This window comes from Motiliproteus sp. MSK22-1 (genome assembly GCF_001968815.1).
Taxonomy (GTDB): domain Bacteria; phylum Pseudomonadota; class Gammaproteobacteria; order Pseudomonadales; family Balneatricaceae; genus Motiliproteus.
Window position 1 is genome coordinate 115344 of record NZ_MIEQ01000018.1, and the last position, 42539, is coordinate 157882.

Genomic DNA, 42539 nt, shown 5'->3' on the forward strand with positions numbered 1-42539 from the left:
TCCCAGAAACCGCTGCAACTAAATACATGATGGGCGTTGAAGAGATAGCTCAAATGAAGCAGGGGAGTATTCTTATCAATGCGTCTCGTGGAACGGTTGTTGATATTGATGCACTGAGTGCATCGCTGGCAGAAGGTAAACTGCTGGGTGCCGCGATTGATGTATTCCCGGTAGAGCCTCGTTCAAACTCTGAGGAGTTTGTGTCGCCTCTGCGCGAGTTCGATAACGTTATCCTGACTCCTCATGTAGGAGGCAGTACCATGGAAGCTCAAGAGAACATCGGGGTTGAAGTGGCAGAAAAACTGGTTCGCTACAGTGACAATGGTTCAACCATCACTTCTGTCAATTTCCCGGAAGTTGCGTTGCCTTCACATCCTGATAAGCACCGTTTACTCCATATTCATGAGAATGTTCCTGGGGTTATGACCAAGATCAACACCATTTTCTCTGAGCACAATATTAATATCAGTGGTCAGTATCTGCAGACCAACGATAAGGTGGGCTATGTGGTGATGGATATCGATGCTGAGCATAGCGACTTAGCATTAAAGCAACTACAAAAGGTTCCTGGGACCATTCGTTGTCGGGTGCTGTTCTAAGGATTCCACTCCAGTGCGTACAAAGGGGGCTTCGGCCCCTTGTTGCTCCTTTTAGTCCCCTTCCGCTCTTACTTATCTCTTTATTATCATTTCCTTTCTTTCACCAACCGGCAATCATGTCGAAGTTGCCGCATAAGTTGTTGAGCATTCCTTAATAGTTTGATTTGCCTTGTGGAACTGGCGCACTGATTAAAGGGGGCTAAACTTACTGTTAATCTCTTTGTTTTTTGTAGTGGTGTGCTGCTACCGGGATATGTCGCAATTTGGGCTCATAATTCGATAAGTTTGTTGCTATATATGCCTACAGCTATTCTGGGGTTTAGCCGTGGTTTCTGAGATGTTGCTTTTGAAGATTATTCAAAGGCCATGGCTAATGTAAGAGAGTTCCCTGTTATACCGTTGGACCCTATGTTGTTGGAGGTAGCAATGAAGGCGCAATCTATAGCTACACAGGCTTCCGATCCGTATCGTGCGGGGGTGGAGCTGGGAGAGGGGCTAAGCGGATTGAAGCCTGAGATTATCTTTCTGTTTTCTACCGTGCATTACAGTGAATCCAATGATTTATTGGAAGGGATGGCAGATGGCTTGGGTCAACAGAGCGCCCTGATCGTAGGTAATACCGGTGATGGTTATTATCATCAGGATAGCTGTGGAGACATTGGCTGTGTTGCTATGGGATTAAACAGCAATGGTGCTGTTGAATGGAATGTGGTTAGGAAGCAGGGGGTTAAAGAGAACCCTGATGGATGCCTTCAGCAGGCCTGGTCAGAACTTAAACAAAAAACTGAAGGTGACCCTGACATTTTGTTTATGTTCTCTGATTTTCGTACCGATGCCAGTCTTTACGAAAAAGTATTGCGAGAACAAATACCTATACCTGTTATTGGCGGGATTGCTTCAGATGATAACCAGATGGCAGGTTGCGGAGTATATCTGAATCAGGATTGCATTGAAGACGGGCTTGTTCTGGTGTCTGCAAAAGGGGCGTTTAAATTTTCTATTCATGTGGGAAATTCGATCTCCACAGTGGGTAGAGCTGGAACTGTCGAGCGAGCGGAAGGAACCAACATCTTTGAAATAGATGGTCTTTCGGCGATGGACTTTATTGAAAGGGAAACAGGCAAACCGGTATTGCAGTCTGATCGTGGTGTGACCTCGCTGACGATTTTACAGCCTGAAAGCTCTGACATCAGGAGGTTACGGGCCATTGTTCCTGACTTTTCTGTGTCTGAGCGGTCTATCGGATTGTATGGCGGTATTGACCAGGGGGAGCAGGTGCAGGTTTGTCTGGCAAAACCTGCTGAACTCATTGCTGAAGTTCGTAATATTGCAAATCACTGTCGTGAACAGCAGTTTCATCCCAGCGCAGTGCTGGTTGTCAGCTGTGCCGGCAGAAAGTGGCTACTGGGCGAACAAATTGAGAAAGAAGTGACTGAGTTGGTGCAGGGGAGCTGGTCAAACTTGCCGTTGGCTGGTTTTCCTTCCTTTGGAGAAATTGCGCCGATTCCAAGCAAAGGGGGATATAGCGAGAATTTATTCCACAACATGACCTATGTACTGTTGCTACTGGGTTAAGGGACCTATGAGTAAGCTTTTGAACAAGGAATATAAAAGAACTCAGCCAAAGGTTATCCTATGACCTTTAGGTTGATATCAACGCTGACATTGGTACCTGAGGGATTTTCCCATGTGGAACTTTCCCGTCGAGAATTGTTGGCTGGTCCCGTTGCGTTGCTGAGCGAGGACACGGATCAGTTGTTGGAAATCTATTCTGAATATGTTCACCGCATCAGTGGCATATTAATCATGCCTGCGGATACCCTGCAAATTGTTGAACTCACCCAGCGCTTGTGGCGAGCCCAGGTGCCGCAGAGCTGTTTTGCTGATCTGGCTCAGTGGCTGACTCCGCTTCTCTGTGCCTTACAACAGTGTATGGATACCGAGGATAGAATCAAAGTAACGGAAAGGCTACTGCAGCGTAGTGAGCGTTCACTTGCGGGAACAACTCAGGATTATCAACGTGTTAATCAGCGATTACTGAATAAGGTTAATGATCTGACCCTGGCTAAGGAGGAAATTGTTGATCTCAACCATGTGCTCGAATCTCGGGTTAAAGAGCGTACTGCTGATCTGGAAGAATCGCTCAGGCAAATCAACCAGGCTCAACAGCAGTTGGTTCAAGCAGAAAAACTGGCAGCCTTGGGTAGTATGGTGGCGGGATTGGCACATGAGATAAATACCCCCCTTGGCAACTGTGTGCTGGCTGCTTCCAACCTGGAAGAGACGGTGGATGAATTACTCGATAGCGTTCAGGCGGGGGTTATTAAAAAGAAGGAATTTTTGGATCATATGGACCAGCTAAAAAGCGGCTTTGAGTTATTGACCATTAATTTGTCTCGTAGCGCTGATTTAGTGGGTCGTTTCAAGCAAGTTGCTGTAGATCAGTCCAATGAGGAACAACGGGTTTTCAAGTTTTCCGAAATGTTAGCCGACACCATCGCTGCGATGTCTCCTCGTCTAAAACGTGCAAAATGCACCGTAGCGGTTAGTTGTGAAGAGACGATTATACTCGACAGCTACCCGGGAGATTACAGTCAGATTCTGATGAACTTAATCATGAATTCACTCAATCATGGATTTAATGGAAACCCTGGAGGCAAAATTAATATCGACGTAACCCTCATAGAGGAAGCCAGGCAAGAAAGGCTATTGCAGTTGGATTATAAGGATAATGGCTCAGGACTCTCTGAAGACTCGCTAGCGCGCCTGTTTGAGCCTTTCTTTACGACCAACAGGGAGCACGGGGGAACTGGACTGGGTATGCCCATTGTTCATAGTTTGATTACCCAACGACTGGGGGGCACTATCCAGTTGGAAAGCGGTATCGGAGAGGGTATTCACTTCGTTATCTGTACACCGGTTATTGCTTCCTGAGGTGCTGATCAGCTAATGCCACTCTATGGGATCAGGCTCCCCAATGTTGGTCATTGAGCCACTCCAGATAGCGGTGGCGGATCTTCAGATCTTCGTTGGCAAGGTGATGTCTAGCCTCTGCCAGTATCAACTCCTCAGCACGGGGGAATTTTTGTCTTAGAATTTTCAGGTTGTAGAGCCAGTCAACGGTCGCATCCTGTTGTCCCTGGATAATCAGTGGTCGATAGTGGTTGTTGGCTTCAAGCTTGAGAAAAGCAGGAATCCACCTTCGTAATGCGCCAACCCAGGATACAGGAATTGTACGGCACTGTAGTGGGTCCTGATGCTGAACAAACTGTAGAAAGGCCTGATCATGGCTATTGATTGAGAACTTCCTGGGTACTTCCTTCAGCCAGGGGCCGAGGACTAAATGAGCCGATTTAACCAAAGGCCACTGGGCTGGTTTTATCAACGGTGCCAGCAGTATTATCTGGCCTGTTAAAGAGGGCGGCTGGCTCAGGATATAGTGATTAATGATAGCAGCGCCTGTGCTTTGTCCTATGAGGTGCAGGGGAGCGTCATTTTCCAGGGTGGGGGATATGTTTTTTTGCTCGCTGGTAGCAATCTCAATGATTGATGCCAGTACTTGCTGGTATTGTTCAAAGTCCTCAATCCCACCACGGATGCCAGAAGACAGACCATGACCAGGGAGGTCAAAGCAGTAGACAGTCAGATTTCGTTCCAGCAAATACTTAATCAGATGACCGTACATTCCATGATGATCATGATAGCCATGAACTAAAATGGCACTTCCAGCCGGTTTCTCTGGCTGAAACCGATGTAAGGCAATACCAAAGCCGGTGGTTAGCACCAGACCAAGTCTTTGTTCATATTTGTCAGCAGAAAAATCGATCCCGTAAAAGCGATTGAAGGCTTTAATTTCCGCGTTGACCGTGCAGTCTTCATCATAGGCAGGTAGATTAGCGATAAGTGTGCGGGGATCAAAAGTGGTCATTGATAGGGTGCAGGCTCCACATGTGGGTAAAGGTTCTGCTGTACAGTCATTGTATTTTCCTTAGACTTTTTGGTGTTAGCCCACAGGATTGTAATTTTCAGATCGTAAAAAAGGCGGCTTAAGCCGCCTTTGTAATTTAGCAGACTCCTGAACAATCAGTAGCGCTCAGCCATGTTTTCCAGGGAAATTGCTTTGATTTTATCGGCATTTCCGGATGTGCCAAATTCTTCATAGCGAGAGATGCAGATTTCAGACATCGCCTTCATTGTTTCCTTTAGATACTTACGAGGATCAAATTCAGCGGGATTAGCTGCCATAAAGCGACGAATGGCACCTGTGGATGCGAGGCGCAGGTCAGTGTCTATATTGACTTTACGAACCCCGTGCTTGATACCTTCGACGATTTGCGCAACCGGGACGCCGTAGGTTTCTGGGATAGCACCGCCGAATTCGTTGATCACTGCCAGCCATTCCTGTGGGACTGAGGAGGAGCCATGCATGACCAGATGGGTATTGGGAACACGTGCATGGATCTTTTTGATGGTTTCAATGGAGAGAACATCATCAGTTGGTGGACGAGTGAACTTATAGGCTCCGTGGCTGGTTCCGCAGGCAATAGCCAGAGCGTCGACACCTGTCTTGTCAACAAAGTCCGCTGCTTCCTCAGGATCAGTCAACATTTGCTCATGGGTTAATATTCCTTCTGCCCCAATGCCATCTTCTTCTCCTGCCTGGCCTGTCTCCAGAGAGCCCAGGCATCCCAGCTCACCCTCAACGGAAACACCGCAGGCATGGGCCATATCGACAGTGCGTCGGGTAACATCAACATTGTAGTCATAGTCACTTGGCGTTTTACCGTCTTCCAGCAATGAACCATCCATCATGACTGAGGAAAAGCCCAGTTGAATAGAGCGCTGACATACTGCTGGGGAGGTCCCATGATCTTGATGCATGCAGACAGGAATATGAGGGAATTCTTCAATCGCCGCTAAAATCATGTGCTTGAGGAAATTGGATCCTGCATATTTTCGGGCGCCTGCAGATGCCTGAACAATTACCGGGCTGTTGGTTTTATTAGCAGCCTCCATAATTGCGCGCATCTGCTCCAGATTGTTGACGTTAAATGCTGGAATGCCATAGTTGTACTCAGCTGCGTGGTCCAGCAGTTGTCTCATGCTGATCAGAGCCATAGTAGCCTCTCAAATTAATATGTAGGTTTATCGGTCGTATTGATCGACCCGGTTTACAAAAAGTGCTTTCAGACAGCGGTCACTCATAGCCGATGCTCAGAATCATTGAGCGGGAGCAAAGGCTCTGTGACCACTATACCATTGCAAATTTTAGCGTTTCGCCCGTTCTTCAAGGATTGCTACAGCAGGGAGTTGTTTTCCTTCAACAAACTCCAGAAAGGCACCTCCTCCCGTAGATATGTAGGATACCTTGTCGGCAATTTGGTACTTATCGACGGCTGCCAGGGTGTCACCACCGCCTGCAATAGAAAAACCTTCGCTGTTGGCTATGGCCAAGGATAAAACCTTGGTGCCTTCACCGAACTGATCAAACTCGAATACACCAACCGGGCCGTTCCAGATGATGGTTTTGGCCGATTCCAGCATCTGTGCAAGTCGAGCGGCTGTTTCCGGACCAATATCCAGAATCATTTCGTCATCATTAACTTCTGATACAGGCTTGGTAACAGCATTGGCGGAATCAGAGAACTCTGTAGCGACAACAACATCGGTCGGTAAAGGTATATGAGTCTTTTTCATCAGCATTTTAGCTTGTTCAATCAGATCCGGCTCATAGAGTGATTTTCCTACTGGATGACCCGCCGCAGCCAGGAAGGTGTTAGCAATGCCACCACCAACGATAAGTTGGTCTACTTTATCCGACAGTGCTTCCAGAACAGTCAGTTTGGTTGATACCTTGGAGCCACCAACAATTGCCGCCATAGGGCTTTCAGGGGTTTCCAGTGCCTTGGTTAACGCATCAAGCTCATTGGCCAGCAGAGGACCAGCACAGGCGATAGGTGCGTATTTGGCAACCCCGTGGGTTGAGGCCTGGGCACGGTGTGCGGTGCCAAAAGCGTCCATGACAAAAATGTCGCAGAGATTTGCCATTTTGCGAGCCAGGTCATCATTGTTGTTCTTTTCACCTGGATTGAAACGAACGTTTTCCAGTAAAACAACTTCTCCCTCGGCAACCTCGACACCTTCAAGCCAGTCTTTCTGCAATTTGACAGTGCGGCCCAGCAACAGGGATAGATGTTCTGCAACAGGAGCCAGTGAATACAGGTCTGCATATTCACCTTCCATGGGGCGACCCAGGTGTGACATCACCATGACTTTTGCACCAGCCTTAAGAGCCTGTTCGATGGTTGGTAAAGCCGCCCTGATTCGAGCGTCGCTGCCAACCTTCCCTTCCTTGATTGGAACATTTAAGTCTTCGCGGATCAGGACACGTTTGCCGCCCAGATCCAGCTCAGTCATTTTCAATACACTCATCAGAGCACCCTATAATCAATGATTACTAAAATTTAAACCTGTTTATTCTTTCTTTGCAGCAGTGCCTTCAATCGTTGATGAGCACTGCTGCAAGTATCGCCTGCTGTCAATTCTCATTTGGCGTATGCAGCCACATATGAGCGACATCCATCATACGGTTGGCGAACCCCCACTCATTGTCGAACCAACAAACCATTTTGATCAGTTTCTCATGACTGACTCTTGTTTGTGTGCCGTCCACGATGCCCGAACGTGGGTCAGTGTTGAAGTCTGTTGAGGCGTGGGGTTCCTCGGTATAGCCCAGTAATCCCTTTAGCTGGCCATCTTCAGCTGCCTGACAAAATAACTCGTTAATGTCCTCAACCTTCACCGCTTGCCTGACCTGGATAGAAAGATCCATGACTGACACGTTAATGGTAGGAACTCTAAAATGCAGGCACTGGAAGCGACCCTGAAGTTCAGGAAGCAGCCTGTCGATACCCTTATCGAGACCTGTATCGACAGGAATGATTGACTGCAAGGCGCTTCGTGTCAGACGTAAATTGGTGTGATGGTAGCTGTCAATAACGGGTTGATCATTCATGGCAGAGTGTATGGTCGTTGTAACCCCCGATTCGATGCCAAAACTTTTGTTCAGCAATTTTAGAACCGGTACCACACAGTTGGTTGTGCAGGATGCGTTGGAAACTATTCTATGGTCTGCTCTGAGCAGATGCTGATTTACGCCATAGACAATAGTGGCATCCACGTCAGAGGATGCGGGTTGTGAAAACAACAGACGCTTGGCGCCGCTTTGCAGATGAAGTTGGGCTGTAGCTCTATCGCTGAAGGTACCGGAACATTCCAGTACAAGATCAATCTCGAGTTCTGACCAGGGCAGACGCCTTGGATCTTCCTCGTTTAGCAGACGGATCCTGTCATCGCCAATCAATAAGCAGGAATCCTCATGCTCTACCTGTAAAGGGAAGCGGCCATGGGTGGTATCATAGCGGGTCAAATAAGCAATGGTCTTGATATCGGCCAGCTCATTGATGGCAACAATTTTCAGATCTGAGTATTTTGAATCCGAATACAAGGCTCGCAATACACTTTGGCCAATACGGCCATAGCCGTTAATGGCAATTCTAAAGCTCATGGCTAATGCCTGCTGTTAGGGGGTCGTCACCTTGATACTGTTTTGCAATTTCTTTGCAAGATAATGCAGTGCCATAAACTGGCCCAGAATAGCTACCCATGGGTTCTTTTCTTTGATTTATGACTGAACTTTGCCTAATACTGCTTTGTTCCCGATTCAACTTAGATAGCCGACTTCCTTATACCAGCCTCTTCAATTGAGGCTGATATAAGAAATTAAGCGAGGAATCTAACGCCTTACAGCAGTTCATTGACCTTGTTGACAACATTTTCGACGGTAAATCCGAACAGCTCGAAAAGTTCTCCGGCAGGAGCTGACTCGCCGAATCGGGTCATACCAACGATACGTCCGTTAAGTCCAACGTATTTATACCAGTAATCGCTGTGGGCCGCTTCGATGGCCACTCGAGCAGTAATTGCAGAAGGCAAAACACTTTCTCTATAGTCATTGGATTGTGCTTCAAATACTTCTGCACAAGGCATTGACACTACTCGTACCTGTTTGCCTTTGGTTGCCAGCTGTTCTGCCGCCTCCATTGCCAATCCGACTTCTGAGCCTGTTGCGATCAGAATTGCATCCGGGCTACCTTGAGTATCTCGCAAAACGTATGCACCGCGCTGGATATTATTCAGGCGTTCCACACATCGAGCCTGGTGAGGAAGGCCTTGACGCGAGAATATCAGAGCACTGGGGCCATCTACTTTTTCCAGGGCGCTCTTCCAGGCAACTGCTGACTCCACTGCGTCACAGGGACGCCACAGATCCAGATTAGGCGTGTTGCGCAAGTTTGCAATCTGCTCAATCGGCTGGTGGGTTGGTCCATCTTCACCCAGCCCGATAGAGTCATGGGTATAAACAAAGATCGATCGTTGTTTCATCAGTGCTGCCATGCGAACAGCATTACGTGCGTATTCCATAAACACCAGGAAAGTGGCGCCATAAGGGATAAAACCACCATGCAGAGCAATACCGTTCATTATGGCTGACATGCCAAATTCCCGAACACCATAAAAGATATAGTTACCGTCGCTTTCCTCTTTACTGACACCTTTACAGCCACTCCAGAGAGTCAGGTTAGAGCCTGCTAAGTCAGCAGATCCGCCCAAGAGTTCAGGGAGCAAAGGACCAAATGCATTGAGGGTATTCTGAGAGGCCTTGCGGCTGGCAATAGTCTCACCCTTTTCCTGTAGATTCTCAATATAACTGTTGGCCTGTTGAGAGAAGTCCTGCGGGAGGTCACCGCTGATACGACGCAGGAATTCGGCAGCTAAACGGGGATGGGATTCGTTATAGGCTGAAAAATCTTCATTCCAGTTATTTTCTGCAATACAGCCTTCATCACGGGCATCCCAAGCCTCATAAATATCCTGAGGAATCTCAAAAGCACCATATTTCCAACCCAGGCTGTCACGAGTCAAGGCAATTTCGTCATCACCCAGAGGTGCTCCATGACAGTCTTCTTTACCTTGTTTGTTAGGTGAGCCAAATCCGATGATTGTTTTGCAGCAGATCAGAGTCGGCTGTTCGGTGTTGCCACGAGCAGCATCAATAGCAGCACCAATGGCTTCTGAATCATGTCCGTCAACCCCGGAAATAACCTGCCATCCATAGGATTCAAAGCGCTTGGTCGTGTCATCGGTAAACCAGCCTTCAACCTCGCCGTCGATGGATATACCGTTGTCATCATAAAATGCAATCAGTTTGCCTAATCCCAGAGTTCCAGCAAGAGAGCAGACCTCGTGGGAAATCCCTTCCATCAAGCAGCCATCACCCAGGAATGTATAGGTGTAGTGGTCTACAATGTTGTGTCCTTCGCGGTTGAATTGTCCCGCCAGGGTTTTTTCCGCTACTGCCATACCTACCGCATTTGCAAGCCCTTGACCTAATGGCCCTGTCGTTGTTTCGACACCGGGTGCATAACCCAGTTCGGGATGACCGGCTGTTTTTGAGTGCAGCTGGCGGAAGTTTTTCAGGTCGTCAATCGTTAGCTCATAACCACTCAAGTGCAGCAAAGAGTAGTGAAGCATTGAACCGTGACCATTGGAAAGTACAAAGCGATCGCGGTTAAACCACTGTGGATTGCTCGGGTTATGCTGTAAATAGTCGCTCCATAACACTTCGGCAATATCCGCCATACCCATTGGGGCACCGGGATGTCCGGATTTGGCTCGTTGCACAGCGTCCATACTTAGAGCGCGGATAGCGTTGGCTAGTTCTCGACGAGAGGACATCTAAAATAACTCCTGGGCGTAGTCCCGAACACTGGTCGGGAAGCGAAAGTAGAGAAATCAAAAAAATTTAGAGGCGTATTCTCTCGTACTAGTCGTTTGGCTTCAAACAAGAAAGGCAAAAAAAAGCGAAAATGAATCGTTTTCATGCCAATTTAATGATGATTTCCATCAATAGGGCCTAAAATTTTTCCTCAGGGGGCGCAAATAAACAATGCCAATGGGGCCATTTGCCGATATGATACCTCCTCTGATTTAGTCACGGCTTTTTATAATCCAGCGGAACTGGCTGGCAGATCGTCAAATATCTGTAGTCAGGGTGTGTTTCTGCACCTGTCCGCAACTAAATTGCTTGGTAATTAAGTCCCTGTTGTTAAACATTAATTTGTTAAAACATTCAATTATTAAGGCAATCTCTACTTATGAGTACCTATTCTATTTTTACCTCTGAGTCTGTGTCCGAAGGACATCCGGACAAAATGGCCGATCAGATTTCTGACGCCATTCTGGATGCCATCCTTAAGGACGACCCTCATTCCCGTGTTGCCGTAGAAACCATGGTCAAAACCGGCATGGCGATCATCGCTGGTGAAGTCCGAACTTCTACTTATGTTGATTTGGAAGACATTGTTCGTAACGTGATTCTGAACATCGGTTACGATAGCTCTGACGTTGGATTTGATGGAGCTTCCTGTGCTGTTTTGAATGCCATCGGAAAGCAGTCTGTTGATATTGCCGTAGGTGTTGATGAAGCAGACAACAAAGACCTTGGTGCCGGTGATCAAGGGCTTATGTTTGGTTACGCCACTAATGAAACCGATGTGTTGATGCCCGCTCCCATCTATTATTCTCATCGACTGGTGGAGCGCCAGGCCCATCTGCGTAAAAAGAATATTCTTCCCTGGTTGCGTCCTGATGCAAAATCTCAGGTCACCCTGAGATACGAAAATGGTAAGCCGATCGCTGTTGATGCCGTGGTTTTGTCGACTCAACATGACCCGGATATTGAGCAGTCTGATATTCGTGAAGCTGTGATGGATGAGATTATCAAGCACGTTATTCCAAATGAATGGCTGCATGCTGATACCAAGTACCATATTAATCCGACAGGGCAATTTATCATTGGTGGTCCAATGGGGGATTGTGGTGTTACCGGGCGCAAGATCATTGTTGATACCTATGGTGGAATGGCCCGGCATGGTGGGGGAGCCTTTTCCGGAAAGGATCCTTCGAAAGTTGACCGTTCTGCTGCCTATGCCGGTCGTTATGTAGCAAAAAACATAGTTGCTGCAGGATTGGCAGACCGCTGTGAAGTTCAGATTTCTTATGCTATTGGAGTTGCTGAGCCTACTTCTATCAGTGTTAACACATTCGGTACGGGTAAGATTGAAGATAGTAAAATTGATGGCTTGGTGCGAAAGCACTTTGATCTGCGTCCCGGTGGTTTGATTGAAATGCTGAACCTGCGTCGGCCGATTTATCAAGCGACTGCTGCCTATGGCCACTTTGGCCGTGAAGAAGAAAATTTCACCTGGGAGCGCACCGATAAGGCTGAAGAGCTGCGCAATGCGGCAGGTCTTTCATGAGGTGTGACTGACAATCGCGGTATATCGCGGTATAAGGTATCTCCTTTACCGCGATTAAAACCTGATTACCATTAATTTATTTGGGTTTTATTAGCGCAGTCTGGCATTAAGTAGCACCATAATAGATAACACCAGAGTATGCAGTGGCATAGTATTCAATGTCTGAGTCATCGTCTGAATTATCAGTAATTCAATAATCTGCAGTCATATATTCTCCAAATCCAGTATCTCAATTTACATAGCCGATCATTTCATGCGAATACCTCGAGTTTATGACAATCAGCCGCTGAAAGAAGGCACGGAAATCTGTCTTGGCGATTTCGCTGCTCAGCACCTTGGGCGTGTGTTAAGAATGCAGATTGGAGATTCTCTGATTCTTTTTAATGGCCAGGGGGGAGAATATACGGCTGTCATTACTTCAGTTACAAAAAAACAACTGAGTGTTCGTGTCGGTCAATTTCAAAATGCTGTAGCTGACTCTGCTCTTATGATTCATCTCGGGCAGGGGCTTTCCCGTGGGGAGCGTATGGACTACGCTGTTCAAAAAGCCACTGAGCTGGGAGTTCAGCAGTTAACGCCATTATTCACAGAGCGTAGTGAAGTTCGGTTAAAAGCGGATCGTTTGCATAAGCGAACCCAACATTGGCAGCAGGTGGCTGTCAGTGCAAGCGAGCAGAGCCTGCGCTGTACGGTGCCTGAAATCCAGTCAGCTGAGCCGCTGAAGGATTGGATCAGTCAGGTGCCGGGTGATCTTAAACTAGTGCTTGATCCTCGATCTCCACACCCCTTGTCCAGCTTCGAAGCGCCTGAAAGCGTTGCATTGCTTATCGGTCCAGAGGGTGGTCTGAGTGATGATGAAGTGAAGCTGGCCCGGGGGCAGGGTTTTTTGCCGATATCCCTGGGGCCTCGTATTTTGCGAACCGAAACCGCTCCGGTCGTCGCTTTGTCGTTGTTGCAATATCTTTGGGGGGATATCTAGAGAAGGACTATCGCTCAGCTTTTAGCTGCTTTCCATTGGGCGGGGTTGCTGTATTTTGCGTTTGGTCTGGTAGACTACCCTCGCAAGAGCGTTTTATCTGGCAGTTCTTAACGGCTCTGGGCAAGTCGTGCCCATGAACGATGTCAATCAAGTAATTTCACGTTGATCAGCTTGATATTCTGAGTTATTCCACATAAGTAGTCCTCTCGGAATTGTCCACCTCTGAAATAGGAACCGGTAACAGTATGAGTCTTAAAGTCGGGGTCGTGATGGACCCAATTGAAGCGATAAACTACAAAAAAGACAGTACGCTGGCGATGCTTTGGGCGGCCCAGGATCGTGGCTGGGAACTTTTTTATATGGAGCAATCCGACCTGTTCCTTAGGGATGGCGTTGCGATGGGACGTATGGCTCCTTTGAAGGTGGCGCGAGATTCAGAAAACTGGTTTGAGCGGGGAGAGTATGCTCAAGGTATTTTAGCGGATCTGGATGTAGTGCTGATGCGTAAGGATCCTCCTTTTGATAATGAGTTTTTATACAGCACCTATTTGCTGGAACAGGCAGAGCGGCAGGGAACACTGATTGTTAATCGTACTCAGAGTTTGCGAGATTGTAATGAGAAGCTGTTTGCGACTCAGTTTCCACAGTGTTGCCCTCCGGTGCTGGTCAGCCGTAGTGCGGAGTTATTGAAGGATTTTCATCAGCAGCAGGGGGATGTTATTTTTAAACCCTTGGACGGTATGGGTGGTACCTCAATATTTCGTGTTAAGCAAGATGACCCGAATCTTAACGTCATACTTGAGACTCTGACACTGTACGGTACTCAACAAATCATGGCGCAAAAATTCATACCGGAAATAAAAACCGGTGATAAGCGTATTCTGATGATTGACGGTGAACCAGTTGACTATTGCTTGGCTCGTATTCCAACAGGTGGTGAAACCAGGGGGAATCTGGCTGCTGGAGGACGCGGTGAAGGACGCCCGCTGAGTGACCGCGATCGTTGGATCTGTCAGCAGGTGGCTCCGACGTTACGAGAAAAAGGTCTGATATTTGTCGGGTTGGATGTGATTGGAGACTATTTGACTGAGATTAATGTTACCAGTCCTACCTGTATTCGTGAGTTGAATGACCAGTTTGGACTGGATATCGCTGGTCAGCTGATGGATGTAATTGCCAAGCAGTGCAGTAAATAGATTGCTTTCCATCCATAATATTCAGTAGTACTGGGTATAATTTTGGTAGTAGGTGCTTGCTTTGTACAATATAGAAAATAAGCCTGGTGGCTATCTATAGCCTGTGCGATCAGCATCAACAGTGTTAGTAAGTATCAAGCGTAAGTAAGTATAAGTAGTGGTAACAAATATTAACAAAGGGCGTCAGGGTCGATTGAATGGTAGCAGCACCTGCTGATACAAGAGTCCGTGCAGTTGATAGGCTGGGGTTCACTCTGTTCATCGCTGTGGCTGTGCATGCGATCCTGCTGTTAGGCATTGGCTTCAAGGAAGAAGAGCTACCGCGCGTGGCACGTACGCTTGAAGTAACTCTGGCACAGTTTGAAAGTGAAAAAGCTCCTGAAAAGGCTGACTTTATTGCTCAGAAAAATCAGATTGGCAGCGGTGAGTCAGAAAAAAAGGCGTTACCCAGTACCACCGAGCGCGCTGTTTTCCAAGCAAACGAATCAACTCCTCTGGCTGCTCAGCAATTGCCTCTCCCTGCTCCGGAGATTATTCCTGAACCACTGCCTGTACCGGTCCAGAAACCGGAAAAGCTGGAACCGGCTCCTCAGCTAAAACAGAAATCTAAAGAACAGCTTAAAAAGCAAGTGATAGTCACTCGAGCCAAGGCTCCCAAGAAGGCTGTGGCAGAAACTCAGCAGGTAAAAACACAGGCTCTGAGCAAGCCAGCAGCAGGAATGGCTACGTCATTGCTGGCTCGTAGTTTGGAAATAGCCAGCCTTGAGGCGAAGCTGGATGCTCAAAAACAGGAGATGGCCAACCGGCCTCGAGTCCGCAGGCTATATTCGGCATCTACCCGGCAGTCCTATGATGCGGCCTATCTGGAAGCTTGGCGGCGTAAAGTGGAGCGGGTGGGGAATTTCAACTATCCTGAAGAAGCTCACCGTCGGCAGCTGTACGGACAGCTTCGGTTATTGGTGGTTATTGAGCCGGACGGAGGTCTCAAGCGGGTCGAGGTATTAAAATCCTCTGGTCATAGTGTGCTTGATGATGCTGCCAAACGGATTGTGTACCTGTCAGCGCCCTTTGCTCCTTTTCCACCAGAGATACGTAAGAGAGCCGATCTTGTAGAGATCATTCGGACATGGCGATTTGAGCGCTCACGCTTTGGGATCAACAGTTAGTGTGAGAGTTTTTTTTGCGGTTTCCAGCCGATAGTTATAGGCTGTAATCAGTACTTTTAATTCCTCACTCAGGAGGGACGGTGATGGCTATTCCATCTATCGGATCTTCATCCGCGTCAGGGCAGACTGCTGAAGCGAAAGCTCCAGAGAACCCCGAACAAATGCGGCAACAAAACCAGAAACAACAGAATGTTGCTATTCTGGAGGCACATCGAACGCTGAGTCTGTCAGCTAAGAATCAACCTTTGAGTCTGGTGTATCAGGCTGCGATTGATGCAATTAATGAAACGCTGGCGCCTGAGCTGGGTGAACAGGCTATTGAGCGAGCCCATGAAGAGGGTTTGGATGTCTCGCCTCAAGCGACCGCTGATCGAATACTGAGCCTGACAACCGGAATGTTTAGCCGGTTTCAGCAGCATCGCCCAGAACTAGCTGAACCTGAGCAGGTAGAACGTTTTCTTCAGCTGATCAGTTCCGGTATCGATCAGGGCTTTGCTGAGGCTAAAGATATCCTGGACGGTCTTGGTGTGTTGGAAGGAGATATCGCCAGTAATATCGATAAGACTTACGAACTGGTGCAGCAGGGGCTACAGGAGTTTAGAGAACGCTTTGCTTCTTCAGAGACTTCTGTCAGCGACCCGCCTTCTTAACAACAGCGACGGGAAGAGAGAAGAATAGCCCACGCAAGAAGGTTGCCGGGCTTACCCTGGTGATCAGCTTATCAGAGATGAATCTACCTTGGTTCGGAGCGATGTGGTCCCCTAAGCACCAGGAACATAGCCGCTGCTACTGGTGCCACGGGCAATCATCTTGGACAAGTATGAGAGCTTATTCGGATCCTGATCAACAATGGTGACTGATACGTTGACCAGTGCACTATCCATTGATGGTTCGGCTGCCTGGAGCTGATGAACATAAGCATTTATTCTCGCGATTTCTGCACTACTGTCTGATTGCTGAAGATCGACTACAACTGGCTCCAGTATGCTTGGGATACCATCCTGAGTTCGGCAAACCAGAGATATTTGCTTTAGACTGAGTGCTTTGACAATACACTCACAGACGGCATCTCCAAAGCGCAAGTGGGCTGTTCCGCGACCCGATGGTTTAGCGGAGGAGGGTTTGGGAGCTGGTGCGGGTTTTTCTGTAATTAACGGGCTTGTCACTGCCGGTGCTGGTTTTTTCGCTGGAGCTGCGCGTTTTGCTGTTAATGCATCAATTGAGCCTGCCGCGACACTGGCCTGTGCACCGGACGAATCTGATTCCGCCGCTTTCAAGTCATGTTTTTTATTCAATACTTTAATAACTTTGTTGAGCAGTTTTTCGCGAGAAAAAGGCTTACCAATATAGTCAGTAACGCCAGCCTGTACTGCTTCAACAACGTTAGCTTTATCACCGCGACTGGTGACCATAACGAAGGGGGTGGCTTGTTTATGTTCTTTTCGAAGCCATGCAAGGAGTTCAATGCCGGACATTTCAGGCATTTCCCAATCGCAAAGTATCAGATCAAAGTTCTCTTTGCTCAGCAGTTGCTGTGCCTTACGGCCATTGATTGCTTCTTCAACGGAGAAGCCTGGAAAGCGAGCACGTAACGTTTTTCGGACCATGTCCCGAATAAACGCAGCGTCATCTACAACAAGAATTTTGAGATTTGCCATAATAGGTTGATTCCCTCCTGAACCCCAAAGCATAACCGAGGTTATTTTGTGAGGCCAGTCTTGAATTAGAGAGACTTTAAATTTAGGAGCCTCTGAATTAGAGATTCAATGAAATACTTGTTAATCGTCTCGCTGGGATCGATACTAAAAACATGACTGATACAAAGACTGATATACATCTTAAAGATCATTTTCTGATCTCGATGCCGCATATGAGCGACAGGAATTTCTCTCATACACTTACTTATATCTGTGATCACAGTGAAGATGGAGCAATGGGTATTGTGATCAATCGCCCGATGGAGCTTTCCCTTAAGGATATTCTCAATCACCTGGATATGGCAACAGAGTCTATGCGAGATCAAGACGCTCCTGTTTACAGTGGTGGTCCGGTCCAGGGAGAGAGGGGGTTTGTCCTCCATAGCCCTGGAGAGGAGTGGATTTCCAGCCATACGATCAATGAACATATCCAGCTTTCCACATCGTTGGATATTTTGCAGTCTATCGCCGAGGGCAAGGGGCCCGAGCAATTTTTGGTGGCCCTTGGGTATGCCGGATGGGGAGCAGGCCAATTAGAAGCGGAGATTGGTAACAATGCCTGGTTAAGTTGTCCGGCGGATTTGGATATAATGTTTTCCACAACGGCAGAAAAACGTCTTGATGCTGCTGCTTCTTTACTGGGAATAAACTTGGATTTGTTAACCTCGGAGTCAGGGCATAGTTAGTATGGTTTATGGTCTGGTTTCTGAGTGTCGGGAAGTGTTGTTCTCGTTTTATACATCAAGTCTTTACTAACATAGCAGGTTTTTGATTGATCTTATCTTTTGATTTCGGCACCTCCCGTATTGGTATCGCTGTAGGGCAGGCCGTAACCTGCACTGCTACGCCTCTAAAACCTGTTTTGGCGAAAGAGGGAACTCCTGATTGGAATCTAATTGCTGCACTGATTGATGAGTGGCAACCCAAGTCCCTTGTTGTTGGATTACCATTGAACATGGACGGAAGTCTGTGTGAAATGTCATACCGGGCACGTAAATTTGGTAATCGTCTACAGGCCCGTTTTCATTTACCTGTTTATCTGGTTGATGAGCGACTGACCAGCCACGAAGCCAAAGGCATTCATCTGTCAAAAGGGGGTAAGGCTGACTTTAAAGAAAATTCGGTGGACGGTCTGGCTGCACAGTTAATTCTGGAAAGCTGGTTCCGTGAATCCGTCCATCGCCCATGCCAGGATAAACTGGAAGGATTTACTGAGATTAGCTGATGCAGCTTCGGTCCTTTTCTGTTTATTCCGTTAACTGCATAGGCCGTTGTGTTGACCGTATTTACCACGCAGATGGTTCCAGGCTGCAAGAAATTCGTATACAAATTAGTGATATACCAAAAACGACCTAGGTCACTGATGTAACCGCAGGAGCAATAATGCTGGAAAATATAAATGTAGATCAGCTGCTTAAGTCGATGGAGCAACAACTCCAGCAGTATCTGAAAGATCGTGCTATTGAACAGCCGATTATTGTTGGTATTCATACCGGGGGTGTCTGGTTAGCGGAACGTCTGCATCAGACTCTGGGATTGCAGACCCCGATGGGAGTTCTCGATATCAGTTTTTATCGGGATGATTTCACCCGCGTAGGCTTAAACCCCAAAGTTCGACCATCATCCATACCCTTGGCTACCGAAGATCAGCATCTGGTCCTGGTCGATGATGTGGTAATGACAGGGCGTACTATTCGCGCCGCTCTTAATGAGCTCTTTGATTATGGCCGACCTGCATCAGTCACTTTAGTCTCGCTGTTGGACCTGGATGACCGGGAGTTACCAATACGACCTGATATTACAGGGCAGATATTGCGTTTGAAGCCAGGGCAGCAGATTAAACTACTGGGGCCTGATCCCTTGCGCCTTGAGTTACAGGATAAAAATGCCTAGAAATCATAATTGTTTGATGACTAATCAGGTTTTCCTTAAGAGCGGCTGATCGATGATAAACTTGTTGCGCCTGGTTTATTGTTATCTAAGTAATTTTTATCCGATTAGACTGTTACCAATTTTACTAATTATCCAGATGAGAAACCGATGAATCAGCATACCGATGCGGTCAAACTTCAGCTCACAGAAGAAGGGCAGTTGCGTCACTTTCTAACCACAGAAGGTTTGAGCAGGGAGCTGTTAACTGAGATCCTTAATACGGCGAACTCTTTTGCCGATATGAGTGCCCAGGCCGTTAAGAAAGTACCCTTGTTGAGAGGAAAAACGGTGGTCAATCTGTTCTTTGAGAACAGTACTCGTACGCGAAGTACCTTTGAACTAGCGGCAAAAAGACTATCTGCAGATGTTCTTAATCTGGATATCAGTACCTCTGCTACCTCCAAGGGTGAATCTCTCAAGGATACGCTGAGGAACCTTGAGGCCATGGCCAGTGATATGTTTGTGGTTCGGCATCCTGACAGCGGAGCTCCTCATTTTATTGCGCAACATGTGACTCCTAATGTGGCTATTATCAACGCTGGGGACGGTCAGCATGCTCACCCGACTCAAGCGATGCTGGATATGCTGACAATACGCCGCCATAAGGGAGACTTTTCCGAGCTTAAAGTTGCGATTGTTGGTGATATTCTCCATTCCCGCGTGGCTCGATCTCAGATCTATGCGTTAAATACTCTGGGTGCAGCAGAAGTGCGAGTCATTGGTCCAAAAACCTTGTTACCGCACCACATTGAGTCGTTGGGGGCGAAAGTTTATTACGATTTGGCAGCCGGCCTTCAGGATGTGGATGTTGTTATTATGCTGCGGCTTCAGACTGAGCGAATGGTCAGTGCCTTCCTGCCAAGCCAGGGGGAGTTCTACAAACTTTATGGGTTAACCCGAGAAAGGCTCGCAGGGGCTAAACCAGATGCTATTGTAATGCACCCGGGGCCGATTAACCGTGGTGTTGAGATCGAGTCAGAGGTCGCTGACGGTGCTCAATCACTGATTCTTAAGCAAGTGGGTTATGGCATCGCCACGCGAATGGCGGTGATGTCAATGGCGATGAGCGGTCAAGCCACACAGGCTGCTGCAGGATAACCCGTCTTTAGAATACGCTTATTTTATTACGGCTGTTTTGAAGATGTTATTCAGAGCAGTCTTTAGAACCTTGATCCGATAGCGTTTGGGCTATCCGAACTACAAGAGCGAGATTGATGAAAGTTCATATTCGAGGCGGTCGATTGATTGATCCGGCCAATAAAACAGATGCTAATCTGGATCTGTTTATTGAAGATGGCAAGGTAGTCGCACAGGGCGATGCGCCGAAAGGATTTGTTGCTGATCAGTTGATTGATGCAGAAGGGCAGATCGTTTGTCCTGGGTTCGTTGATCTCCAGGCTCATTTGCGAGAGCCCGGATTTACCCAGAAAGGCAATATTGGCAGTGAATCAGCAGCTGCGGCCGCAGGCGGAGTTACTACGTTGTGTTGTCCTCCGACTACGCTTCCGGTAATGGACAGTGTAGCCGTTGTTCAATTGGTTCAGGAGCGGGCTGCTGAGGTTGGTTTGACGCGGGTTTTACCCTTGGCTGCGTTGACCAAAGGGCTTGAAGGTGAGCAGTTAAGTAACATGGTTTCTTTGAAAGAGGCTGGTTGTGTTGCTCTGAGCAATGCCCGCAAGCCCATCAAAAGCAATCAAACGCTGCTACGCTGTCTTGAGTATCTGGCAACTTACGACTTGCTTATGTTTGTTCAGCCGCAGGACTATGAACTGAGCAAGAATGGATGCGCACATGATGGTCAGATGGCGACAGTACTGGGGCTCCCGGGAATACCAGAAGCTGCGGAAACCCTTGATTTGGCAAGGTATTTGCTCCTTGCTGAGCAAACCGGTGCTCGTCTCCATGTGGGACAACTCTCCACCGCTCACTCGTTGCAGATGATTGCTGATGCCCGTTCACGAGGGGTCAAGGTTACTGCAGATGTGGCCATTCATCATCTACTGCTGACGGACGAGAACCTTGAAAATTATGATAGCGCTTACCACCTGATTCCTCCTTTGCGGGGGACTAGAGACAGGGAAGGGCTGCTTAAAGTACTGGAGGAGGGCGGTATTCAGGCGCTATGCTCGGATCACCAGCCGCAAGATGCAGCGGCAAAAGATGCGCCTTTCAGTGCAACCGAGCCGGGAATGACCGGGTTGCAAACGTTGCTTCCTTTGAGCTTGAGATTAGTCGAGCAGGGACGGGTTAGTCTCAATCAAATGATTGCTCTCTTGACCCGAGGGCCAGCAGAAGTACTGGGGATCGAGCGCGGACAATTGGGTGTTGGTGCTGAAGCTGATGTTTGTATCTTCGCCCCTGAGCAACTCTGGACGCTTAATGAAGAGACCTGCGTCTCCAAGGGGCTTAACACGCCTTATATGAACAGCACACTGAAGGGGCGGGTTAACTATACGCTACTCGCCGGGCGTGTCGTTTTTCAAGCAGAACAGGCTCATTGAGTCTGTTCTGCGATATCCAGTCTCGTTGCTAAGCCTTCTTCAGTCGTAAACTCAAGAAGGCGCTTTTCTTCCGATAATATAAAAAGAGCCTGTTACGTAAGTGAAATAGACCTTACATGTTCAGATAGTCGTCGTCTTCCTGCAGGAAGAACATATCGTTGTCTTCCTGACCATTTATTTGTTCCTGTAGCTTAGGATTGGCTTCCGCAGAGAGTTTTATCATCAGGCGCAAGTCATTAGCGGAGTCGGCGTGAGCCAGGGCGTCTTCATAGGTGATGGTATTGGCTTCGAACAATTTAAATAGGTGTTGATCGAACGTCTGCATGCCGATATTGGTGGATTTTTTCATCAGCTCTTTTAACTCGTGTACATTCCCCTTACGAATTAAATCGGCAGCCAACGGGGAATTAAGTAAAATTTCCACCGCGGCCACACGTCCCTTGCCATCGGTAGTGGGTAAAAGCTGCTGGGCAACGATTGCTTTCAGGTTGAGAGATAAATCCATCCACAGCTGTGAGTGATGTTCAGGACCGAAGAAGCTAACAATTCTATCCAATGCCTGGTTTGCATTGTTAGCGTGTAAGGTGGCAAGGCAGAGGTGGCCAGTCTCAGCAAATTGAAGTCCGTAGCCCATGGTGTCCTGACTACGTATCTCCCCCATCAGGATAACGTCCGGTGCCTGGCGTAAGGTATTTTTAAGTGCAATTTCGAAACTATCGGTATCCAGACCAACTTCCCGTTGAGTGATGATGCATTTTTTGTGGTCATGAATAAATTCGATAGGATCTTCTATGCAAATAATGTGGCCTTTGCTGTTCTCGTTCCGGTAATCAACCATCGAAGCCAGAGAGGTGGACTTACCTGTGCTGGTACCACCTACAAAAAGGATCAAACCCCGCTTGGACATCGACAGATCTTTGATAACGGAGGGAAGCCCTAGCTCTTCCATGGAGGGTATTTCATTCTTTATGCGGCGTAACACCATGCCAGGAGAGTTGCGTTGAAAAAATGCACTGACCCTGAAGCGACCAATGCCGGGGGCGCTGATTGCATAATTACATTCATGAGTAGCTTCAAACTGACTCTGTTGCATGTCATTCATGGTGCTGTAAGTCAGAGCTCTTGCCTGGCGGGCGCTTAATGCCTCCCTGGTCAGCGGCTTAACTGATCCATCTGCTTTGATGCTGGGTTGGGCGCCAGCGGTCACGAACAGGTCTGACGCATCCCGTTCAACCATCACTTTGAGCAGTTGTGTAAAATCCACTTACCCACCTTTATCCTGAATAAAAGACCAGATCATGCTTGATTGTAGCTGTTAACAAAAGCCAAGGATGAGCCGATTAAAAATTTTGTGGCATTTTTGCCTTCTCTCTAGCTGCATCTCGGGAGATGAGCCCTTTCTTCAGTAACTCCTGTAGGCACTGATCCATTGTTTGCATACCAAACCCAGAGCCGGTCTGAATGGCAGAATACATCTGTGCGACCTTGTCTTCGCGAATCAGATTTCGAATTGCAGGTGTACCGATCATAATCTCATGGGCTGCAATTCGCCCTCCTTTGGGGCGCTTGAGAAGTGTCTGGGAGATAATTCCCTCAAGTGATTCCGACAACATGGAGCGTACCATGTCTTTTTCCTGCGCCGGGAAAACATCAATCACTCGGTCAATGGTTTTGGCGGCGGAAGTTGTATGCAGAGTGCCAAACACCAGATGACCTGTTTCTGCTGCCGTCAACGCCAAGCGTATTGTCTCCAGATCACGCATTTCACCAACCAGTATGATATCAGGGTCTTCCCGTAACGCTGAACGCAGAGCTTCTGAGAAACCTAATGTATCCCTATGGACCTCCCGTTGGTTAACAAGGCACTTCTTACTGGTGTGAACAAATTCGATAGGATCTTCAATGGTCAGTATGTGGTCGTTGCGAGTGTCATTAACGTAATCAACCATTGCAGCCAGAGTGGTACTCTTACCAGAACCTGTAGGGCCGGTAACCAGAACGAGTCCTCGCGGACGCTCGGAAAGGTCGCGAAAAACCTTACCCATTCCAAGTTGTTCCATGCCTAAGATATCGGTGGGAATTGTACGAAAAACAGAGGCAGCACCGCGGTTCTGGTTAAACGCATTAACACGGAAACGAGCGAGTCCCGGAACTTCAAAAGAGAAGTCGGTTTCATAGAACTCTTCGTAGTCCTTTCGCTGCTTGTCATTCATGATGTCGTAGATCAGCGAGTGAACCTGTTTGTGGTCCAATGCTGGCATCTTGATTCGGCGCATATCTCCATCAACCCGAATCATCGGCGGAAGTCCGGCTGATACGTGGAGGTCAGACGCGTTTTGTTGAACGCTGAACGTCAAGAGTTCGGTAATATCCATAGCACCCTCTGGACCCAGAAAAGACTATCAAATAAAGTGCGTGTTCTGTGTTGTAAAAACTTCGAGCGCAAGTCGTCTCGTCAAAACAGCACACACCAACAAATTAAGCTACCGAGCATTATTACTGAAATCTGATGACTAGCATAGCAGAGAATATAGCCCTTACTTTGACCAGGATCAGAGAAGCGGAAGCGCAGTCCCGAAGATCTCCCCATTCTGTTAAACTTTTGGCTGTCAGTAAAACCCGACCTGCCTCAGAGTTAAGAGAAGCGTACGCTGAAGGAATTCGAGACTTCGGCGAAAATTATCTACAGGATGCGCTAGCAAAGATTGAGCTGCTGGCTGATCTAGATATCAGCTGGCATTTTATTGGTCCATTGCAATCAAATAAAACTCGTCCGGTCGCCGAGCATTTTCACTGGGTCCACAGTGTTGATCGATTAAAGATAGCACGACGACTAAGTGAGCAGCGCCCGGAAAGCATGCCGCCCTTGAACCTTTGTGTTCAGGTCAATATCAGCGAAGAATTAAATAAATCAGGTGTGCTATTAGATGAGGCGGAAGAGCTGGTAAGGGAGATTGGCAAGCTGGATAATCTTCGAATAAGGGGGCTGATGGCGATACCGCAGGCGGGTCTTAGTGAGCAGCAACAACGACAGACATTTGGCCGTCTCCACAACTTACTTGAACATCTGAAAACAGTATCTCCGAATTTAGACACACTCTCTATGGGAATGAGTCAGGATATGAATGCTGCTGTAGCGGAAGGGGCAACGATTGTACGTATTGGCACGGCTATTTTTGGTGCACGGAACTAAAATCCTGGGCTACTGATCATAAACATGGGCTGAGGCGTCGTTTTTCATCCGTTGTAATTCACTGGTTCCTTTAATATTGGTGAGTAGTTATATGGATAACAGTACAGCCGTGTAAATGATGCGCTTAAGACACAACACATTAATTATTTTTTGAGAGTTTCGGCGCCGGATATCAGCGTATCAGATGTGAAATGAACAAACAGAAAGGAATGAACAGGTGAGCGATACAAGTAAAGAAAACCCAACTCCTACTCTTGGTTTTATCGGAGCAGGCAATATGGCATCTGCCATTATCAGTGGTCTATTGTCGGAAGGGTATCCTCCGCAGAATATCTGGGCAACCGATACTTCAGAAGATAGGCTTAAGCAGCTGCATGCTGACTGGGGTATTTGTACGACCACCGATAATCAGAAAGCAGCAGCCAGTGTTGATGTACTGGTCCTTGCGGTTAAGCCTCAGGTGCTGGAAGTTGTTGCAAAAGGCCTCAGGGCGGTACTTGCTGAGTCAAAACCCTTGATCGTATCCATTGCGGCGGGAATCATGAGTAGCAGTATAAAATCCTGGTTAGGAGAAGAGACTGCCATTGTTCGATGTATGCCAAATACCCCTTCATTGGTCGGAGAAGGGGCTAGCGGACTTTATGCTAATGAGCACGTGAGTGCTCTTCAACGAGCACAAGCTGAGCAAGTGATGCGGGCTGTAGGAATTGCGCTTTGGGTTGATGAAGAAGCGCATTTAGATGCAGTAACGGCTGTTTCTGGCAGCGGGCCCGCTTATTACTTTTTAATGATGGAAGCGATGATTGCTGCCGGTGAGTCCCTTGGGCTGGATGCTGCTACCAGCACCAAGCTGACTCTACAAACAGCGTTGGGTGCAGCGAAAATGGCCTTGGCCAGTGATGTAGATCCGGCTGAGCTGAGACGGAGAGTGACCTCTCCTAAGGGCACCACCGAGAAGGCAATTGAGGCTTTTGAACAGGGGGGTATGAGAACATTGGTTAATGAGGCCCTTGAAGCCTGTGCGGAACGTTCTAAATCGCTGGCAAAGGAGCTGGGGAACGATTGATTGAATGATGACATAGCATTAAAAGAACTCTGGAAAATGAGAACTTCTGCCCCTATATTATATTGCTTTGCTGGTATTTCCGGGCAGCTTATGTAATTACATGTTAAGTAAATGAATTTAGGCTCTTGAGTTTTCAAAAGGGAGTTAGGGAACCTGTGAATAAGTCCATTCGGCCTCTGGCTCCCTTCTTCGTGCAGGCTTATAGAATATAAGAGGAAATTTTTTTGAATCAGCTAATTGGTATAATCGGGGGCTTTTTCGCATTTATCGTAGCCCTGCGTTTTTTACTCCAGGTATCGAAAGCGGATTTTTATAACCCGATTTCTCAGGGTGTATATAAGATCACTCAGCCTCTGACGAGTCCAATTCAAAAGGTGATGCCCCGCATCTTCGGTATTGATTTTTCAGCGTTGATCCTGGCTTTGTTAGTCATCATGGCAACCATATTCCTGTTGGCAGGTTTTTCCAATCCGGTTGGCGTCGTTTTAGCATCGCTTCTGGATAGTCAACTTGGCTTGCTCAGCGTTATTTTGAATGTCTATTTTTTTGCCATAATGGGGGCCGTTATTATTAGTTGGGTTGCACCTAACAGCTACCATCCCGGACCACAGTTGATTGCTCAATTGACTGATCCTTTGTTTTCTTTAGCTCGTAAGGTCATTCCCCCTCTGGGGGGGCTCGATTTTTCACCGATGGTTATTCTTCTGCTGATCGTTTTCCTAAGATCCCAACTACCTCATATGCTTGCGTACTAGGCTATTGAACGGATGATAACAGAGTCGGTAATCTGCCGATTCTGATGTTTCTACTCTATACTTGGTATTACGCGCCAAGTATATGCTTCTGTACCTTCAAGGATTAAGAAGAGTTCTGCTCACAGAAGAGACTCACATCCTCGCTGGTACCGTTATCTGCTTCAGATAGTCTTTGAGGAGAATTCCATGGCTTTTTCCATATTGAGAGCATCGAGATTGAATGCTTTAGGGCGAGGTGTACAAAAAACAAGCACTTTGAACGTGAAAGTAATGAAGTTGACTGCATTGTCGCTGAAAACAATATTATTGATACCGTTACTTTGGCTGGCCAGTCATGCGGGTGCAGAACAATTCAAACCCTTTGACAACTATGAAGTGCATTACAATGCATTTAATAGCAGCTTTGTGACACCGGAAGTGGCAAGTGCTTATAACCTGCAACGCAGCAAATCTAGAGCGCTGATGAACATTGCTGTATTAAAAGTAGCGGATAGCAATAAGTTATCGGTTAAGGCAATGGTTAAGGGCACAATGAAAAATTTGATAGGGCAGAGTCAGGATCTGGACTTTACTGAAATTCGGGAAGGTGAATCAATCTACTATATTGCCAGTTTCCGATTTACAGATGACGAAGTTCTTAAGTTTGAATTGGATGTTCAGCCTGACCCGAACAAGCCTGCCTACAAGATGAGCTTTCAACAACATTTTTATGCGGATTAAAGAATCTAAGTTATGCAACAGATCGTTCTTGCCAGTAGTAATTCCGGAAAGCTCAGAGAGTTTAATCAGGTGCTCAGTGGACTGGAGTATGAGGTACTACCACAGTCTCATTTTGATGTGACCGATGCAGAAGAGACTGGATTGAGTTTTGTCGAAAATGCCATCCTCAAAGCTCGACATGCCAGTCGGATCAGTGGGTTGCCTGCATTGGCGGATGATTCTGGGCTGGAAGTGGATGTTTTGGATGGGGCTCCGGGTATTTATTCTGCACGATTTGCCGGTGAAGGTGCTAATGATGAGGCCAACAATCATAAACTACTTGAGAAGTTGGCTGCTGTTCCTGAACAACAGCGTAGTGCTCGGTTTCAGTGTCTACTGGTTTTTGTTCGTCATGCTGCTGATCCGACACCTGTTATTTGCCAGGGGACCTGGGAAGGTAGGATTCTAACCGAACCCCGAGGCAGCAATGGCTTTGGCTATGACCCTTTATTCTATATTCCGTCACTAGGCTGCTGTTCAGCAGAACTGATGCCTGAGCAGAAAAACAGCTTGAGCCATCGTGCCCAGGCTGTCGCGCAACTGGTTGAACGCCTGAGAACCTGAGAACCTGTTAAGAGCAGGCTGATCACAGAACTATCCGCTATCGATGCGGTTTATGTTTTGCAAAGTACCCTGTGCTTTCAACGGGTTCAGATATTCTGGATCTTTATCGTTCTATGGAGGCTTATGCCTGTAAAATGTTTCTGTACCCCAGGTGTTTAAGTTGCCGATCATATACTTGTATGAGCATTATCATGTTTGATGTATTCGCCGATGTCCGTTGAAAGTGGGCTGTTGAAACTGCCTCCGCTGAGTCTTTATGTTCATGTACCCTGGTGCGTGCGCAAGTGCCCCTACTGTGATTTTAACTCTCATGCTCAGCAGGGTGAATTACCTGAAGAATCTTACCTGCAAGCGTTATTGGCAGATCTTCAGGAAGAGCTTCCTCATCTTCAGGGACGAAAATTAAAATCTATCTTTATTGGGGGCGGTACACCCAGTTTGATGAGTGGGAGCTTCTATCGAAAGCTGCTGTGTGAGTTGCAGCAACAGATTGGCTTTGGTGACGAAATCGAAATTACTCTGGAAGCCAATCCTGGAACTTTTGAACAGGAAAAGTTTGGTGGCTATTTAGAGGCGGGTATTAACCGTCTCTCTCTGGGTATTCAGAGTTTTTCCAATCAGCGATTGCAAGCGTTGGGCCGCATTCACAGCGCTGAAGACGCTTATAAGGCGGTGCTTGCTGCTAAAGCACTGGGTTTTGAGCGATTGAATATTGACCTGATGCATGGCTTACCGGCACAGACATTAGCCCAAGCGTTGGATGATTTGCATCAGGGATTGGAATTAGGGCCTTCTCACTTATCCTGGTATCAATTAACGATTGAACCGAATACTGAGTTTCATAGTCGGCCACCCCGGCTGCCGGAGGATGAAACGCTTTGGGAAATTCAGGAACAAGGGCAGCAATTACTGGCAGCTTCAGGCTTTCAGCAGTATGAAGTATCTGCCTATGCCAGACCCGGTCAGCAAAGTCGTCATAATTATAATTACTGGCGCTTTGGTGATTATGTGGGGATCGGCGCCGGTGCGCATGGCAAGATGACAGATTTGAACTATCAGTCTGTGACAAGGCGGTGGAAAATACGGCAGCCCAAAGCTTATATGGCTGCAGCATTAGAACGAGGCAGTCCTGTATCAGGTGAAGAAGTGATTGCCACCGAGGCGCTTCCTCTGGAGTTTATGATGAATGCGCTTCGTTTGCAGGATGGCGTAGAAGCAGATCTGTTCAGTCGACGAACAGGGCAAAGTATCCATCAAATTGAATTCGCAGTGAAGCAGGCGCGTGAGCGTGGATTAATGGTGGAAGATCACCGTCGTTTGGCGCCCACTGAGCAAGGGCGGCGATTCTTGAACGACCTGCTGGAGTTATTTTTCTAAGAGAGGAGCGATTCTCCTCTCAGGCCAAAACCAAGTGCTTCTTATCAGCGGCTGAGGTTGCTGGAAAAGGCTGAGATAGCGGCAGGGATTTCGCTTAGGCACTGTACTTCCAGCGTTGGTGGCTCACCTCCGGGCCAGGCGGCATTGTTAAGGTTCACCCAGAGGCTGTAGAGGCCGGCTCTTTGAGCTCCCTGAACGTCATGTTCAGGATGGTCTCCAACGTGGATCACCTGGTTTGGTTTTGCTCCGGTTAGTTCCAGCATCTGATTAAACATCAGAGGGTCGGGTTTAGCCGTTCCTACCTGATCTGCATTTAAGCCGAAATCAAAGAAGTCACCAAGACCTACCTGTTCAATATCCGCGTTGCCGTTACTGAGAGCCCCAAGCTGATAATGTGGATGAAGCTCTTGGATCATTTCGATAGCATGCTGGAAAAAGGTAACCTGATTGCGCGCTTTTAACAGACAAGCAAATGCCTGTTTAATAAGCTCTTCCAGAGAATCGCCATGATAACCGCTTGCGGATAAGCCTTTGCGGAGCACGCCGAGGCGAATTGCAGTTACACTGTGTGCCCACTCAGGATGCTCTTGAACAATCTGCTCACGCAGTCTGTCAAAATCCTCAATTTGATAGCGGGCGGTAAACTCAGGAGCGTGTCTGTGCAGCCACTGATAAAGAGCCTGGTTGGCTTTGACCATCACTTCGGAGACATCCCAGAGGGTATCGTCCAGATCAAATGTAATAATACGGATCATGATTTTTTCTTTCTGTTCATTCGTAGTTCCTTTTTTGCCCGTGGATGTGCACCGTCATAGACTTTTGCCAGATGTTGGAAGTCGAGGTGGGTGTATATCTGTGTGGTAGAAATATCAGCATGCCCCAATAATTCCTGGACCGCTCGAAGATCACCGCTGGATTCCAATATATGGCTTGCAAAAGAATGCCTTAATCGATGAGGGTGGAGCTTTCCTTGTCCTTTTTCAAGTCCCCATTTCTTTATACGTAATTGTACGCTTCGCTCACTTATACGATTGCCTTGCTTGCTGACAAAGAGGGCTTGCTGGTCGAAACCAACGATTTGTTCCCTTTGCTCCAGCCAGCGGTCAAGAGCTTTGATTGCCATGCGGCCAACCGGCAGCTGACGTACTTTTCGTCCTTTTCCTGTGACTCTGAGACTCGCACCTCGAAAATCAATATCATTGATATTCAGGCTCACCAACTCCGCCAGACGCAGTCCGCTTGAGTATAGTAGTTCAAGCATCGCCAGATCTCTGCATTCGAGCGGTGTCGAAGCCGGGCGTTCTAATAATTGATGAACCTGATCGACGTCCAGAGTCTTTGGAAGTTTTTTTGGCACTTTTGGAGCCTGTATACCGGCCACAGGGTTGTTGTCAGTATGCCCTTCTCGAATGAGGTACCGATAAAAAGTGCGAATACTGGATAGTTGGCGTTGTAGGCTCTTGGCAGACAAGCCTTTACTTCGCTGGCTTGCGATAAACTGCCGTACTGAGGAAGAATCTGCTTCAATCCAGCTGTCGATTTCCATTTCCAGCAGGAGCCTTAATAATTGCTCAAGATCCCGTCGGTAATTGTTACATGTATGCGGCGATAAACGTCGTTCAGTATCCAGGTGATTTACAAATTGATCAATCCAGCTACTAAGTTGATTTGCTGTTTTGGTCAAGTCCATGAGCGGCGGTAGACACTGCTTCAGGAGGCAGTGTCGTTAAGCCCGGTAATACGATGCAGGACACGGCTAAGTATTTCACCAATATAGTTGAGAAACAAAGTTCCCATACTGCTGTGAAAGTAGTTGCTTTCGAAGCTTCCAATGGCCAACAAGCCGATGGGGTTTCCTTTGACGAGAGGGACTGCGGCTGCAGAGAGTACTTTTCCTGCATGGTCGTTAAATAAAAAATTTCTCTCTTTATCCGTCAGGCTGCCACAAATCGCCCAGTCACTCTCAATCAGATTAACCATTTGCGGGTCGGCTTCAGCTTTAGACACAACTTTCAGGTTATTGGCTTCCAGTGTTTTGGAGTCACTGAACATGATCAGCTGTACAACGTCGCCATTGAAATCCTGGCAAAGGCCTTCATCCACCGCAATGATGGCTTCATCCAGGGTGTTTGCTTCCAGCAAATTAATGACTAAACGACGCGTTTTGTCAAACTGAAGATCGTTATGGCGAGCTGCCTCAATCAGTTCACTGAGCTGAGAGTGAAGCTCGCGGTTTTGTTGCCGAAGCAGTGCTGTTTGTCGTTCGACTAATGATACCGCACCCGCCCGCTGGTGGGGGATATGCAGTTCCTGCAATAAAGCCTGGTGATGTTTGAAAAAGTCAGGATGGTTTTCCAGATACCTTACGACCTGCTGTTCTGCTTCATCGTCTGTATTGGCGACATCTGCTGGTGGTTGATCACTCATAGCTTTGTTCTTCAATAATATAGGTTCTTCAGTTTAAAGGTTCTGCAAATTCAATGGATTGGTCAGATATGAATTTGTCCTTCAAATACATTGGTAGCTGATCCAGTCATAATCAGATCAGTGCCGGCACCATGCCATTCAATGTCCAGCTTGCCACCCGGTAATTCGACTTCCACATTAGCGTCCAACATGCCTCGAATTTGTCCTGCGACAACGGCGGCGCAGGCGCCTGTTCCACAGGCCAGGGTTTCACCAGCACCTCGTTCATACACTCGCAGGCGTATATGCTGTCGGTCAATGATCTGCATGAAGCCTATATTGGCTTTGGCAGGAAAGCGCTCATGACTTTCCAGCAACGGTCCAAGTGTTTCCACAGGGGCACTGTCTACATCCTCAACGACTATGACTCCATGAGGATTGCCCATGGAAATCGCGCTGATTTCCAGTAACTCTGTCCCTATTGCCAAGGAATAGCTGCTGGATTTGATATCTGCAATAAAGGGGACTTCTGCTGGTTCAATAATGGGTTGTCCCATGTCGACTCGTACACGGTTATTGTCCGTAAGAGTGAGATAGATGGGGCCCTTCATTGTCTGAACAGCAATGGTTTGCTTACCCGTTAGACGCTTTTCAGTGACAAACTTGGCAAAGCAACGAGCTCCATTTCCGCAATGTTCAACTTCACTACCGTCGGCGTTAAAAATGCGATATTTGAAATCCATTTCAGGATCAGTAGGTGCTTCGACAATGAGCAGTTGATCAAAACCAATACCAAAGTGTCGATCAGAAAGACGCCGAACAGTATCCTGATCGATTTTGATCCGCTGAGTCATTAGATCGAGGACAACGAAATCATTGCCCAAACCATGCATTTTGGTAAAACGTACTAGCATTGCAATTCCAAATATTCTTTGCTTAGCGGGGCTGTTTATCAGTGTAACCCTGCATCACTAAATTCTTGCGGTCAAGCTGGTAAAAGACTCTCACCTTTAATTTGATGATCTATGTTCTCACGCTCTCGAATAAGATGGAAACGGTTGTCATCAATCATCACTTCAGCCGCACGGTTACGGGAGTTATAGTTGGAACTCATTGTGAAACCGTAGGCCCCAGCCGAACACACCGCCAAAAGATCACCTGCCGCTAAGCAAAGCTCTCGGTCTTTACCAAGAAAATCTCCTGTTTCACAAACCGGCCCAACAATATCCCAGGGTTTGCTCTGATCAGCTTCTGCGGGTAAACGTAACGGAATAATCTCTTGGTAGGCTCCGTAAAGGGCAGGGCGGAGAAGATCATTCATGGCGCCGTCAACAATAGCGAAATTCTTGCCTTCCGTGCATTTCAAGAACTCTACCTGCGTCAGGAAAACCCCAGCATTAGCTGCAATGGAGCGACCTGGTTCAAATATCAGCGAGAGTTTTCTGTTTCCAAGCTTTTCGATCACTGCAGCAATGTACTCTTGAGGTTGGGGAGGGGTTTCATCGGTATAACAAACTCCGAGACCTCCACCCAGATCCAAATGCTTGAGTGTTATTCCCATTCCCTCAAGCCGATCTATCACCAGTAACAGGCGATCCAGCGCATCTAGAAATGGAGCAATTTCGGTGAGTTGAGAGCCTATATGACAATCTATACCTTTGATTTCCAGATTTGAGAAAGCTTCAGCACGCTGATAAACCTCAACAGCACGCTCAATGGCAATACCGAATTTGTTTTCTTTCAGACCTGTCGATATGTAGGGGTGCGTTTTGGCATCCACATCCGGGTTAACCCGAATAGATATCGGTGCCGTTTTCCCCAGCGTCCTGGCGACTTCATTGAGGCGCTCCAGTTCGTCTTCTGATTCGACATTAAAACAGTGAATGCCGACCTTAAGAGCCTCTGCCATCTCTTCTGCCTGTTTAGCTACCCCGGAGAACACAATCCTGGATGGATCTCCACCCGCCTTCAGGACTCGTTGCAGTTCTCCAAGGGATACGATATCAAAGCCTGAATTCAGTTGAGCGAGTACGTTTAGTACAGCAATATTGGAATTGGCTTTAACGGCGTAGCATACTAAACCGTTATGTCCCTCAAGGGCTTGAGCATAGGCTAGGTAACTCCGTTCAAGCATATCCCGGGAATAAACATAAGTGGGGGTGCCATGAGTTTTAACTATTGCTTCCAGATCTACTTCTTCACCGAAGAGACGGTCATCTCGGTACTCAAAGCTGTCTACTAAACTTTCCATCAAACCATCCATCAAATGAGTGTTACTCGGGTTGCTGTTGTTGAGGTTGATCCGGTAAATAGAGGTCACCCTTTTGACCGCATCCGGTGAGCACTAGCACTCCCAAAATTAAAGCTAGGAACCAATGGTTCATTGTCGACCTCTTGAGTCAGCAAAAAATTCAGCTGCATTATACCGATTGCCTTAAGCGTTGCCCATCACACCTTGCGTACTAAAGTTTTTGTGAGACTGGGTATCAGTCAGGCCAAGTTTCAGTCAGACCGCTTGGAAAGGACTTGCCATTCCGCTAGGCTGTCTTTCGCGTATCCAGCCATTCCTGAGCTTGCTGAAAACATAATGGACTGATTCACAGGCTCCCTGATTGGCTCGAATTATGGTAACAGGTCTACTGGTAGACTAAAGGCAGTGTAGAGATGACTTATGAATGAAAGCGAATTTAATGTGCTTGTAGATGATACTCTGCTTAGTATCGAAGAAACCCTGGATGATGCGGAGACTGACCTGGATCTTATGAATGTCGGCGGTGTGCTAACGGTTCAGTGTGAAAACGGAGTGCAGGTGATCTTTACACGCCAAGCGGCTGTCAGTCAGCTGTGGATCGCATCACCTGATGGTGGTTTCCATTTTGATTACCATAAAAACGAGGAAAGCGGTGGCGGACAGTGGAGGCGGGACTCTGATTCAGAACCTTTGGAGTTGTTCCTTCAACGTGTTTTTGCCGAACATGCTGGTGAATCTTTTCAGTTTGCCCTTTGATAAGAGTCGTAATCCGATAAAGTCATTGATCCAGCCTCAGTCTGTGACCGACGTGCTTTTCGAAAGCTACCGAAGCTATTGGATTTAAGGCGGCTGAGCAGAAAGGAAACTTTTTCCTGTATTTGTATTCAAACCCACTGTCATTGAATTATTAAGCCTATGATTAGGCAGTTAAAAGTTGGAGAGAGCTTTATGCTAAAGCAGCCATTTCTATTAAAAAAAATAGCGATGCTAAGACAGTTAGGCCGGGCATGGATCGCTTTGCTGATTATTCCTTTTATGGCAGTGGCCGCGCAGGCTGCAGAATATGAAGAAGGTGTTCACTATACTCGTCTGGCAAAGCAAGTAAGAACGCAGGATCCGAGTAAGGTCGAAGTGGTTGAAATGTTTGGTTACTGGTGCCCTCATTGTAATAACTTTGAACGCTATCTTGAACCCTGGAAGAAAAAACTTGGTGACCAGGCTTACTTTAAGCACATCCCTGTGGTTTTTCGTCCGAATCAGACAGAATTTGCCAAGGCCTACTATATCGCGAAGGCATTAGGCGTTGAGGATAAAACACACTCAGGGCTTTTTAGTTTGATCCATCGCCAACGTCAGTGGATCAATAATAAGGAGCAGCTTGGGGAATTTTTTGCCAATTATGGTGTGGACGAGGCCAGTTTTAACAAGGTCTACAACTCGTTTTCCATTAATAGTCAGCTCAGCAGCGGTAACAAAAAAGCGAGCGCTTATCAGATTACCGGAGTGCCATCACTTGTCGTCAACGGTAAGTATTTAGTTTCTGCGGAATCTGCTGGAAGTCAGCGAAATATGCTCAAAGTAGTTGACTACTTAATTGCAAAGGAAAGAGCGGAACTCTGATTTTTGACTAAAACTGCCAGGGGTTGTTCCAGATCAACCCCTACTGCATGGTCTTGCCCGCAATCCTGAGCTATTATGGTGCTCTTACCCATGTGTAGAAAAGGATTGTAAATCGTTGAGTTCGAATAATCCTGAGTCTGATGACCGTCATTGGAAAAAGCGCTGTTTGCAGCTAGAGCACCAGCAAGAAATTCTTCAAGTGGATGGAGAGTTGCTGTGTCGATTACTGCAACGCTTTTGTGCGGTGACTAATGGCATTGATCAAGAGCTGGATCGCCAGCTTGAACCCCTTCAGGAAACTCTTAAGGGGTTTCCCCCTGATAAAGCCTTTTCCCCCCTCGCCAGGTCACTGGAGAGTGGTATTCTGCAAGTACTGCAGCGTCGGGATGATGGTGCGCGCTTCTCCCATGAATCGATGAATCAGCTGCTGCGCCAGCTTGCTAGCTGTGTTGATGATGTTGAAATTAATGACAAGCTGGAAACGCTTAAAGCTGAGATCGGGGAAGCCTGTGACCAGTACTATGAATATCCCCGCTTGTTGAATGAGCTGGCTCGATTTCAGGCACAGGTTTTAGATAAAAGTCAGCCCGAACATGTAGAAAACCTGAAAGTCAACGGAGGTGATCCGCATGATAAAGAGGCGCTCTGTCGCTATATAGGCGATCTTTTAGTCAAAATGCTGGAGCAACTGTCTGTACCTAAAGAAATGCTGCCAAAAGCACGTCAGTTGATGGCGCAAATAGAAGGTGGGTTTGACTGGGGTCAGCTGGAGTCGATTCTTAAGGAAGCGGTTGAGTTGGCTGTTAAAGCAACGGCCACTGGACACCAGGATTTTGAAACCTACCTGCAGGGCTTAAATGTACAGTTGGATGATATCCAGTCTTTTCTGTCAGAAAGCCGTGACCACCGGGCTGATGCCCTGGAAAGCAGCCGTTTATTGGATAAAAGTGTTCGCAGTGATGTTGCCAAGGTTGAATTTAGCTTAACAGAGTCCGATAACCTTGATCAGCTACAGAAATCTGTTAGGGCTCAGCTCAGCAATATTGTGCGCGTAGTCGACACTTATAGGGAAGAGCAGGTAATAAGAGAAAATAAAGCTGAAGAGCGTTTGGCTCATCTGCAAAAGCAAGTCGTCGAAATGGAGCAGAAGGCAGCAATAGTTCAGGAGCACCTGGAAGAGCAGCGTCTAAGAGCGCTTTCTGATCCCTTGACAGGGTTGCCTAACAGAGCCGCCTATGACGATAGCATCACCATGCTGAGGGCGGAATCTATCGCCCAGAACAAGCCCCTTACGTTGGTGGTTGCAGACCTGGACCATTTCAAAGCAGTAAATGATGGTTTTGGCCATTTGGCCGGGGATAAGGTGTTGCGGCTGGTTGCTAAAATTCTTCGTGGCGGTTTACGCGAAAGTGATGTTATTTGCCGTTACGGTGGTGAGGAATTTGTCATTGTTATGCCTAATACTGATTCCAGTCAGGCGCTGGAAGTTGTGGAAAAGTTGCGTCGTGTAATGGAGCAGAGTCCATTTAATTTTAAAGGCAAGCCCGTGCGAGTTACCATGTCCTTCGGTATTGCGCAGAATTTGGCTGATGAAGCACCAGACGGTCTCTTTTCTCGAGCTGACCGGGCACTTTATGCCGCTAAGGAAGCTGGGCGTAATCGTTGCATTTTGGCCGAGTAAATAACTGTTTTGTACGATTATTGATTAACCAGTTGGGTTTTCAGTGCCTCAGCTCACTCAGTTGATGAGTGTTTGGGGCTGCACCCGTTTGGGGCTATAATATGCGCGCTATGATTTACCCATTCAAACAATGGGCTAACTTCGATCAAAACCAGAGACATTCATGAAGACACAGGACCGGACCCAGAACAACAGCCAGGAAAAAACACATTTTGGCTATGAGCAGGTGGATGTTGGCGATAAAGAAAATCGTGTCGCTGAAGTTTTTCACTCGGTAGCGGCTAAGTATGACTTCATGAATGATCTGATGTCCTTTGGCGTTCATAGATTGTGGAAAATGTTTACCATCGAATATTCAGGGGTTCGCAAAGGACAGCGAGTGTTGGATATAGCCGGTGGAACTGGCGATTTAACGTTGAAGTTCTCCCGGTTGGTTGGATCTGAAGGGCAGGTTATATTGGCCGATATTAACGATTCAATGCTGAAAGTTGGCCGCGATAAGCTACAGGATAGAGGGGTTGGTGGCAACGTTCGATACGTGCAGGCAAATGCAGAAGAATTACCTTTTCCAGATAACTATTTTGATTGTATAACCATTGCATTTGGATTGCGTAATGTTACTGACAAGGATAGAGCGCTTGCGTCGATGGCGCGGGTGCTTAAGCCGGGTGGACGCCTTCTTGTCCTTGAGTTTTCTAAGCCCGGAAGCAAAGTGTTAAGCAAGGCTTATGATGCTTATTCATTTTCCCTGTTGCCGATGATTGGGAAAGCCGTTGTTAATGACGCTGATAGCTATCGCTATTTGGCGGAGTCCATTCGTATGCATCCGGATCAGGAGACCCTTAAAGGGATGATGGAAAACGCCGGATTAGTTCGATGCTCCTACCATAACATGACCGGGGGAGTGGTTGCGCTCCATAAAGGGATTAAGCCCTGAACGCACCCTGTCCATTCTATTGAAGTAGAGGTCTAACCCCGGTGCTTAGGATTCTTCGCCTATTTAAAATCGTGCGGGTTGTCGCCAAATACAGGCTTGACGATCTATTCGATGAACTGCCATTACCCTGGTACGCCAAGGCATGTTTGCTAATGCTGCCCTGGCGTTACTTTTACAGTAGCGCTTTACCTAGAGGGCAACGTTTACGTCTGGCAATGGAAGAGCTGGGGCCGATTTTTGTCAAATTCGGACAAATGCTGTCTACTCGGCAAGATTTGCTGCCTGGGGATGTTGCGGCGGAGCTTACTCGATTGCAGGACCAGGTCCCTCCCTTTTGCGGAGATGAGGCGACCCGAATTGTAGAGCGTGCACTTGGGGAGTCTGTCACTACACTGTTCTCCAGTTTTGATAGTACACCTCTGGCCTCAGCCTCCGTGGCACAAGTCCACACAGCTACCCTGCACAGCGGTGAGGATGTTGTTGTTAAAGTGATACGTCCGGGTATTGATCGGATTATCAAGCAGGACGTAGGTTTGCTTTATACACTGGCTCACCTTGTTCAGAGTGTCTGGGCCGACGGTCGTCGATTGCGTCCGGTAGAAGTTGTTGCTGAATACGAAAAAACAATTTTTGATGAATTGGATCTTCGAAAAGAGGCGGGAAACGCTTCTCAGTTGAAACGTAATTTTGAAGGCTCTGATATTCTATATGTTCCTGAGATCTACTGGGACTTTACGCATCGGGATGTAATGGTGATGGAGCGCATCTACGGAACCCCCGTGTCTGATATCCATGCGCTGGAAAGTCAAAACACCAACTTCCGGCTATTGGCTGAACGTGGAGTGGAGATCTTTTTCACTCAGGTGTTTCGAGACAGTTTCTTCCATGCTGATATGCACCCGGGAAATATCTACGTTTCTTTCCATAATCCCCAGGACCCTAAATACATAGCGTTAGATTTCGGCATCGTGGGGTCTTTAACTCCTGAAGATCAAAGCTACCTGGCAAGAAACTTTTTGGCATTTTTCAAACGAGACTATAAGCAAGTTGCGCAGCTTCATATCGACTCTGGATGGGTGCCGGCAAATACTAACGTAAATGACTTTGAAACGGCCATTCGCAGTGTTTGTGAGCCGGTTTTCGAAAAGCCACTGAAAGAAATCTCCTTTGGGCAGGTGTTATTGGGCTTGTTCCAAACCGCCCGTAGGTTCAATATGGAAGTACAGCCTCAACTAGTGCTGTTGCAGAAAACGCTGCTTAATATTGAAGGTTTAGGGCGGCAGTTATATCCGGATCTTGATTTGTGGCAGACGGCAAAGCCTTTTCTTGAGGATTGGATGAAGCAAAGAATGGGCGCTCGTGGGCTCTTGCAGGGGTTAAAGGATCGTGCCCCGGAAATTGTTGAGCAGCTTCCTCATATGCCTCAGCTTCTGCATGATGCCTTAACTCAGTTGAAGCGACTGGATGATGTTCAATTGAGAAACGCGGCAGCCAGAGAGTGGGCTAAGCAAACTCAGGCACGAAAGTGGCAAATACACTGGGGGAGGGCTCTCGGAGTTGTTGCGATCTTAGCTGCTGTCGGAGCAGCGGGACTGGTACCTGCGGAACAATTACAACAGCTACCGGCAAGTAGCTGGATGTTAGGTGTGGTTGGAATTTTATTGTTAAGCAGTCAGCGAAGCGGATCTTGATTCGCTGTCAAAGATAGATCGACACCCAATTTTTGATCTGAGCTGTATAGCTATTCGGAGTGGTGAAGTGACCTACCAATGGTTGGATGAAATAAAGTGGAACAGTGATGGCTTGGTGCCTGCTATTGCCCAAGACTATCAGACGGGTAAGGTGTTAATGATGGCCTGGATGAACAGAGATTCGTTGGCATTGACAGTAGCCGAGCAACGGGCCATTTATTGGTCCCGCTCAAGAGGCAAACTCTGGCGTAAAGGTGAAGAATCAGGCCACGTGCAGGTTTTGCATGATATTCGTTTAGACTGTGACAGTGATGTGATATTAATGACTGTCGAGCAACGGGGTAATATTGCCTGCCATACCGGACGGGAGCATTGTTTTTATAAGCAACTTCAGCAGAACTCCTGGGTAGCCGTTGAAGAGGTTAAACGAGATCCAAAGTCTATCTATCGGAAGAACGATGAGTAATGACATTTTAAAGGCCCTGGCGGAAGTGCTTGAACAGCGAAAATGTGCGGATGCTGATAGTTCTTATGTGGCAAGTCTTCATGCGAAAGGGTTGAACAAGATTCTGGAAAAGGTTGGGGAAGAGGCAACGGAGACCATCCTGGCGGCTAAAGATGCCCATCTCAGTGAGGATAAAAAAGAGGTGGTTGGTGAAACTGCCGATTTATGGTTTCATAGCCTGGTTATGCTTTCACACTTGGGTTTGGGGCCTGATGCGGTTTTAGAAGAACTAGGGCGCAGGTTTGGGCTATCTGGTTTGGAAGAAAAGGCCTCGCGTAACACCAAAGGCTAAGAGACCTGCGTTAGGTTCTTGGTTTATTAATGATGCTCATAGATTAATTGGGTTTACGGATTGGGCGAAATCAAGGACAGTAGGATATCGTTAAGACTATCCTGAATGCCTATCTGAAAATGGTGTCAGAATTTTAATATTAATCTATCCGATGGTCGGATAGAAAATTCATTCAAGAGTGACAGGAGAACAACATGGGTTTTGGTGGTATTAGTATCTGGCAGTTGCTAATTGTCCTGGTCATCATCGTTTTGATTTTTGGAACCAAGAAATTCCGTAACATTGGTGGGGACTTGGGTAATGCTGTGAAAGGTTTTAAAAAGGCAATGAACGAAGACGAGACTACAACTGCGAAAGATGAACCAAAGCAGATCAAAGAGGATGCAGATTTTACCGATGCTGCTTCCAGTCAGACCGAAAAAGAAAAATCGACTGACAAATCCTAACTGCCATTATTAGCCCGTTAGGTACCGTTTATGTTTGATATCGGTTTTGTTGAACTGCTTACTGTTGCCGTTGTTGCTCTAATTGTGGTCGGGCCCGAGCGGCTCCCTTCTGCCATTCGAACGGTGGGGCTGTGGGTTGGTCGCATACGGCGTACGCTCGGCAGTGTTCAGAGGGAGATTTCCGAAGAACTTCGAGTTGACGAAATGCGACGAGCCGCTAAAGATCAGCAGGAACGTCTGGAGTCTCAGGTGGATAGCCTGCAAAAACCTTTTAGCGAATCCTTAAGAGAAGACATTCTGGCTCCTGGCAAGCCAGAAAAATCCACCTCCTCTGAAAGTGAATCCTCAGAGAAGACAGCGAATAGTTAGTAAATCTGTTACTGGGGAACCATGACTCAGAATCAATCCAATGAAATGACCGATGACGACAAAATACAGCCTTTGATTGCTCATCTAATTGAACTTCGTGATCGCATATTGCGAAGTTTGCTGGTGGTGCTTGTGCTGTTTTTGCCGTTATTTTATTTTGCCAATGAAATATATGCGTTTGTATCAGAGCCGTTGACTGCATTGCTGCCTGCCGGCAGCACTATGATAGCTACGGATGTGACGTCACCCTTCTTTGCCCCTTTTAAACTGACGCTGGTGTTGGCTATTTTTGCTGGTATTCCGTTTATTTTGCATCAGGTTTGGGGCTTTATTTCTCCTGGTTTATATCGGCATGAAAAAAAGATAGCAATGCCGCTGTTGTTCTCCAGTATTTTTCTGTTTTATTGTGGAGTTGCTTTTGCCTACTTCGTGGTGTTTCCGCTGATGTTTGGCTTCTTTACCAGTATTGGCCCTGAGCATGTTGCCGTAACGCCAGATATAAGTAGCTTTCTGAACCTCGTGTTGAAGCTGTTTTTTGCTTTTGGTGTAGTTTTTGAAATTCCAATTGCCACTTTATTGCTGTTGTGGAGTGGAGTAACAACCGTTGAAAGTTTAAAGCAGAAAAGAGCCTACGTTATTGTTGGGTGCTTTGTTGTTGGTATGCTGCTGACGCCTCCAGACGTTATTTCTCAATCCCTACTCGCGTTGCCAATGTGGCTTTTGTTTGAGCTCGGAATTTTCTTAGGTGGGGTATTGGTAAGAAAGAAGGCTGATGATGAGGAAGCTTCTGCATAGTTATTGGTGATAAGTTCATGCTGCTGTTCATTGAATGACAAATGAGTTTGTTAGACAGCATTAAGGAGGGCATTGCCCTCCTTTTTATTTCTGAACCTTGTTTGAGGGTTAGTGGTTGTTTATCCAGACCCACTCAATTTAATTCCATTGCTTCCCTCTTTATACCTGCTTTATTTAATCTCAAAAATACTTCAAAACATGTGTTGACGACAGCGCTCAGGTCTGTAGAATACGCCCCCACGTTGTCGCTGAAGGCGGCAATAGAAGTCCGGCAAAACCCAAGCAGCATCAGGTTTTGCAGCGGTTGATTGAAGATCTCACCGAGGTGAATGACTGAATCAACCGGCTGAAATAAACAGTTGACTTCGAGATTGGCGCGAT

The 42539-nt window shown here is 47.2% G+C and carries 44 protein-coding genes (1 of these 44 only partly in view); 29 read left to right on the forward strand and 15 right to left on the reverse strand.

The genetic code is table 11. The features are described from left to right. The 3 genes from serA to BGP75_RS01770 all read left to right on the forward strand — a co-directional run. Window positions 1-599, forward strand: partial view of a phosphoglycerate dehydrogenase gene (gene serA / locus BGP75_RS01760; RefSeq protein ID WP_076714451.1) — the 3' portion only. Its footprint begins 634 nt before the window's first position; only the last 599 of its 1233 coding nucleotides appear in the window; its start codon lies off the left edge, out of view; its stop codon occupies window positions 597-599. A gap of 426 nt (window positions 600-1025) precedes the next feature. Continuing rightward, window positions 1026-2174, forward strand: coding sequence for an FIST signal transduction protein (locus tag BGP75_RS01765; RefSeq protein ID WP_076714453.1), 1149 nt, complete (start codon window positions 1026-1028; stop codon window positions 2172-2174). 60 nt (window positions 2175-2234) lie between these two features. Then, a complete protein-coding gene (locus BGP75_RS01770) occupies window positions 2235-3533 on the forward strand; it encodes a sensor histidine kinase (RefSeq protein ID WP_076714455.1) in 1299 nt (432 codons plus the stop codon). Window positions 3534-3564: 31 nt separating this feature from the next. Here the strand turns inward: BGP75_RS01770 and BGP75_RS01775 are convergent, their stop codons facing one another. The 5 genes from BGP75_RS01775 to tkt form a co-directional block, all read right to left on the reverse strand. Continuing rightward, window positions 3565-4527, reverse strand: a complete 963-nt coding sequence (locus tag BGP75_RS01775; RefSeq protein ID WP_076714457.1) for an alpha/beta fold hydrolase — start codon at window positions 4525-4527, stop codon at window positions 3565-3567. Between the two features lie 155 nt (window positions 4528-4682). Continuing rightward, the gene (gene fba / locus BGP75_RS01780; RefSeq protein WP_076714459.1) at window positions 4683-5717 is read right to left on the reverse strand and encodes a class II fructose-bisphosphate aldolase; all 1035 of its coding nucleotides are present in this window, start codon (window positions 5715-5717) and stop codon (window positions 4683-4685) included. Between the two features lie 150 nt (window positions 5718-5867). Next, window positions 5868-7031: a phosphoglycerate kinase gene (locus BGP75_RS01785; RefSeq protein ID WP_076714461.1), complete on the reverse strand. Its 1164-nt coding sequence runs from the start codon at window positions 7029-7031 to the stop codon at window positions 5868-5870. Window positions 7032-7137: 106 nt separating this feature from the next. Further along, window positions 7138-8166 carry a type I glyceraldehyde-3-phosphate dehydrogenase gene (locus BGP75_RS01790; RefSeq protein WP_076714463.1) on the reverse strand — a complete coding sequence of 343 codons (1029 nt, stop codon included), beginning with the start codon at window positions 8164-8166 and terminating at the stop codon, window positions 7138-7140. A gap of 236 nt (window positions 8167-8402) precedes the next feature. Further along, window positions 8403-10397 (reverse strand): transketolase, encoded by a 1995-nt coding sequence (gene tkt, locus BGP75_RS01795; RefSeq protein WP_076714465.1) that lies wholly within the window; start codon window positions 10395-10397, stop codon window positions 8403-8405. 419 nt (window positions 10398-10816) lie between these two features. On the opposite strand from tkt, the gene metK reads away from it, so the two are divergent. The 5 genes from metK (at window position 10817) to BGP75_RS01820 (ending at window position 15971) form a co-directional block, all read left to right on the forward strand. Beyond that, entirely contained in the window at window positions 10817-11980 is a 1164-nt protein-coding gene (gene metK, locus BGP75_RS01800) for a methionine adenosyltransferase (RefSeq protein WP_076714467.1), read from the forward strand. 253 nt (window positions 11981-12233) lie between these two features. Next, window positions 12234-12959: a 16S rRNA (uracil(1498)-N(3))-methyltransferase gene (locus BGP75_RS01805; protein ID WP_076714469.1), complete on the forward strand. Its 726-nt coding sequence runs from the start codon at window positions 12234-12236 to the stop codon at window positions 12957-12959. Window positions 12960-13204: 245 nt separating this feature from the next. Then, window positions 13205-14155, forward strand: coding sequence for a glutathione synthase (gene gshB, locus BGP75_RS01810; RefSeq protein WP_076714471.1), 951 nt, complete (start codon window positions 13205-13207; stop codon window positions 14153-14155). A 197-nt stretch (window positions 14156-14352) separates the two neighbouring features. After that, complete coding sequence (locus BGP75_RS01815) at window positions 14353-15321, forward strand: energy transducer TonB (protein ID WP_076714473.1); 969 nt, start codon at window positions 14353-14355, stop codon at window positions 15319-15321. Window positions 15322-15404: 83 nt separating this feature from the next. Continuing rightward, window positions 15405-15971, forward strand: coding sequence for a DUF5610 domain-containing protein (locus BGP75_RS01820; protein WP_076714475.1), 567 nt, complete (start codon window positions 15405-15407; stop codon window positions 15969-15971). Window positions 15972-16082: 111 nt separating this feature from the next. Here the strand turns inward: BGP75_RS01820 and BGP75_RS01825 are convergent, their stop codons facing one another. Further along, window positions 16083-16979: a response regulator gene (locus tag BGP75_RS01825; protein ID WP_076714477.1), complete on the reverse strand. Its 897-nt coding sequence runs from the start codon at window positions 16977-16979 to the stop codon at window positions 16083-16085. 152 nt (window positions 16980-17131) lie between these two features. Here BGP75_RS01825 and BGP75_RS01830 point away from each other — a divergent pair, with 152 nt between their 5' ends. The 5 genes from BGP75_RS01830 (at window position 17132) to BGP75_RS01850 (ending at window position 21451) form a co-directional block, all read left to right on the forward strand. Then, the gene (locus BGP75_RS01830; RefSeq protein WP_076714479.1) at window positions 17132-17704 is read left to right on the forward strand and encodes a YqgE/AlgH family protein; all 573 of its coding nucleotides are present in this window, start codon (window positions 17132-17134) and stop codon (window positions 17702-17704) included. A gap of 86 nt (window positions 17705-17790) precedes the next feature. Beyond that, complete coding sequence (gene ruvX / locus BGP75_RS01835; RefSeq protein ID WP_076714481.1) at window positions 17791-18243, forward strand: Holliday junction resolvase RuvX; 453 nt, start codon at window positions 17791-17793, stop codon at window positions 18241-18243. A gap of 158 nt (window positions 18244-18401) precedes the next feature. Next, a complete protein-coding gene (gene pyrR / locus BGP75_RS01840) occupies window positions 18402-18911 on the forward strand; it encodes a bifunctional pyr operon transcriptional regulator/uracil phosphoribosyltransferase PyrR (protein WP_076714483.1) in 510 nt (169 codons plus the stop codon). Between the two features lie 147 nt (window positions 18912-19058). After that, complete coding sequence (locus tag BGP75_RS01845; RefSeq protein WP_076714485.1) at window positions 19059-20048, forward strand: aspartate carbamoyltransferase catalytic subunit; 990 nt, start codon at window positions 19059-19061, stop codon at window positions 20046-20048. A gap of 116 nt (window positions 20049-20164) precedes the next feature. Further along, the gene (locus BGP75_RS01850; RefSeq protein ID WP_076714487.1) at window positions 20165-21451 is read left to right on the forward strand and encodes a dihydroorotase; all 1287 of its coding nucleotides are present in this window, start codon (window positions 20165-20167) and stop codon (window positions 21449-21451) included. 112 nt (window positions 21452-21563) lie between these two features. Here the strand turns inward: BGP75_RS01850 and BGP75_RS01855 are convergent, their stop codons facing one another. Together BGP75_RS01855 and BGP75_RS01860 are read right to left on the reverse strand one after the other, a co-directional pair. Next, window positions 21564-22715: a PilT/PilU family type 4a pilus ATPase gene (locus BGP75_RS01855; RefSeq protein WP_076714489.1), complete on the reverse strand. Its 1152-nt coding sequence runs from the start codon at window positions 22713-22715 to the stop codon at window positions 21564-21566. A gap of 76 nt (window positions 22716-22791) precedes the next feature. Next, the gene (locus BGP75_RS01860; RefSeq protein WP_076714491.1) at window positions 22792-23826 is read right to left on the reverse strand and encodes a type IV pilus twitching motility protein PilT; all 1035 of its coding nucleotides are present in this window, start codon (window positions 23824-23826) and stop codon (window positions 22792-22794) included. Between the two features lie 134 nt (window positions 23827-23960). Here BGP75_RS01860 and BGP75_RS01865 point away from each other — a divergent pair, with 134 nt between their 5' ends. From BGP75_RS01865 to hemW, 6 genes are all read left to right on the forward strand, one after another. Further along, window positions 23961-24644, forward strand: a complete 684-nt coding sequence (locus BGP75_RS01865; RefSeq protein ID WP_076714493.1) for a YggS family pyridoxal phosphate-dependent enzyme — start codon at window positions 23961-23963, stop codon at window positions 24642-24644. 217 nt (window positions 24645-24861) lie between these two features. Further along, complete coding sequence (gene proC / locus BGP75_RS01870; protein WP_255395915.1) at window positions 24862-25710, forward strand: pyrroline-5-carboxylate reductase; 849 nt, start codon at window positions 24862-24864, stop codon at window positions 25708-25710. Between the two features lie 224 nt (window positions 25711-25934). Then, a complete protein-coding gene (locus BGP75_RS01875) occupies window positions 25935-26465 on the forward strand; it encodes a YggT family protein (protein WP_233152816.1) in 531 nt (176 codons plus the stop codon). Between the two features lie 186 nt (window positions 26466-26651). Further along, window positions 26652-27185 carry a DUF4426 domain-containing protein gene (locus BGP75_RS01880; RefSeq protein WP_233152817.1) on the forward strand — a complete coding sequence of 178 codons (534 nt, stop codon included), beginning with the start codon at window positions 26652-26654 and terminating at the stop codon, window positions 27183-27185. 12 nt (window positions 27186-27197) lie between these two features. Continuing rightward, a complete protein-coding gene (rdgB, locus tag BGP75_RS01885) occupies window positions 27198-27788 on the forward strand; it encodes an RdgB/HAM1 family non-canonical purine NTP pyrophosphatase (protein ID WP_076714497.1) in 591 nt (196 codons plus the stop codon). Between the two features lie 210 nt (window positions 27789-27998). After that, window positions 27999-29165 carry a radical SAM family heme chaperone HemW gene (hemW, locus tag BGP75_RS01890; RefSeq protein WP_143820953.1) on the forward strand — a complete coding sequence of 389 codons (1167 nt, stop codon included), beginning with the start codon at window positions 27999-28001 and terminating at the stop codon, window positions 29163-29165. 44 nt (window positions 29166-29209) lie between these two features. On the opposite strand, the gene BGP75_RS01895 is transcribed toward hemW, so the two are convergent. The 6 genes from BGP75_RS01895 to BGP75_RS01920 form a co-directional block, all read right to left on the reverse strand. Continuing rightward, a complete protein-coding gene (locus BGP75_RS01895; RefSeq protein ID WP_083704571.1) occupies window positions 29210-29920 on the reverse strand; it encodes an HAD family hydrolase in 711 nt (236 codons plus the stop codon). Further along, window positions 29917-30855: a tyrosine recombinase XerC gene (gene xerC, locus BGP75_RS01900; RefSeq protein WP_076714503.1), complete on the reverse strand. Its 939-nt coding sequence runs from the start codon at window positions 30853-30855 to the stop codon at window positions 29917-29919. Before xerC ends, BGP75_RS01895 begins: the two co-directional genes overlap by 4 nt. A gap of 20 nt (window positions 30856-30875) precedes the next feature. Beyond that, entirely contained in the window at window positions 30876-31592 is a 717-nt protein-coding gene (locus tag BGP75_RS01905; RefSeq protein ID WP_076714505.1) for a DUF484 family protein, read from the reverse strand. A gap of 62 nt (window positions 31593-31654) precedes the next feature. Next, window positions 31655-32485, reverse strand: coding sequence for a diaminopimelate epimerase (gene dapF / locus BGP75_RS01910; RefSeq protein WP_076714507.1), 831 nt, complete (start codon window positions 32483-32485; stop codon window positions 31655-31657). Between the two features lie 71 nt (window positions 32486-32556). Continuing rightward, window positions 32557-33822, reverse strand: coding sequence for a diaminopimelate decarboxylase (gene lysA, locus BGP75_RS01915; RefSeq protein WP_076714509.1), 1266 nt, complete (start codon window positions 33820-33822; stop codon window positions 32557-32559). Window positions 33823-33844: 22 nt separating this feature from the next. Further along, window positions 33845-33955 carry an LPS translocon maturation chaperone LptM gene (locus BGP75_RS01920; protein WP_076714511.1) on the reverse strand — a complete coding sequence of 37 codons (111 nt, stop codon included), beginning with the start codon at window positions 33953-33955 and terminating at the stop codon, window positions 33845-33847. A 287-nt stretch (window positions 33956-34242) separates the two neighbouring features. Between BGP75_RS01920 and cyaY the strand changes: the two genes are divergently transcribed. From cyaY to tatC, 10 genes are all read left to right on the forward strand, one after another. Then, window positions 34243-34578: an iron donor protein CyaY gene (cyaY, locus tag BGP75_RS01925; protein WP_076714513.1), complete on the forward strand. Its 336-nt coding sequence runs from the start codon at window positions 34243-34245 to the stop codon at window positions 34576-34578. 192 nt (window positions 34579-34770) lie between these two features. Continuing rightward, window positions 34771-35442 carry a thiol:disulfide interchange protein DsbA/DsbL gene (locus BGP75_RS01930; RefSeq protein ID WP_233152818.1) on the forward strand — a complete coding sequence of 224 codons (672 nt, stop codon included), beginning with the start codon at window positions 34771-34773 and terminating at the stop codon, window positions 35440-35442. A 115-nt stretch (window positions 35443-35557) separates the two neighbouring features. Next, window positions 35558-37123, forward strand: coding sequence for a GGDEF domain-containing protein (locus tag BGP75_RS01935; protein ID WP_076714515.1), 1566 nt, complete (start codon window positions 35558-35560; stop codon window positions 37121-37123). A 163-nt stretch (window positions 37124-37286) separates the two neighbouring features. After that, complete coding sequence (gene ubiE, locus BGP75_RS01940; RefSeq protein WP_076714517.1) at window positions 37287-38060, forward strand: bifunctional demethylmenaquinone methyltransferase/2-methoxy-6-polyprenyl-1,4-benzoquinol methylase UbiE; 774 nt, start codon at window positions 37287-37289, stop codon at window positions 38058-38060. Between the two features lie 41 nt (window positions 38061-38101). Continuing rightward, on the forward strand, window positions 38102-39751 hold the full coding sequence (gene ubiB / locus BGP75_RS01945) for a ubiquinone biosynthesis regulatory protein kinase UbiB (RefSeq protein WP_076714520.1): 1650 nt from the start codon (window positions 38102-38104) through the stop codon (window positions 39749-39751). 67 nt (window positions 39752-39818) lie between these two features. Further along, the gene (gene hisI / locus BGP75_RS01950; RefSeq protein ID WP_076714522.1) at window positions 39819-40217 is read left to right on the forward strand and encodes a phosphoribosyl-AMP cyclohydrolase; all 399 of its coding nucleotides are present in this window, start codon (window positions 39819-39821) and stop codon (window positions 40215-40217) included. After that, a complete protein-coding gene (locus BGP75_RS01955) occupies window positions 40210-40548 on the forward strand; it encodes a phosphoribosyl-ATP diphosphatase (protein WP_076714524.1) in 339 nt (112 codons plus the stop codon). The genes hisI and BGP75_RS01955 overlap by 8 nt, the downstream gene beginning before the upstream one ends. Window positions 40549-40742: 194 nt before the next feature. Further along, complete coding sequence (tatA, locus tag BGP75_RS01960; protein WP_076714526.1) at window positions 40743-40994, forward strand: Sec-independent protein translocase subunit TatA; 252 nt, start codon at window positions 40743-40745, stop codon at window positions 40992-40994. Window positions 40995-41024: 30 nt separating this feature from the next. Next, complete coding sequence (tatB, locus tag BGP75_RS01965; RefSeq protein WP_076714528.1) at window positions 41025-41363, forward strand: Sec-independent protein translocase protein TatB; 339 nt, start codon at window positions 41025-41027, stop codon at window positions 41361-41363. Window positions 41364-41408: 45 nt separating this feature from the next. Next, window positions 41409-42158: a twin-arginine translocase subunit TatC gene (tatC, locus tag BGP75_RS01970; protein WP_083704575.1), complete on the forward strand. Its 750-nt coding sequence runs from the start codon at window positions 41409-41411 to the stop codon at window positions 42156-42158. Between the two features lie 133 nt (window positions 42159-42291). On the opposite strand, the gene BGP75_RS27325 is transcribed toward tatC, so the two are convergent. Next, the coding region (locus BGP75_RS27325; protein WP_233152819.1) for a hypothetical protein at window positions 42292-42539 on the reverse strand (248 nt) is incomplete at its 5' end.

Coding starts and splice junctions, on each gene's coding strand:
- BGP75_RS01765 (WP_076714453.1), top strand. CDS start 1,026: ATGAAGGCGCAATCTATAGCTACACAGGCTTCCGATCCGTATCGTGCG.
- BGP75_RS01770 (WP_076714455.1), top strand. CDS start 2,235: ATGACCTTTAGGTTGATATCAACGCTGACATTGGTACCTGAGGGATTT.
- BGP75_RS01775 (WP_076714457.1), bottom strand. CDS start 4,527: ATGACCACTTTTGATCCCCGCACACTTATCGCTAATCTACCTGCCTAT.
- fba (WP_076714459.1), bottom strand. CDS start 5,717: ATGGCTCTGATCAGCATGAGACAACTGCTGGACCACGCAGCTGAGTAC.
- BGP75_RS01785 (WP_076714461.1), bottom strand. CDS start 7,031: ATGAGTGTATTGAAAATGACTGAGCTGGATCTGGGCGGCAAACGTGTC.
- BGP75_RS01790 (WP_076714463.1), bottom strand. CDS start 8,166: ATGAGCTTTAGAATTGCCATTAACGGCTATGGCCGTATTGGCCAAAGT.
- tkt (WP_076714465.1), bottom strand. CDS start 10,397: ATGTCCTCTCGTCGAGAACTAGCCAACGCTATCCGCGCTCTAAGTATG.
- metK (WP_076714467.1), top strand. CDS start 10,817: ATGAGTACCTATTCTATTTTTACCTCTGAGTCTGTGTCCGAAGGACAT.
- BGP75_RS01805 (WP_076714469.1), top strand. CDS start 12,234: ATGCGAATACCTCGAGTTTATGACAATCAGCCGCTGAAAGAAGGCACG.
- gshB (WP_076714471.1), top strand. CDS start 13,205: ATGAGTCTTAAAGTCGGGGTCGTGATGGACCCAATTGAAGCGATAAAC.
- BGP75_RS01815 (WP_076714473.1), top strand. CDS start 14,353: ATGGTAGCAGCACCTGCTGATACAAGAGTCCGTGCAGTTGATAGGCTG.
- BGP75_RS01820 (WP_076714475.1), top strand. CDS start 15,405: ATGGCTATTCCATCTATCGGATCTTCATCCGCGTCAGGGCAGACTGCT.
- BGP75_RS01825 (WP_076714477.1), bottom strand. CDS start 16,979: ATGGCAAATCTCAAAATTCTTGTTGTAGATGACGCTGCGTTTATTCGG.
- BGP75_RS01830 (WP_076714479.1), top strand. CDS start 17,132: ATGACTGATACAAAGACTGATATACATCTTAAAGATCATTTTCTGATC.
- pyrR (WP_076714483.1), top strand. CDS start 18,402: ATGCTGGAAAATATAAATGTAGATCAGCTGCTTAAGTCGATGGAGCAA.
- BGP75_RS01845 (WP_076714485.1), top strand. CDS start 19,059: ATGAATCAGCATACCGATGCGGTCAAACTTCAGCTCACAGAAGAAGGG.
- BGP75_RS01850 (WP_076714487.1), top strand. CDS start 20,165: ATGAAAGTTCATATTCGAGGCGGTCGATTGATTGATCCGGCCAATAAA.
- BGP75_RS01860 (WP_076714491.1), bottom strand. CDS start 23,826: ATGGATATTACCGAACTCTTGACGTTCAGCGTTCAACAAAACGCGTCT.
- BGP75_RS01865 (WP_076714493.1), top strand. CDS start 23,961: ATGACTAGCATAGCAGAGAATATAGCCCTTACTTTGACCAGGATCAGA.
- BGP75_RS01880 (WP_233152817.1), top strand. CDS start 26,652: ATGGCTTTTTCCATATTGAGAGCATCGAGATTGAATGCTTTAGGGCGA.
- rdgB (WP_076714497.1), top strand. CDS start 27,198: ATGCAACAGATCGTTCTTGCCAGTAGTAATTCCGGAAAGCTCAGAGAG.
- hemW (WP_143820953.1), top strand. CDS start 27,999: ATGTCCGTTGAAAGTGGGCTGTTGAAACTGCCTCCGCTGAGTCTTTAT.
- BGP75_RS01895 (WP_083704571.1), bottom strand. CDS start 29,920: ATGATCCGTATTATTACATTTGATCTGGACGATACCCTCTGGGATGTC.
- xerC (WP_076714503.1), bottom strand. CDS start 30,855: ATGGACTTGACCAAAACAGCAAATCAACTTAGTAGCTGGATTGATCAA.
- BGP75_RS01905 (WP_076714505.1), bottom strand. CDS start 31,592: ATGAGTGATCAACCACCAGCAGATGTCGCCAATACAGACGATGAAGCA.
- dapF (WP_076714507.1), bottom strand. CDS start 32,485: ATGCTAGTACGTTTTACCAAAATGCATGGTTTGGGCAATGATTTCGTT.
- lysA (WP_076714509.1), bottom strand. CDS start 33,822: ATGGAAAGTTTAGTAGACAGCTTTGAGTACCGAGATGACCGTCTCTTC.
- BGP75_RS01920 (WP_076714511.1), bottom strand. CDS start 33,955: ATGAACCATTGGTTCCTAGCTTTAATTTTGGGAGTGCTAGTGCTCACC.
- cyaY (WP_076714513.1), top strand. CDS start 34,243: ATGAATGAAAGCGAATTTAATGTGCTTGTAGATGATACTCTGCTTAGT.
- BGP75_RS01930 (WP_233152818.1), top strand. CDS start 34,771: ATGCTAAAGCAGCCATTTCTATTAAAAAAAATAGCGATGCTAAGACAG.
- ubiE (WP_076714517.1), top strand. CDS start 37,287: ATGAAGACACAGGACCGGACCCAGAACAACAGCCAGGAAAAAACACAT.
- BGP75_RS01955 (WP_076714524.1), top strand. CDS start 40,210: ATGAGTAATGACATTTTAAAGGCCCTGGCGGAAGTGCTTGAACAGCGA.
- tatA (WP_076714526.1), top strand. CDS start 40,743: ATGGGTTTTGGTGGTATTAGTATCTGGCAGTTGCTAATTGTCCTGGTC.
- tatB (WP_076714528.1), top strand. CDS start 41,025: ATGTTTGATATCGGTTTTGTTGAACTGCTTACTGTTGCCGTTGTTGCT.
- tatC (WP_083704575.1), top strand. CDS start 41,409: ATGACCGATGACGACAAAATACAGCCTTTGATTGCTCATCTAATTGAA.